The sequence below is a fragment of the Streptomyces sp. NPDC046862 genome, assembly GCF_040704615.1.
GTDB lineage: Bacteria > Actinomycetota > Actinomycetes > Streptomycetales > Streptomycetaceae > Streptomyces.
This window is the reverse complement of the sequence record NZ_JBEYXP010000035.1, coordinates 1-57671: the sequence shown is the minus strand read 5'-3', so window position 1 is coordinate 57671 and position 57671 is coordinate 1. Positions and strand designations below refer to the sequence as shown.

General features: G+C 71.8%; 41 protein-coding genes (1 of these 41 running past the window's edge). 20 read left to right on the top strand and 21 right to left on the bottom strand.

Annotated elements, in window-relative coordinates; genetic code table 11:
• The 7 genes from AB0959_RS32675 to AB0959_RS32645 all read right to left on the bottom strand — a co-directional run.
• On the bottom strand, positions 1–203 hold the 5' end (the start) of the coding sequence (locus AB0959_RS32675; RefSeq protein WP_366830304.1) for an SDR family oxidoreductase. Its footprint begins 484 nt before the window's first position; 203 of the gene's 687 nt are visible here — the first part of the coding sequence; its start codon is at positions 201–203; the stop codon falls past the left edge of the window.
• On the bottom strand, positions 200–1141 hold the full coding sequence (locus tag AB0959_RS32670) for a cupin domain-containing protein (protein WP_366830303.1): 942 nt from the start codon (positions 1139–1141) through the stop codon (positions 200–202). The genes AB0959_RS32675 and AB0959_RS32670 overlap by 4 nt, the downstream gene beginning before the upstream one ends.
• Entirely contained in the window at positions 1138–2499 is a 1362-nt protein-coding gene (locus tag AB0959_RS32665; RefSeq protein ID WP_366830301.1) for an amidohydrolase family protein, read from the bottom strand. Before AB0959_RS32665 ends, AB0959_RS32670 begins: the two co-directional genes overlap by 4 nt.
• Before the next feature lie 86 nt (positions 2500–2585).
• On the bottom strand, positions 2586–3596 hold the full coding sequence (locus AB0959_RS32660) for an alpha-ketoacid dehydrogenase subunit beta (RefSeq protein ID WP_366830300.1): 1011 nt from the start codon (positions 3594–3596) through the stop codon (positions 2586–2588).
• Positions 3584–4525, bottom strand: coding sequence for a thiamine pyrophosphate-dependent dehydrogenase E1 component subunit alpha (locus AB0959_RS32655; protein ID WP_366830366.1), 942 nt, complete (start codon positions 4523–4525; stop codon positions 3584–3586). The genes AB0959_RS32660 and AB0959_RS32655 overlap by 13 nt, the downstream gene beginning before the upstream one ends.
• A gap of 83 nt (positions 4526–4608) precedes the next feature.
• On the bottom strand, positions 4609–5943 hold the full coding sequence (locus AB0959_RS32650; RefSeq protein ID WP_366830299.1) for a Xaa-Pro peptidase family protein: 1335 nt from the start codon (positions 5941–5943) through the stop codon (positions 4609–4611).
• Between the two features lie 45 nt (positions 5944–5988).
• Positions 5989–6648 carry an XRE family transcriptional regulator gene (locus AB0959_RS32645; RefSeq protein WP_366830298.1) on the bottom strand — a complete coding sequence of 220 codons (660 nt, stop codon included), beginning with the start codon at positions 6646–6648 and terminating at the stop codon, positions 5989–5991.
• Between the two features lie 139 nt (positions 6649–6787).
• Here AB0959_RS32645 and AB0959_RS32640 point away from each other — a divergent pair, with 139 nt between their 5' ends.
• From AB0959_RS32640 to AB0959_RS32620, 5 genes are all read left to right on the top strand, one after another.
• Positions 6788–7486, top strand: coding sequence for a DUF2470 domain-containing protein (locus AB0959_RS32640; protein WP_366830297.1), 699 nt, complete (start codon positions 6788–6790; stop codon positions 7484–7486).
• 122 nt (positions 7487–7608) lie between these two features.
• On the top strand, positions 7609–8145 hold the full coding sequence (locus AB0959_RS32635) for an NUDIX hydrolase family protein (protein ID WP_366830296.1): 537 nt from the start codon (positions 7609–7611) through the stop codon (positions 8143–8145).
• 234 nt (positions 8146–8379) lie between these two features.
• Positions 8380–16845 carry a type I polyketide synthase gene (locus AB0959_RS32630; protein ID WP_366830295.1) on the top strand — a complete coding sequence of 2822 codons (8466 nt, stop codon included), beginning with the start codon at positions 8380–8382 and terminating at the stop codon, positions 16843–16845.
• A gap of 164 nt (positions 16846–17009) precedes the next feature.
• Entirely contained in the window at positions 17010–18491 is a 1482-nt protein-coding gene (locus AB0959_RS32625) for an MFS transporter (RefSeq protein ID WP_366830294.1), read from the top strand.
• A 232-nt stretch (positions 18492–18723) separates the two neighbouring features.
• Positions 18724–19878, top strand: a complete 1155-nt coding sequence (locus AB0959_RS32620) for an NAD(P)/FAD-dependent oxidoreductase (RefSeq protein WP_366830293.1) — start codon at positions 18724–18726, stop codon at positions 19876–19878.
• Positions 19879–20050: 172 nt separating this feature from the next.
• Here AB0959_RS32620 and AB0959_RS32615 read toward each other — a convergent pair whose 3' ends face one another.
• Positions 20051–21379 carry a mucin-1 gene (locus AB0959_RS32615; protein WP_366830292.1) on the bottom strand — a complete coding sequence of 443 codons (1329 nt, stop codon included), beginning with the start codon at positions 21377–21379 and terminating at the stop codon, positions 20051–20053.
• 152 nt (positions 21380–21531) lie between these two features.
• Here AB0959_RS32615 and AB0959_RS32610 point away from each other — a divergent pair, with 152 nt between their 5' ends.
• The 3 genes from AB0959_RS32610 to AB0959_RS32600 all read left to right on the top strand — a co-directional run bounded on the left by AB0959_RS32610 (position 21532) and on the right by AB0959_RS32600 (position 25524).
• The gene (locus AB0959_RS32610; protein WP_366830291.1) at positions 21532–22869 is read left to right on the top strand and encodes a sugar ABC transporter substrate-binding protein; all 1338 of its coding nucleotides are present in this window, start codon (positions 21532–21534) and stop codon (positions 22867–22869) included.
• A gap of 898 nt (positions 22870–23767) precedes the next feature.
• Positions 23768–24658 carry a sugar ABC transporter permease gene (locus tag AB0959_RS32605; RefSeq protein WP_366830290.1) on the top strand — a complete coding sequence of 297 codons (891 nt, stop codon included), beginning with the start codon at positions 23768–23770 and terminating at the stop codon, positions 24656–24658.
• Complete coding sequence (locus AB0959_RS32600) at positions 24655–25524, top strand: carbohydrate ABC transporter permease (RefSeq protein WP_366830289.1); 870 nt, start codon at positions 24655–24657, stop codon at positions 25522–25524. The genes AB0959_RS32605 and AB0959_RS32600 overlap by 4 nt, the downstream gene beginning before the upstream one ends.
• A gap of 21 nt (positions 25525–25545) precedes the next feature.
• Here AB0959_RS32600 and AB0959_RS32595 read toward each other — a convergent pair whose 3' ends face one another.
• Positions 25546–28113 carry a SpoIIE family protein phosphatase gene (locus AB0959_RS32595; protein WP_366830288.1) on the bottom strand — a complete coding sequence of 856 codons (2568 nt, stop codon included), beginning with the start codon at positions 28111–28113 and terminating at the stop codon, positions 25546–25548.
• Positions 28114–28218: 105 nt separating this feature from the next.
• A complete protein-coding gene (locus AB0959_RS32590; RefSeq protein ID WP_366830287.1) occupies positions 28219–29148 on the bottom strand; it encodes an ROK family protein in 930 nt (309 codons plus the stop codon).
• A gap of 160 nt (positions 29149–29308) precedes the next feature.
• On the opposite strand from AB0959_RS32590, the gene AB0959_RS32585 reads away from it, so the two are divergent.
• The 3 genes from AB0959_RS32585 (at position 29309) to AB0959_RS32575 (ending at position 32898) form a co-directional block, all read left to right on the top strand.
• Entirely contained in the window at positions 29309–31420 is a 2112-nt protein-coding gene (locus AB0959_RS32585; protein WP_366830286.1) for a SpoIIE family protein phosphatase, read from the top strand.
• A 226-nt stretch (positions 31421–31646) separates the two neighbouring features.
• The gene (locus AB0959_RS32580; protein ID WP_366830285.1) at positions 31647–32423 is read left to right on the top strand and encodes a peptidoglycan recognition family protein; all 777 of its coding nucleotides are present in this window, start codon (positions 31647–31649) and stop codon (positions 32421–32423) included.
• 49 nt (positions 32424–32472) lie between these two features.
• Positions 32473–32898 carry a VOC family protein gene (locus AB0959_RS32575; RefSeq protein WP_366830284.1) on the top strand — a complete coding sequence of 142 codons (426 nt, stop codon included), beginning with the start codon at positions 32473–32475 and terminating at the stop codon, positions 32896–32898.
• A gap of 19 nt (positions 32899–32917) precedes the next feature.
• Here AB0959_RS32575 and AB0959_RS32570 read toward each other — a convergent pair whose 3' ends face one another.
• Positions 32918–33874, bottom strand: a complete 957-nt coding sequence (locus AB0959_RS32570) for a hypothetical protein (protein WP_366830283.1) — start codon at positions 33872–33874, stop codon at positions 32918–32920.
• A gap of 123 nt (positions 33875–33997) precedes the next feature.
• Complete coding sequence (locus tag AB0959_RS32565; RefSeq protein ID WP_366830282.1) at positions 33998–34990, bottom strand: YafY family protein; 993 nt, start codon at positions 34988–34990, stop codon at positions 33998–34000.
• 113 nt (positions 34991–35103) lie between these two features.
• On the opposite strand from AB0959_RS32565, the gene AB0959_RS32560 reads away from it, so the two are divergent.
• Both AB0959_RS32560 and AB0959_RS32555 read left to right on the top strand, forming a co-directional pair.
• Entirely contained in the window at positions 35104–35505 is a 402-nt protein-coding gene (locus tag AB0959_RS32560) for a hypothetical protein (protein ID WP_366830281.1), read from the top strand.
• A gap of 522 nt (positions 35506–36027) precedes the next feature.
• Entirely contained in the window at positions 36028–36768 is a 741-nt protein-coding gene (locus AB0959_RS32555; protein ID WP_366830280.1) for an alpha/beta hydrolase, read from the top strand.
• A gap of 37 nt (positions 36769–36805) precedes the next feature.
• On the opposite strand, the gene AB0959_RS32550 is transcribed toward AB0959_RS32555, so the two are convergent.
• The 6 genes from AB0959_RS32550 to AB0959_RS32525 form a co-directional block, all read right to left on the bottom strand.
• Positions 36806–37435 (bottom strand): class I SAM-dependent methyltransferase, encoded by a 630-nt coding sequence (locus tag AB0959_RS32550; RefSeq protein ID WP_366830279.1) that lies wholly within the window; start codon positions 37433–37435, stop codon positions 36806–36808.
• Between the two features lie 115 nt (positions 37436–37550).
• On the bottom strand, positions 37551–38909 hold the full coding sequence (locus AB0959_RS32545) for an NtaA/DmoA family FMN-dependent monooxygenase (protein ID WP_366830278.1): 1359 nt from the start codon (positions 38907–38909) through the stop codon (positions 37551–37553).
• Positions 38910–38929: 20 nt separating this feature from the next.
• A complete protein-coding gene (locus tag AB0959_RS32540; protein ID WP_366830277.1) occupies positions 38930–40144 on the bottom strand; it encodes an LLM class flavin-dependent oxidoreductase in 1215 nt (404 codons plus the stop codon).
• A 116-nt stretch (positions 40145–40260) separates the two neighbouring features.
• Positions 40261–40371, bottom strand: coding sequence for a putative leader peptide (locus tag AB0959_RS32535; protein WP_366830276.1), 111 nt, complete (start codon positions 40369–40371; stop codon positions 40261–40263).
• A gap of 62 nt (positions 40372–40433) precedes the next feature.
• Positions 40434–41192, bottom strand: a complete 759-nt coding sequence (locus tag AB0959_RS32530) for a GNAT family N-acetyltransferase (RefSeq protein ID WP_366830365.1) — start codon at positions 41190–41192, stop codon at positions 40434–40436.
• Between the two features lie 204 nt (positions 41193–41396).
• On the bottom strand, positions 41397–42380 hold the full coding sequence (locus AB0959_RS32525) for a DUF5937 family protein (protein WP_366830275.1): 984 nt from the start codon (positions 42378–42380) through the stop codon (positions 41397–41399).
• 137 nt (positions 42381–42517) lie between these two features.
• Here AB0959_RS32525 and AB0959_RS32520 point away from each other — a divergent pair, with 137 nt between their 5' ends.
• On the top strand, positions 42518–42964 hold the full coding sequence (locus AB0959_RS32520) for a peptidase inhibitor family I36 protein (RefSeq protein WP_366830274.1): 447 nt from the start codon (positions 42518–42520) through the stop codon (positions 42962–42964).
• Positions 42965–43070: 106 nt separating this feature from the next.
• Here the strand turns inward: AB0959_RS32520 and AB0959_RS32515 are convergent, their stop codons facing one another.
• Positions 43071–45806: a Tat pathway signal sequence domain protein gene (locus AB0959_RS32515; protein WP_366830364.1), complete on the bottom strand. Its 2736-nt coding sequence runs from the start codon at positions 45804–45806 to the stop codon at positions 43071–43073.
• A gap of 228 nt (positions 45807–46034) precedes the next feature.
• Complete coding sequence (locus tag AB0959_RS32510) at positions 46035–47096, bottom strand: LacI family DNA-binding transcriptional regulator (RefSeq protein WP_366830273.1); 1062 nt, start codon at positions 47094–47096, stop codon at positions 46035–46037.
• An 84-nt stretch (positions 47097–47180) separates the two neighbouring features.
• Between AB0959_RS32510 and AB0959_RS32505 the strand changes: the two genes are divergently transcribed.
• The 5 genes from AB0959_RS32505 to AB0959_RS32485 are packed head-to-tail and all read left to right on the top strand — an operon-like array spanning position 47181 to position 54712.
• Entirely contained in the window at positions 47181–48479 is a 1299-nt protein-coding gene (locus AB0959_RS32505) for an extracellular solute-binding protein (protein ID WP_366830272.1), read from the top strand.
• Complete coding sequence (locus AB0959_RS32500; RefSeq protein WP_366830271.1) at positions 48476–49411, top strand: sugar ABC transporter permease; 936 nt, start codon at positions 48476–48478, stop codon at positions 49409–49411. The genes AB0959_RS32505 and AB0959_RS32500 overlap by 4 nt, the downstream gene beginning before the upstream one ends.
• A gap of 11 nt (positions 49412–49422) precedes the next feature.
• Positions 49423–50301 (top strand): carbohydrate ABC transporter permease, encoded by an 879-nt coding sequence (locus AB0959_RS32495; protein WP_366830270.1) that lies wholly within the window; start codon positions 49423–49425, stop codon positions 50299–50301.
• A complete protein-coding gene (locus AB0959_RS32490) occupies positions 50301–52037 on the top strand; it encodes a DUF2264 domain-containing protein (RefSeq protein ID WP_366830269.1) in 1737 nt (578 codons plus the stop codon). The genes AB0959_RS32495 and AB0959_RS32490 overlap by 1 nt, the downstream gene beginning before the upstream one ends.
• Positions 52034–54712, top strand: coding sequence for a discoidin domain-containing protein (locus AB0959_RS32485; RefSeq protein ID WP_366830268.1), 2679 nt, complete (start codon positions 52034–52036; stop codon positions 54710–54712). Before AB0959_RS32490 ends, AB0959_RS32485 begins: the two co-directional genes overlap by 4 nt.
• Positions 54713–54775: 63 nt before the next feature.
• Here the strand turns inward: AB0959_RS32485 and AB0959_RS32480 are convergent, their stop codons facing one another.
• Positions 54776–56620 carry an ABC transporter ATP-binding protein gene (locus AB0959_RS32480; RefSeq protein ID WP_366830267.1) on the bottom strand — a complete coding sequence of 615 codons (1845 nt, stop codon included), beginning with the start codon at positions 56618–56620 and terminating at the stop codon, positions 54776–54778.
• A gap of 551 nt (positions 56621–57171) precedes the next feature.
• Between AB0959_RS32480 and AB0959_RS32475 the strand changes: the two genes are divergently transcribed.
• The coding region (locus tag AB0959_RS32475) for an AraC family transcriptional regulator (RefSeq protein ID WP_366830362.1) at positions 57172–57671 on the top strand (500 nt) is incomplete at its 3' end.

Genomic DNA, 57671 nt, shown 5'->3' with positions numbered 1-57671 from the left:
TCCGCGAGCGCACCCTCGATGTCGCGCGGCCTGGACAGGTCGAGTCCGAGGCCGCGGGCTGCCGTACCGATCTCCTTGGCGACGGTGGCGGCCCGGTGCGCGTCGCGGCCGGTGAGCACGACCTCGTCGCCGCGCTCGGCACGGTGCCGGGCGAACTCCCGGCCGATCCCGGACGTACCGCCGATGACGACGACGCTGCTCATGTTTTCCCCTCCGGCATGCCCTGTTGGTCCTGCGGCGTCCGCGGCTCGTCCCCCGGCGTCCGCGACTTTCCCAACGTCTCGCGCAGGTAGTCCCAGTCCCTGGTGAACCGGTACGAGTGCCGCGACGGCGGCTGCGGCGCCTGTGTCTCCAGCCAGCGCACCGCCGTGTCACCGGCGTTGGAGAAGCCGTGCACACAACCGGCGCCCGCCCAGGCCGTGTCGCCGGGCCCGAGCAGGTAGGTCTCGCCGTCGAAGGTGGCGTTCACGGCGCCTTCGAGGATCAGATACGTCTCCTCGAAGGGGTGGTCGTGCGTGCCCGCGACCCCGTCGGGGGCGTACTGGACCATGAACATGGTCGAGGCCACCGCCCCGAGGTCGTTGTCCACCATCATCTTCACGGTGATGCCGCTGTAGACGAGCAGCGCGGTGCGCATGCTCGCGGACACGGCGAGGAGGTCCTGGGACTGTTTCCCGGGATCCATCTGCGCGCCCTCGAAGTGGCCGAACGAGCGGGTGCGGGGATCGCGCACGTCGATCCGCACCGGCTCGTGTTCCGGCAGCGCGGGCACCGCCTGGGTGTCGTACCCGTAACGGGCGCGGGGCACCGGCGCCAGCATGTCGGCCCAGCGGGCGGCGGTGTCGCCGGTGCCGCGCCAGGCGTGCGGCACGCCCGTCGGGAGCAGCCCGTAGTCGCCCTCTTCCAGGAGGTAGGAGCCGTCGGGCACGTCGAGGACCACGCTCCCGGCCAGGATGTGGAAGCTCTCCTCGTACGAGTGGACGTGGGCGTCCACCCGGCCGTCGGACCGCAGATCGCACAGCCCGAAGCCGGTGTGGACGCTGCCGTCCTCCTCGCCGATGACGGCCCACCGCCGGAAACCGCCACTGTCGTACGGCAGTTGGGGGCTCTCGGCGGCGCGGCGCACCACATGGTCGGTCATGCCTGCTGCTTCCTCGCCTCCGTGGCGGCCACCAGCCGGTCGCGGGACTCCTCCACCAGGCGGCGGGCGCGGCCGACGTCGGCGAGCAGTTCGCCGTCGCGCTTGTGGACCACGCCGTCGACGATGACCGTCTCCACGTTGGACACGTCCGCGCTGAGGGTGACCGCGGCCACCGCGTCGTGCACGGGCGCCATGTTGAGCGCGGTGGCGTCGAGGGCGACGACGTCGGCGCGCTTGCCGGGGGTGAGCGAGCCGGTGCGGTCCTCCAGGCCGGCCACGTGGGCGCCGTTGAGCGTGGCGATCTCCAGCATCTGGCGTGCCGTCAACATGGTGCTGGGAACGGGCAGGTTGGCGTGCCAGCAGTCGGAGTTCACCCTGGCGCGTTCGGCACCGAAGGCGGCGCGGATCTGGGTGAACATGTCGCCGGGCACGGTGGTGACGACGTCGATGCTCAAGGAAGGCCGCAGTCCGTGCTCGATCGCCTGCATCACGGGCGGCCAGCCGTGCCCCATCTGGGTCTCCACCTGCGGGGCGACGGAGACCGTGCCGCCGCTGTCGGCGACCATCCCCCACTCGTCCTCGTGGAGGTAACAACAGTGCACGTAGGTGGTGTCGGGGCCGAGCAGGCCGAGGTCGTGGAGCTGCTTGACCATGCCGAAGCGGCCGGCCAGGCGGCCCATCGCGACGTGCACCGTGATGGGGATGCCGAGTTCGCGGGCGAGGCCCCACTCGGAGGTGACGACCTCGTTGGTGCAGAAGCCGGGGCCGCGCGTGGCCAGGCCCATGGTCAGCAGGCCGCTGTCGGAGGCGAAGTACTGGGAGCGGATACGGCGCACGTCGTCGCCCGGGATGACGATCTTGCTGTCGAACCAGTAGTCGGAGAGCGAGGTGTTGGCGCTTCCGTAGGCGTACTGGGCGCGGATGCCGGTCTCGGTGAGGGCCTGGATCGCGGCGTCCGGGTGTTCCGGCGTGTTGTTGATGTGGGACCAGTCGACGAGCGTGGTGATGCCCGCGTTGAGGCACTCCAGGGTGCCCGCGAGGTTGCCTGCGTACACGTCCTCGGGGGTGTAGACGGGGGCGAACGTGTCGAGGACGTCCACGAAGTAGTCGTCCAGGGTGGCGTTGGGGGCGCAGCCGCGGATGGGCGCCTCCCAGGTGTGGCGGTGGGTGTCGACGAAGCCGGGGATCACGATCCTCCCGGTCATGTCGAGGACTTCGGCGTCCACGTCGGCGTCGATCGCGCGCTCGACCGCCGTGATCTTCCCGTCCTCGATGAGGACGTCGCCCTGGGGCAGGTCCCCGATGGCCGGGTCCATCGTCAGGACGTGGCCCGAGCGCAGGAGCATCCGATTGGTCATCGCCTTTCCTCCCAGGGTGTCTTCGGTACGGGGTGCGGGTGGGGGATACGGCTCGGGGACAGGGGCCGGGGACACGAGCTTGGGGGTCAGTACGCGGCGAGCGCGCGGACGGTGGCCACGACCTTGTCGACGGTGGGTATCACCTGCTCCTCCAGGGCGTCGGCGAAGGGCAGCGGGACGCACTCCCCCGCCACCCGTCTGACCGGGGCGTCCAGCAGCTCGAACCCCTCGTCGGCGACGACGGAGACGAGCGTGCCGCCCCAGCCGCCCTGGTACGGGTTCTCCTCGACGGTGACGAGCCGCGAGGTCCTGGCGAGCGAGGCGAGGACGGTGCTCATGTCGAGGGGGACCAGGCAGCGCAGGTCGACGACCTCCGCCTCGATGCCCTCCTCCGCGAGTCGCCGTGCGGCTTCCAGGGCCACCGGCACCATCGAGGCGAGGGCGACGAGCGTGACGTCACCGCCTTCGCGGACCACGGCGGCGCGGCCCAGCTCGACGACGTGGTCCAGGGGCGGGGGCGCGCCCTTGGACGCCAGGAGTCCCTTGTGCTCGAAGAAGACCACGGGGTCGTCGCTGCGGATCGCGGCCGCCATCATGCCGATCACGTCCGCGGGTGTCGACGGTGCGGCGATCTTCAGGCCGGGGATCGTCAAGGCCCAGTTCTCCGTGGCCTGCGAGTGCTGGGCGCCGAAGCCGAGCCCGCCGCCGTTCGCGGTGCGCACCACGAGGGGCACGGTGACCTGACCGCCCGTCATGTAGCGGACCTTCGGGATCTCGTTGGCGAGGTAGTCCCAGCAACAGGCGAGGAAGTCGGAGAACATGATCTCGGCGACGGGTCGCATCCCGGTCATCGCGGCCCCCATCGCGGCGCCCACGATGGCCTGTTCGGAGATGGGCGTGTCCCACACCCGCTGGGGCCCGAACTCCTCCCGGAGCCCCACCGTCGTCTTGAACACCCCGCCCGCGGCGCCGATGTCCTCGCCGAGGCACACCACCGCCGGGTCGCGCCGCATCTCGCGCGCGATGCCCTCGGCGACCGCCTCCCGGTAGGTGAGCTGCCGCTCGGTGGCCGGCCGGCCGTCGATCACGTCCGCCATGCCGCGCCTCCGTCCGCCCACACGTCGGTCAGCGCCTCGCGCGGATCGGGGCCGGGCGCGGCCTTCGCCGCGTTGACCGCTTTCTCCACGACGTCACGCGCGCGCTCGTCCGCGTCGGCGAGGGTCTCGGCCGGCACTCCCAGCTCGGTGAGCCGTCCGCGCGCGACGTCCAGCGGGTCATGCTTGAGCCACCGCTCGACCTCCTCGGCCGGCCGGTACGTCGCCGGGTCGGCCCGGCTGTGCCCGAAGTGACGGTACGTCTCGGCCTCCAGCAGAGCGGGCCCGTCTCCTGCCCGGGCCCGCTCCGCCAGCCGGAACACCGCCTCCCGGACGAGCACGACGTCGTTGCCGTCGACGACCTCGCCCGGGACGCCGTACGCGGACGCCCGATCGGCCGCCGGCCGCGCGACCGCGGTGACGTCGGCGATGGGCGTGTACTCCATGTACAGATTGTTTTCACAGATGAACAAAACCGGCAATTTCCACACCGCCGCCAGGTTGAGCGCTTCATGGAAGGCGCCGATGTTGGTGGCACCGTCCCCGAAGAAGGCCACCGCTACCTGGCTCGTCCCCCGCAGCCGGGCCGACCAGGCGGCGCCGACCGCCATCGGCAGGTGGGCGCCGACGATGGCGTACGAGCCGAGCATGCCCGTGGAGGCCTTGGTGAGGTGCATGGAGCCGCCCTTGGCCCGGCACAGCCCGGTGGCCCTGCTCATGAGTTCGGCGAGGCACTCCTCGGGCGTCGCGCCGCGGGCGAGGGCGTGGTGGTGGCCCCGGTAGGTGGCGAACACGTAGTCGTCGGCGCGCAGGGCCGCGCTCGCCCCGACGGCGATCGCCTCGTGCCCGGCGGCCAGGTGGGTGGTGCCCTTGACCAGTCCGGACAGGAACAGGTCGTGGGCGGCCTGCTCCGTACGCCGCACGAGCGCCATCCGCTCGTACAGCGCGAGGAGCTCCCGTGCCCGGTCCCGCACCTGAGCTTCCCGTACCTGAGCGTCCTGTACATGAGCTTCCATCAGGAGCTCCCGTTCCTACGGGTGTTGAGGTGGGACTGGGCCTCACGGCGGGTGTTGAGCTCGCCGCCGACCGTCCAGTACTTGCGGCCCGCGACGAGGAGTTCCTCGGCGGGGAACTTGGTGATGACCTCGCAGCCGTCGGCGGTGACGACGACCTCCTCCTCGATGCGCGCGGCCGACCAGCCGTCGGCGGCCGGCCAGTACGTCTCCAGCGCGAACACCATGCCCTCTTCGAGGACCTCGGGGTGGTCGAGGGAGACGAGGCGGCTGAAGATGGGTTTCTCCCAGATCGACAGGCCGACCCCGTGGCCGTACTGGAGCGCGAAGGCGGCCGTCTCGTCCGGGAACCCGAACTCCTCGGCACGCGGCCACACCTGGACGATGTCGGCGGTGGTGGCGCCCGGGCGCACCAGGGCGATGGCCTCGTCCATGTACTCGCGGCAGCGCACGTACGCGTCGCGCTGGGCGGTGGAGGCGCTGCCGACGGCGAACGTGCGGTAGTAGCAGGTGCGGTAGCCGAGGTGGCTGTGCAGGATGTCGAAGAAGGCGGGGTCGCCGGGGCGGACCAGGCGGTCGCTGTAGACGTGCGGGTGCGGTGAGCAGCGTTCGCCGGAGATCGCGTTGACGCCCTCGACGTACTCGCTGCCGAGGTCGTACAGGACCTTGCTGACGAGCCCCACGCACTCGTTCTCGCGGACGCCGGGCCGCAGGAAGCCGTACAGCTCCTCGTAGGCGGCGTCGACCATCGCGCAGGCCTGGGTGAGCAGGGAGATCTCGTCGCGGGTCTTGGTGCGGCGGGCGGCGAGGAAGACCTGCTGGCCGTCGACGACGTCGATGCCCTGGGCACGCAGGGCCATGAGGATCGGCATCTCGACGAGGTCGACGCCGAGCGGCTCGTTGACCAGGCCGTGCTCGCGCAGCACGGTGGCGATCTTGGCGGCGACGTCCCCGGCGATCCCGGCGTCCGGGTGGAAGGCGCCCCGGAGGGTGGAGATGCCCGCGCGAGCTCCGGTCGGCGGACCGTCCTTGCCGTCGCTGTAGTCCAGCCACGGGTTGTAGAGCTGGTGGTGACGGGCGGCGGAGCCGAAGTCCCAGACGATCGGTTCGCCGCCGCGCACGAGCAGCGCGAAGCGGATGAGCTTGTCCATCGCCCAGGTGCCGATGTGGGTCGCGGACATGTAGCGGATGTTGGCGAAGTCGAAGCTGAGCACGGCTCCGAGCGAGGAGTCGTTCAGCGCGCGGTGCAGCCGGGACAGACGCTCCTTGCGCAGCCGGTCCAGGTCGATGCGCTCTTCCCAGTCGACGGCGTTGGGTCCGAATGTACGGATCGCCATGGCGACCACCCCCACCTCGGAGTCAACGACCACAAGGAGGGAGTGTCAAGTGGCACTGAACACGAACCAGACGCCGACGGCGGGTACCTCGCCGTCGTTGCGGTAGCGGTGCGGGGTCGTCGACTCGAAGCACACCGCGTCGCCGGGACGGACGGTGTACTCCTCGAAGCCGAGGGTGAGGACCAGCTCGCCGGAGGTCAGATAGCCGTACTCGGTGCCGGCGTGCCGCATCAGCCCGCCAGAGCCGGACGAGGAGCCGCCGGGGCGGTAGGTCACGAGCAGAAAGTCCACGTCCGCGCCCGGAACATGGCCGAGACGTTCCCATACGACCCCCGAGTCCAGCTCCAGCGTCTCCCGCTCTCCCGCCCCGACCAGCGGCCCGATACGGCGCCCGGGGTCCGCGGCGAAGGCGGCCAGGGCGTGGAGCACGGCCGGGGGCGCGGCGGAGGCGGGGACCACGGGAGCTTCGGGGACGGCCTCGCGCGCGTCCTCCCGCGCGTCGAAGAGCGCCTCGACGGAGATGGAGAGCGCGGTCGTGATCGCGTACAGGGTGCTGACCGACGGCTGGCTCTTGCCGGTCTCGATCTGGGACACGAGGCTCGCGGACACCCCGATCTCGCGGGCCAGTGCACGCAGGCTCATCCCGCGCTCCACGCGCGCCTGCCGGATGCGCGCCCCGACGGGCGGCACGACCGCAGGGGACACGGCGACTCCTCTCGGCGGGCGACTGCTGTGCAGCTCCATTGAACAGGAGGACGCGCCCGGCGCCACCACCCGCTGGACCGGCCGACCACCCCGACAGCAATGAACTAAGGTAAGACTTACCTAATAATGGAGGTGCTGGATGTCGGATCAGGACCGGCCCGCGGAGCCGACCCCGGCCGAGTACGCCCGTTCCGTCCTCGCCGCGGCGACCTCGCTGACCGTCACCACGCCGGGGCACGTGATCGAGCTGATCGGTCTGCACACCGCGGACGAGACCGGGCAGTTGACGCTGGAGGACCCGACCGGAGGGCACGTCACCGCCGAACTCGCCGCCACGTCGGGCCGGCGTCTCGGCGCCGTCGTCGAATTGACCGACGTGGCGCCCGTCGCCGTACGCGAACGGGTGCGCGCCCGCCTCGCCCTGGACGGCCGGCTCACCCGCGTCGGCCTGGACCGGCTCCGCTTCCGGCCCACGGTCGTGGCGCTCGAAACGGCCGACGGGACGACCCACCTGGAGTTCGACGAGTTCACGGCCGCGGCCCCGGACCCCCTGAGCGCGTACGAGGCGGAGCTGCTCACGCACCTCGACGCCGCCCACACGGATTCCATGGCCGTCCTGTCCCGGCTGGCCCCGCCCCGGCTCCTGCTCGCGGCGACCCGGGTGCGCGCCGTCCGCCTCGACCAGTACGGGCTCGTGCTCCGGCTCGAACGCGCTGACGCGTACGACGACGTGCGCCTCTCCTTCACGGCACCCGCCCGCACGCCGAACGGGGCCGCCACGCAGATCGGCATGCTGTCCGCACGGGCGGCCACGCACTGCGCCCGTCGCACAAAGTGACCTCACGCGAGAACGGCCTCGTGGAACCCGCGTCGAACGACGAGCGCACACCCGGTGCACGTCATGTGTGACCTGGAGCGCCGTACGCGAAAACAGGGACGCGTTGAAAGTACGATCATTCAATGTCTGACATGACCGAAACCACGCCCGGTTGGCTGAGCTCCGACGATCTCGAACAGGCACGCGCCCAGATGCCGATCCTGTACGTCGAGGCCGTGCCCGTACGAGTCGACGACAGCGGCGAAGTCACCAGCATCGGACTGCTGCTCCGCATCGGGCCGGACGGGACGGTCAGCCGCACCCTCGTCTCGGGCCGGGTGCTGCACCACGAGCGGGTCCGCGACGCCCTGCTCCGCCACCTGGAGAAGGACCTCGGCCCGGTGGCCCTGCCCCGGGTCCCCGCCTCCCTGCAGCCCTTCACCGTTGCCGAGTACTTCCCGACGCAGGGGATCACCCCTTTCCACGATCCCCGCCAGCACGCGGTGGCTCTCGCCTACATCGTGCCGGTGACCGGCGACTGCCGCCCGCGCCAGGACGCCCTCGACCTGGTCTGGTTCAGCCCTCAGGAGGCCGCGGACCCCTTGGTCCAGCACGAGATGCCGGGCGGCCAGGGAGTCCTCCTCAAGCAGGCCCTCGCCCATGTGGGCTGCCTGCCCTGAAGCAGGGTGCCGGTCCCGTCACCGGCCCCGGCTCACGTACCCCGTACCGCGAGGGCGGCGACAGCGGGCCCCGCGCCGCCGCCCTCGGCAGCCACCGAAACGCCGAACGCCGAATGGTTCGATCGCGTGGTCGCCGAGTCGTAGGCTCGAGCGGTTGCGCCCAGGGGGACGGGCGGAACGGGGCGCGCCCAAGGGGATGGGCGCGACAGGGGCACGAGGCGGGGGCATGAGGGCATGAGCCACGACGAGCTGATCCGTTCGCTGCCGGAGCTGTTGAGGACGCACGCCGAGAGCGCGCCGGACCGCGTGGCGTTCGCCGACGACGCACGGGCCGTCACCTACGGCGAGTTGGAGCGGCGCACCGGCAGGCTGGCCGCGTATCTCGCCCGGACCGGCCTGCGCCGCGGTGACCGGGTCGCGATCTGTCTGGGAAACCGCGTGGAGATGGTGGAGAGCGTCCTCGCCGTCGTCAGGGCGGGGGCGGTCGGGGTGCCCCTCAACCCCCGGTCATCCGACGCCGAACTCGCCCACTTCCTCCAGGACAGCGGTGCCTCGGTCGTCGTCACCGACGCGGGCCACTTCCCCCGGCTGCGCCACCTCGTCCCCGGGCACCGCAGCCCGCGCGTCCTGCTCACCGGTGCGGAACCGCTCCCCGCGGACGCCCCCGACGACACGGTCCTCCTGCGGAGCGCGGTCGAGTCCGCCGAGGCCGACGAGCCGCCCCGGGACGACCTCGGACTCGACGAGCCGGCCTGGATGCTCTACACCTCCGGCACCACCCACCGCCCCAAGGGCGTGCTCTCCACCCAGCGCAGCGCCCTGTGGTCGGTGGCGGCCTGCTATGCCCCGATTCTCGCTCTCTCGCCCGACGACCGACTGCTCTGGCCGCTGCCGCTGTTCCACAGTTTCGGTCACTCCCTCGCGATCCTGGCCGTCACCGCCGTCGGCGCGAGCGCCCGGATCACCGGCGAACTCCTCCCGCCGGGCGGCCTGTTGCGGGAGCTCCGGGAACCGCACACGGCCCTCGGCGGCCCCTACACCGTCCTGGCGGGAGTGCCCGCGACCTACCACCAGCTGGTGGCGTCGGCCGGCGACACTCCAGAGCCGTCGTCAGGACCGGGCGGGCTGCGCACCTGTGTCGTGGCGGGCGCGCCGAGTTCCCCGGCGCTGCGCCGGGCGGTGGAGGACCTCCTGGGGGCGCCCCTGCTCGACGCGTACGGCAGCACCGAGACCTGCGGCATCATCGCGATGAACCGGCCGGAGGGGCCGAAGCTCGACGGCTCCTGCGGTCCGCCGGTCCCGGGCGTGGACGTACGGATCGTCGATCCGGGCTCCGGCAACGATGCCGCGGACGGCGGCGAGGGCGAGGTCTGGGTGCGCGGGCCGGGCCTCATGGTCGGTTACCACAACCAGCCCGAGGCGACCAAGGCCGCGCTGAAGGACGGCTGGTACCGCACCGGCGACCTCGGCCGCCGTGTCGAGCACGGCCATCTCGTCCTCACCGGCCGGGTCAGCGAGCTGATCATCCGCGGCGGCGAGAACATCCATCCCACGGAGGTCGAGGAGGCGCTGCTGCGCTGTCCCGGTGTGGCCGACGCGGTGGTGGTGGGCAGGCCGCACGAGGTGCTCGGCGAGGTGCCGGTGGCCTACGTCGTCCCCGGGCCGGACGGGGTCGATCCCGGGCGCGTACTGGCCGTGTGCCGCGCCCGGCTGGCCGAGTACAAGCTGCCCGCCGAGATCCACGAGATCGCCGCCGTCCCGCGGACCGCGTCCGGCAAGATCGCCCGCCACGCGGTCGTCCAGGGACCGGCCCGCCCCGTGACGCCCGGCATGCGCCCAGCCCCTCCCACTCCCGCCCCGGCTCCGGCTCCGGCTCCGGCTCCGGCTCCGGCTCCGGTCGACGGGACCCTGCTCCGACGGCTGCTGTCGCTGCCGCCGGACCCGGAGGTGCGGGAACGCGCGCTGCGCGAGACGGTGCTCGCCGAGACGGCCGCGGTCCGTGGCCGCGACGAGCACGATCCCTACGACGCGGGCGACGCCGACAGCCCCTTCATCGATCTGGGGCTGACCTCCGTGGGCGCCGTCGCCCTGATCGACCGGCTCGGCGCGGCGACCGGACTGCGGCTTCCGACGACGCTGGTCTTCGACCATCCCACGCCTGCCGAGGTGGCCCGGTACCTGTGTACGGCGCTCTTCGCCCCGGTGCCGGGTGACGGCGACGCCGTCCTTCCGCGGACCGCGAGCCCTGTCGGGGGCACCCGGGACGGCGGGGACGATCCGATCGTGATCGTCGCCATGGGCTGCCGTTATCCCGGGGACGTCCAGTCCCCCGAGGACCTGTGGCGGCTGGTGTCGGACGGCACGGACGCGACCTCGAAGTTCCCCACGGACCGGGGCTGGGACCTGGACGCGCTCTACGACCCCGACCCGGACCGCATCGGCACGTCATACACCCGCAGGGGCGGATTCCTGCACCGGGCCGCGGAGTTCGACGCGGGCCTGTTCGGGATTTCGCCGCGCGAGGCGCTGGCCATGGACCCGCAGCAGCGGCTGCTGCTGGAGACCTCGTGGGAGGTCTGGGAACGGGCCGGCATCGACCCGGCCGCGGTGCGCGAGAGCGACACGGGCGTGTTCGTCGGAGTGATGTACGACGACTACGCGACCCGCTTCGGCGACCACGAACTGGAGGCCCATCTGGGCCTGGGCTCGGCCGGCAGCGTGGCCTCCGGCCGGATCTCGTACGTGTACGGGCTGCGCGGGCCGTCGATCACGCTCGACACCGCGTGCTCCTCCTCGTTGGTGGCCCTGCACTGGGCGGCGAAGGCGCTGCGCTCGGGCGAGTGCTCTCTCGCCCTCGCCGGCGGTGTCACGGTGATGGCGAGCCCCAAGCCGTTCACGGTGTTCAGCCGTCAGCGCGGTCTCTCGCCCGACGGCCGCTGCAAGTCGTTCTCGGCCGCGGCGGACGGAACCGCCTGGGGCGAGGGAGTGGGGCTGGTGCTGCTGGAGCGGCTGTCCGACGCCCGGCGCCACGGCCACCCCGTCCTGGCCGTCCTGCGGGGCTCCGCCGTCAACTCCGACGGCGCGTCGAACGGGCTCGCCGCACCCAACGGCCGGGCCCAGCAGCGGCTGATCACCCAGGCGCTGGCCGACGCGGGGCTCGGTGCGGGTGACGTGGACGCGGTGGAGGCGCACGGCACGGGCACCACGCTGGGCGATCCCATCGAGGCGCGGGCGCTGCTGGCCACCTACGGCCGCGGGCGGGCCCCGGGGCGGCCGCCCCTGTGGCTGGGCTCGGTCAAGTCCAACCTCGGTCACACCCAGGCGGCCGCGGGCGTCGCCGGGGTCATCAAGATGGTGCAGGCCATGCGGCACGGGGAGTTGCCCCGGACCCTGCACGCCGAGACCCGCACACCGCACGCCGACTGGTCCTCCGGCCGCGTGGAGCTGCTGACCACCGCCCGGCCGTGGCCGCCGGCGGAGGGCAGGCCGCGCAGGGCCGGGATCTCGGCCTTCGGCATCGGCGGGACGAACGCGCACGTGATCCTTGAGGAGCCGCCACGGCCGCCGGAGTCGGGCGCGGAGGATCCCGAGGGCCCGCAGGCGGAAGCAGCAGGTCCGCAGGGGGAGGCGGCGCCCGTGCCGTGGCTGCTCTCCGGGGCCGACCCGGGGGCCCTGCGTGCCCAGGCGCGCCGGCTGGCGGCCCATGTCGCCGCCCGCCCCGGCCTGTCGTCCGCCGACGTCGGTCTCTCCCTGGCCGTGTCACGACCGGCCCTGCCCCACAGGGCCATGGTGATGGTGGCGGCCGGGGACCGGACACGGCTGCTCGCCTCGCTGGAGGCACTCTCCGAAGGCAGGGACGGCACGGCGGACGGCATGCGGGACGACGCGAGGGACGGCACAGGCGTCCTGCGGGCCGTGGCGGATCCGGACGGCCCGCGTACCGCGTTCCTGTTCACCGGCCAGGGAGCCCAACGCGTCCGTATGGGGGCGGAGTTGCGGTCCGCGTACCCCGCCTTCGCCGAGGCCTTCGACGGCGTGTGCCACGAGTTCGACGACCGTCTCGAACGGCCGCTGAGCGCCGTGCTGTCCGCCGAGGAGGGTTCCCCTCTGGCCGCTCTGCTCGACCGGACGGACTTCACCCAGGCCGGTCTGTTCGCCTTCGAGGTGGCGCTGTTCCGGCTGCTGGAGTCGTGGGGAGTGCGCGCGGACTTCGTCACCGGGCACTCGGTGGGGGAACTGGCGGCCGCGCACGTCGCCGGCGTCCTGGATCTCGCGGACGCGGCGACGCTGGTGGCGGCCCGTGGCCGGCTGATGCACGCGCTGCCCGAGGGCGGGGCGATGGTGGCCCTGCACGCCACGGAGGAGGAAGTCGCCGCCGAACTCGCCCACGTCGGGGAGCACATCGCGATCGCCTCCGTGAACGGGCCGCGCTCGGTGGTCGTTTCGGGCGCGCGGGACGCCGTACTCGCCGTCGCCGCCGGGTTCGAGGCGCGCGGTCGCAGGACCGTACGCCTGCGGGTCGGTCACGCATTCCACTCCCCACTGGTGGAGCCGATGCTCGACGCCTTCCGCCGGGTGGCCGAGGGGCTGGCCTACCGGCCGCCGCGCGTCCCGGTGGTCTCCGCCGCGTCGGGCCGCCGTGCCGACACCGAGGAGTTGTGTTCCCCGGAGTACTGGGTACGGCACGCCCGTCTGCCGGTACGGTTCGCCGACGCCGTGCGGTGGCTCGGGGACAACGGGGTCTCGGCGTTCCTGGAACTCGGCCCCGGTCCTGTGCTCACCGCGATGGCGCAGGACTGCCTGACCGGCATGGACGACGGTACGTCGCTCTTCGTGGCCGCGACCCGCGCGGGCGGGGGCGAGGCGGAGGCCCTGCTGTCCTCCGTGGCCCGGCTGCACGTGCGTGGAGCGCGCGTCGACTGGCCCGCCGTGTTCGCGGGCAGTGGTGCGCGCCGGGTGGACCTGCCCACGTACGCCTTCCAACGACAGCGGTACTGGCTGGACACGCCGCGCACCCCGGGCGCCGCGCCGGACGCTCACGGTCACCCGCTACTGGGCCCCGCGTTCACGGTGCCGGACACCGGCCGCACGGTGCTGTCCGGCCTCCTCTCCCCCGCGACCCAGCCGTGGCTCGCCGACCATGTGATCGCGGGAAGCGTGCTCGTACCCGCCACGGTGTTCGTGGAGTCCGCCGTCCGCGCGGGCGACGAGGTCGGCTGCGGCACGCTGGAGGACCTCGCGGTGCTGACGCCGCTCGTGCTGCCCGCCACCGGTGGCGTACACCTGCAGGTGGTGGTGGGAGCGGCGGACGCCTCCGGACGGCGTCCGGTCGACATCCACGCGCGGCCCGAGGAGTCCGCCGAGTCGCCCGTGGACGGCCCGGAGCCCGTCTGGACCCGGCATGCGACAGGGCTGCTGGCCCGCGCCCCCGAGGATCTGGGGGGTGTTTCGAAACACCTCCAGGAGACGGCGCCCGCCGACACGGGAGATGCCGTGTGGCCGCCCCAGGGCGCCGTCGAGGTCGACCTCACCGACGCGTACGACACCCTCGCGGAGGGCCCCTTCGCCTACGGTCCGGCCTTCCGGGGCGTACGGGCGGCATGGCGGCTGGGCGACGAACTGTTCGCGGACGTCCGGTTGCCGGAAGCCGAGTCGGCGGGCGCCGGCCGCTTCGGTATCCATCCGGCGCTGCTGGACGCGGCCCTGCACGCCCCGTTGCTCGCCGCGTCCGCCTCCCGCACTGCTGCGGAGTCCGAGCACGAGTCCGAGTCCGATGTGGTCCGCGTGCCGTTCGCGTGGAGCGGTGTGCGGCTGTACGCGGCGGGTGCGTCGGAGCTACGGGTACGGGTCACCCCGACCGCGACGGACACGGTCGCCCTGACGCTCACCGCCCCGGCGGGCCGCCCCGTGGCGCGCGTCGACTCCCTGACCACCCGAGAACTCCCCGGCGGCCCCGGCGGAACGGCGCACGACGTGGTGCGGCGCGCCCTGCTGCGCCCCGACTGGCACGCCGTCGAGGTGCCCGACGTCAAGGACCGTGCGGTCAGCGGCCGTTGGTCCCTCCTGGGCCCGGACGAGCTGAACCTGCACGGGCTGCTTCCCGATGTCGTGGACCCCATGGACCTCACGGATCCTGCGGCTCCCACGGCTCCCGAACCGGACGCCGTCGTCGTCGTGGTGGCCGTCGGCCCGCCCGAGGACACCGATCCGCTGCCCGCCGTCCGCCGACTGACCGGCAGGGTCCTGCGGGCACTGCAGGACTGGCAGGACGACCCGCGGGCGGCCGGCTCCCGGATGGTGGTGGTGACGCGGGACGCCACCGCGCCGCAGCCGGACCTGGCCGGAGCCGCGGTGTGGGGGCTCGCGCGGACGGCCCAGTCGGAACTGCCCGGACGCGTCCTCCTCGTCGACGTGGACGGTCGGCCCGAGTCCCTGCGGCTGCTGCCCTCGGCGGTGGCGTCGGCGGTGGCCACGGGCGAGTACCAACTGTCCCTCCGTGCCGGACGGTTGACCGTGCCACGGCTGGTCGGCACCGACACGGCGGCGTCCTGCGGCAGTGCCTTCGGAGCGGACGGTACGGTGCTGATCACCGGCGGTACCGGCGTGCTGGGCGCGGCTCTCGCCGGTCACCTGGTCACCTCGTACGGCGTACGGAACCTGGTGCTCACCGGGCGGCGCGGCCCGCGGGCACCCGGCGCCGAGGAGTTGCGCGGCACGCTGGAGGGCCTGGGTGCGCAGGTCCGGGTCGTCGCCTGTGACGCGGCAGACCGAGCCGCGCTGGCCGAGGTGATCAAGAACTGTGAGCCCGCGCTGTCGGCCGTGGTGCACGCCGCCGGGGCGCTCGACGACGGTGTGCTGACCGCGCTGACGCCCGAGCGGATGGCGGCGGTCCTGCGGCCGAAGGCCGACGCGGCCTGGCACCTGCACGAACTGACCCGGGACCTCGACCTGTCGGCGTTCGTCCTGTTCTCCTCGGCGTCGGGCCTGCTGGGCCGGGCGGGCCAGGGCAACTACGCGGCAGCGAACTCCTTCCTGGACGCCCTCGCCCACCACCGCACCGCCCTGGGGCTGCCCGCGGTCTCCTTGGCGTGGGGCCCGTGGGAGCTCGGCGGCAGCGGCATGGCCGCACAGCTACAGCTTCCCGGGGATGACCGGAACAGGGGGCGGCGGTCCGGTGAGGTCCTCAGGGCGCTCTCCCTGGACCAGGGCCTCGCGCTGTTCGACGCGGCGCTGGGCGGGGGCGGGCCCGTCCTCGCGCCGCTGCTGCTGGACCGGGGCGCGCTCCGGTCCGCGGCGGGTACGCCCGAGGGCAGCCTGGCCGGGCCTCTGCCGCCGCTCCTTCGAGGTCTGCTGCGCCCGCGTCGGCCGAGCGCCGGAGCCGGGGAGTTCGGAGCCGGGGAGTCCGGAGCCGGGGAGTCCGGAGCCGAGCAGCCGCTGGAAACCGGAGCGTGGCGGACGCTGCTGGCCGGGCTGCCCGAGTCCCAACGGGAGGCCGCCCTCGCGGAGTTGATGCGCGGCGACGTGGCCGCGGTGCTCGGGTACGACGGTGCCGACGCGCTGCCCGGCGACAGGACCTTCGAGCAGTTGGGCTTCGACTCCCTGATGGCCGTTCAGGTCCGCAACCGGCTGAGCACGGCCCTGCGGCTCCAACTGTCCGCCGCCGTGGTCTTCGAGTACCCGACGGCGCGGGGACTGGCCCGCCACGTCCTCGGTCTGCTCGACGACCTGCCGCGGACGACGCCGGACGAGGAGCCCGGGCCGGCGGAGGACCGGCCGGCACGGCCCGACGCGACCGAGGACCGGCCCGCACGGCCCGCGACGGTGGAGGACCGCCCCGCGCAGACCCTGTCCTCCCTGTACCGGCGGATCTGCGCGGCCGGTCGGGTGGTCGAGGCGATGCACATGCTGGTCACCGCCTCCTGGGCGATGCCGACCTTCGACGCGGAGGCCGGCCGGGAGCATGCCCTCCCGCCACTGCGGCGCGCCACGGGTTCCGGCGACGACCGCCCGGTGCTCGTCTTCTTCCCCGGGTACCATCCGCCCTTCGCCGCCCCGGGCGGGGAGTTCACGCGATTCCACCGCTGTTTCGAGGGCGACCTGGACGTCCTGGAACTGCCGCACCCCGGCATCGGCGGGGGTTCCGCCGTGCCGGCCGACCCGGAGACGCTGGCCCGCACCCACGCCGAGACGGTGCTGCGACACGTCGGCGACCGGCCCTTCGTCATCCTGGGCGTGTCCACCGGGGGCACGGCCGCCCACGTCGTGACGCGGCGCCTGGAAGCCGTGGGGACCGCTCCCGCCGGGATGGTGCTGCTCGACACGTACCTCGTCGACGACGGCAACAGTGACAAGGACTGGCTGCTGGCCCTGCCGGCCGCCATCGCTCCGCGTCTGGGCGGCAACCAGTTCTCCGGGGACGAGGACACCGGCGTGGCGGCGCTCGGCGCGTACTCCCGCATGTTCCTCGGCCGGCGTCCGGAACCGGTCACCACGCCCACGCTGCTCGTGCGCGCCGCCCAGCCCACCGCCGGGATGGCGGCGAGCGCGGACCGGGACGCGTGGCAGACGTCGTGGCCGCTGCCGCACGCGAGCGTCGACGTGCCCGGTGACCACTTCTCGTTCATGCAGGAACACGCCCCGACGACGGTGGCGGCCGTCCGCACCTGGATCGACACCCTCGGCGCCACGCACGCCCCGTAGGAGAGGGCTGTACGCGCCGAAGTCGCTGACCAGGTCGCGTCGCCAGACTTAACTTGCTTAAGTCAATTAACCTCGATTATGCTTGCGTAAGTCAAGCACTAACCCCTTGCGCGCACTCATCCGCTTGCGCCCCTTCCTCACCTTTGCTCCCCCGGAGGCCCGTCATGTCCGATGCCCTTGTCCGACCCGCCGCGGCGGGGACTTCGGCCCCGCCGCGGGCGAACGCCGTGGTGGCCGTGCTGGCCTTCGCCGGGATCGTCGTCTCGCTGATGCAGACGCTGGTCATCCCGATCGTTCCCGAGCTCCCCCGGCTCCTCGACGCCTCCGCGTCGAACACGGCCTGGGCGGTCACCGCCACCCTGCTGGCCGCCGCGGTGGCCACGCCGGTCGTCGGCCGCCTCGGTGACATGTTCGGCAAGCGCCGCATGCTCCAGATCAGCATCGTCCTGCTGGTGGCCGGCTCGGTCGTCTGCGCCCTGGCCGACTCCCTGGTCCCGATGATCATCGGCCGTACGCTGCAGGGACTGGCCGCGGCCGTCGTGCCGCTCGGCATCAGCATCATGCGTGATGTGCTGCCCGCCGAGCGGCTGGCCGGCTCCACCGCCCTGATGAGCGCCTCCCTCGGTGTCGGCGGCGCCCTGGGCCTGCCCTCCGCCGCGTTCATCGCCGACAACTACGACTGGCACATCCTGTTCTGGACCTCCGCCGTCCTCGGCGCCGTGGCCCTCGTGCTGGTCCTGCTGTTCGTCCCCGAGTCCGAGGTCCGCACCGGCGGCCGCTTCGACCTGGTCGGCTCCCTCGGTCTGTCGGCCGGTCTGGTGTCCCTGCTGCTGGCGGTCTCCAAGGGCGCCGACTGGGGCTGGACCAGCGGCACCACCCTGGGCCTGGGCGCCGCCGCCGTCGTGGTCCTGGTCGCCTGGGGCTGGTACGAGCTGCGCACCGCCCAGCCGCTGGTGGACCTGCGCACCACCGCGCGTCCGCAGGTCCTGTTCACGAACCTCGCCTCGGTCGCCCTCGGCTTCTCCATGTTCGCGATGTCCCTGGTGCTGCCGCAGCTGCTCCAGCTGCCCGAGCAGACCGGCTACGGCCTGGGCAGGTCCATGCTCACCGTCGGACTGGTACTGGCCCCGCAGGGCCTGGTGATGATGGCCATGTCCGCCGTGTCCGCGGGCGTCACCAAGGCCAAGGGCCCCAAGGTCACCCTGATGATCGGCGCGCTGATCGTGGCCGCCGGCTACGGGCTGAACATCGTCCTGATGTCCGAGGTCTGGCACCTCATCCTGGTGTCCTGCGTCATCGGCGCCGGCGTCGGCTTCACCTACGGCGCCCTGCCCGCGCTGATCATGGGCGCCGTCGACCCCTCCCAGACCGGCGCCGCCAACAGCCTCAACACCCTGATGCGCTCTCTGGGCACCTCCTTCGCCAGCGCCATCGCCGGTGTCATCCTCGCCCAGATGACCACCGACTTCGGCGGCCACGCCCTGCCCTCCGAGAACGGGTTCAAGGTGGTCATGGCCATCGGCGCCGGCGCCGCGCTGCTCGCCTTCGCCGTCGCCACCTTCCTGCCCCGGCAGAGGGTGACCGCCCCGGCGCCCGTGGCCACGGGGTCGGTTGAGCCGGTGGAGGTGTCGGGGGCGAAGTCGTAGCGTTCTGTGGCCCGTTGGCGAGACCTGGTCGGGGCCGTCCTGCGACGGCGCGGTGTCACGTCCCGCATGTGGGACCGCACGTGGGACCGCACCTGTGACGTCGCCGGTGACCGTGCCGCCGTCACACCCCCCTCTCAGCCCCGGTGCGGAACTCCCCACCGGGGCCGGGACGTTCTTCTCCGTACCCGCGCGGCTGACCAGGGTCCGCGGAGCGTACGAGGGGAGTTCGGGAGTGGCGCGGATCATCGTCATCGGCGGCGGGACGGCCGGTTCGGCAGCGGCGCTGGCCCTGCACAAGGCCGGGTCCGAGGTCGCCGTGTACGAGGCACATCCCGACTCTGCCGAGGACATCGGCGCGTTCCTCACGCTCGCGAGCAACGGCATGCGAGCCCTCGCACAGCTCGACGCCTCCGCCGCGGTCACCGGCATCGGCTTCCCGCTGACCGGCATGCGCGTACTGGACGGTTCCGGCACGGAGCTGGTGAAGCGCCCCCTCGCGGGCGCCGACGACGAGCTCCTGCGGTTCCGGTGCCTGCGCCGCGGCGAACTCAACGCCGCCCTGCAGGCGGAGGCCGCGCGCAGGGGCATCGGCATCCGGCACGGCGCACGGCTGGCGTCCGTCGAGGAGGGCCCGGGCGACGTCACCGTGCGTTTCACCGACGGCAGCACCGCGACCGGCGACCTGCTCATCGGCGCCGACGGCCTGAACTCCACGGTGCGCCGCGCGATCGCCCCCGCCGCGCGGCCCGGTTACGCGGGCGAGTACGTCTTCTACGGCTACACGACCGGCGCGCCGATCGCCGGTCCCTCGGAGCTCTTCACGCTGGTCCGCGGCAGCGGGGCCGCCTTCGGCCATGCGGTGAGCCCCGCCGGGGAGACGTACTGGTTCGCCCGCGTCACCGGTGACCCGCTGTCGGCCGAGGACATCGCGCAGGGGACCCCGGAGGGGTGGCGCGACCTGCTCGTTCCGCTGCTGCGCAAGGACACCACACCCGCGGCGGACATGGTCGCGGCCACCGCCGACAGCATCCTGGTCACCAACGCCACCGAGATGCCGCTCGGCACCAGCTGGCGTTCCGGACGGGCCCTGCTCATCGGCGACGCGGCCCACGCGGCCTCGCCCGCGACCGGGCAGGGCGCGTCGATGGCGCTGGAGGACGCCGTCGTCCTCGCCAAGGCCCTGCGGGACGCTCCGGACACCGACAGCGCGTTGACCGCCTACGACAGGCTCCGCCGGCCCCGCGTGGAGCACAACATCGCCACCAGCGGGCAGATCTCCCGGGGCGCCCACTCCCCCACGAACGCCCGTCCGGGCACGACGACGCCGCCGCTCAGCGACGAGGATCTGGCACGGCAGCTGGACTGGAACACCGACCTCTTCGCGTAAGGGGTGAGGCCTGGGGGTGGGGCCTGGGGGTGGGGCCTGGGGGTGGGGCCTGGGGGTGGGGCCTGGGGGTGGGGCCTGTCGGATGGTTGGCGACTGCGGCTTCGTCGTGACTTGTCACGCCCACGCGGCGGAGCCGCATGTCAACTCAAGCCCCGCGCCCCTGAAACCGGGCTTACGCGACCGCCCCCGGCCAGATCGCCGAGGCATCGTCGCGGTGCGGACTGGGCAGCCGCACCGGCCGCACCGGCACGGCGCTCACCCCCCGGTCGGTGGTGGCCGTCCAGCCGACGGCCCGGCCCGAGTAGGACAGCGTCATCAGCACGAACACGCCGTCCGCGTAGACCTCGACGTACTCGCCGACGGTCAGCACACGCAGCTGCCGGGCGGGCCGGGCGAGTGCCGTTTCCTGGAGCGGGGCGCCCCCGGACCCCGTCACCCGTACGTTCTTCTCGTCGCAGTGAACCGTGAGCGCCGCCCGCCCCCCGTCCGCGCGCAGGACGACCGCGGTCGGACCGGTGAGGTCGACGTCCCCCACCGCGTGCAGGACCGGGCGGTCCGTGGGCTCGCCCAGCCACGCGTCCAGTCCGCTCCACCATTCCAGCCGCACCGCGCCCGGTTCGACGACCAGCGCCTTGGGCTGGGCGAGCGTCCCCCGGCAGAGGTCACCGGAGTCCCGTAGAGCGACGCGCCGGGGGGCGGTGTGCAGCACGACCCTGGTGCCGTCGGGCGCGGTGATCGCCCGGGGGGCGTAGGCGCCGGGCGGACCGATCGGCCCCAGCCGCTCCCACGGCCCCTCCAGTCGCGGCGCCGACCAGGCCTCGATCCTGTTGGCCGAGCCCACACCCCCGAGCAGCAGCCAGCCGTCCGCCGTCCGCTCCAGCACGGGACACTCCAGCTCGTCGACGTCACCGGGCGACAGCAGCGGCGGGTGGACCTGCCAGTGCGTCAGATCGGGCGAGGTGGCGAAACCGACGCAGCCGCTGTCCTGAACGGGCAGCGACGTGTCACTGGCGCAGACGACCATGGCCCAGCCGGTTCCCTCGTCGTCGCGGACCACGAACGGATCGCGCCAGCCCATGTTCTCGCCGGTCCGGTACCAGCGCGGATCGGCCCGTACGACCGGCCCGGTGCCGTGGCGCCGCCAGGCGGTCCCGTCCCGGCGGTCGGAGAACGCCAGCCCCACGGACTGCAGCGGCCGGCCTCCGGCCGTCAGCCCCTCGACGCCGGTGTAACACATGGCCAGCCCGTCGCCGTAGGGGAACGGGTGCATCGTCCACACCGCCTGGTGGTCGAACCGGCCCGGCAGCCCGACGCCGAAGGCCGTGCCCTGCGGTTCCCAGGCCACCAGATCGGCGGAAGTGGCCCGGCCGAACGAGGTCTCCATGTGCAGGTGGTCGAAGCGGTCCGTCCAGGGTCCCTGGAGATGGAGCACCGTGTAGCCGCCCTCGTCGGACAGGACGGCGAAGTCGTTCACGCAGAGGCCGGGCGGGGCGTAGCGCATGCGTGGTTCCCCTCGCTGTGGTGCCGAGCCGTAACTGGGCCGTGGCTGAGCCGTGGTGCTGACACGCGCGCCGACGCGCACGTCGGCGTCTCCTGACGGAGACTTTCTACATCTAACATGACATTTATGGACAAAACTTCGGGAGGCTCATCGTGATCGGTCGGAGTCGGCGTCGGATCGTCCGCTGGAGCGTGGCGCTGGTTCTCCCTGTCACGGTTCTCACCGCGTGCGGCGGAGACGGAGACGGCTCGGCGGGCAGCGAGGCCGGCAGCGGCAAGGGCAGCATCAGCATCTGGGCGCACCAGGGCCAGGCGAGTGAGGCCAAGGTCCTTCAGGACGCGGTCAAGTCCTTCAACAGCTCCCAGAACGACGTCACGGCGAGCCTGAAGCTCATCCCCGACGCGGACTACACCAGGACGATCACGGCCACCGACGCGTCGGACCTGCCGGACGTCCTGGAGTTCGACGGCCCGACCATGGCGAACTTCATCTACAACAAGAAGCTCACCTCCATCTCCTCCTTCGTCTCGTCCAAGACCGTCGACAACGCCACCGGCGGCATCAAGGACCAGGGCACGGCGGACGGGAAGCTGTACGGGCTCGGCATGTACGACTCCGCCCTCGGGCTGTACGGCAACAAGAACCTGCTGGACACGGCCGGCGTGGACTACCCGAAGAGCCTGTCCGAGGCGTGGACCGCCGACGAGTTCTTCAACGCGCTGAAGACGCTCGCCGCCAAGGACTCCGACGGCAAGGTCCTCGACATCCAGGAGGACACCGGCCTCGGCACCGAGTGGGGGACGTACGGGTTCTCGCCCATCCTCTGGTCGGCCGGCGGCAAGCTCATCCAGGACAACAAGGCGACCGGTGTGATGGACTCACCCGACGCGGTCGACGCGTTCGAGAAGTTCCAGTCCTGGAAGCCGTACACCGACCCGAACACCGGCGGCAACGCGATGACCAGCAGGCGGGTCGCGCTCAGCTGGGTCGGCCACTGGCTCTACCCCACGTACAGCAAGGCCCTGGGTGACGACCTCGTCATCATGCCGCTGCCGGACTTCGGTCTCGGTCCCAAGAGCGGGCAGGGCTCGTGGGCCTGGGGTGTGGGCGCCCAGTCCAAGAACGGCGACGCGGCCGGCAAGTTCCTGGACTTCCTGCTGAACGACGACAACGTCACCGCGATGACCAACGCCAACGGCGCCCCGCCCGGGACGAAGTCCGTGCTCGCCAAGAGCCCGCTGTACAAGTCCGGCGGCCCGCTGCAGCTGTTCGCCGAGCAGCTCGACAAGCCCTGCGGCGACACGGACATCACCAAGTCCTGCGTGGCCGTCACCCGGCCGGTCACCGCGGGCTACCCGGTGATCACCACCCAGTTCAGCTCGGCGGTGAACGCCATCTGGGGCGGCACCGACCCGAAGTCCGCGCTGTCGAAGGCGGCCCGGGCGATCGACCAGGACTACGCGGACAACAACGACTACCAGCTGAGCTGAGCGGGTGAGGGAAGGCCGTGACGCCACACCGGGGCCGCCGCCCCGGCAGCCGAGACCGCCTTCTCGGTGGCCGAGACCGCGTTCTCGATGGCTGGAGCCGCCTTCTCCATGGCTGGGGCCGCGTTCTCGGTGGTCGAGGCCGGGCTACCGATGGCCTGGGCCGGACTCCGATGGCAAGCACCGGGTCCCGGACGGCAAGGACCGGGATCACTACGGCGAGCACCAGGCCCCCGAAGGCAAGGGCCGAGATCGCGATGGCCAGGACCGGGCCCCCGACGGCGAGGACCAGATGAACGAGGGCCGGAATCGGCGTTCCGATGGCGGCCGCGACCGGGGCCGCGAGCACGTCGATGGGCCGGGCGGCGGGCACGGGATGCCCCGCCGTCGGTGGCGACTGCCCGGCAGCCAGCGGCGGGTGCCCGGCAGCCAGCGGCGGGTGCCCGGCGGTCGGTGGCGGGTGATCGGCGGTCGACGCCATGCGTCCGACGGACGGTGGCGGGTGACCGGCGGTCGACGCCAGGCGTCCGACGGTGGGGGAACCGGCCCCAGCGGCGAACACGCACCCCAGAGCAGCCAGTGGCGAGTACCCGGCGGACGGTGGCGGGTACCCGGCAGCCAGCGGCGGGTGCCCGGCGGACGGTGGTGGGTGATCGGCGGTCGACGCCAGGCGTCCGACGGTGGGGGCACCGGCCCCGGCGGCGAACACGCACCCCAGAGCAGCCAGTGGCGAGTACCCGGCATCCAACCGCAGGTGCCCGGCGGGCGGTGGCAGGTGCCCGGCGGTGGGCGGCAGTTGGCTGGGGGGCGGTGAGGGATGCCCGGAGGTCGGTGGCGGGTGGTCGGAGGGCGGCGCCGGGGGGTCGGCGGTGGGGGCACGGGGCCCGGTGGTCGGGAGCGGGTGCACGGGCCGCTGATGGCGGCGGCCGCGGTGCTCGGGCTGATCGGGTTCGTCGGTGTGCCGTTCGTCTACGCGGTGGTGCTGTCCTTCTACAACGTGCGGCTCGGCTCCCCCCAGCCTCCCGAGTTCTTCGGAGTGGAGCAGTACAGGCGGCTGTTCCTCGACCCCGACCTGTCGGACGAGTTCCTCCGGTCGTTGCTGAACAACCTCACCTTCGCCGCCGCCGTCGTGCCGTTGCAGACGGGCCTCGCCCTGGCGCTGGCCGTACTGCTCAACCGCCGGCTGAAGGGCATCGGTGTGTTCCGTGCCCTCTTCTTCCTGCCGGTGGTGTTCCCGATGGCCCTGGTCGCCGTCATCTGGCGGCTGATCCTCTCCCGCAGTGACCAGGGCATGCTCAACACGGCGCTGTCGTACCTCACCTTCGGCCACTGGACCGCGTACGACTGGATGGGCTCGGCCACCACCGCGATGGCGTCCGTCGTGGTGCTGTCGGTGTGGCAGGGCGTGGGCTTCCAGATGGTCATCCTGCTGGCAGGGCTCCAGCAGATCCCGGAGGAGCTGTACGAGGCGGCCAAGATCGACCGGGCAGGCCACTGGCAGCAGTTCCGCCATGTCACGCTCCCGGGGATCCGGAACACCCTGGTCTTCGTGGCGCTGCTGACGTCGGTGCTGGCCTTCCGCGTCTTCGACCAGATCTACATCCTGATCCGGGGCGGCGGAGGACTCGACGAGAACTCCACCCGCACCGTCATGTACGACGCCGTCACGGTCGCGTTCGACGAGAGCAACATCGGACTGGCCTCGGCGATCACGGTGATCTTCTTCGTCATCGTCGTCGCTCTGACGCTCCTGCAGCGCCGCGTCGTGCGCCCCGAGAGCGAGGCGGGGTGAGCCTCGAGGGGAAGCGGCGAAGCGGGCGGCGGCCGTACGGACGGCTGCGCCGCGTCGGCGACTACCTGGCGCTGGCTGTTGCCGCCCTGTTGTACGTCCTGCCCGCGCTGTACCTGGTCATCGGCAGTTTCAAGCCGTCCGACGAGGTGCTGGACGGCTTCGCGGGCCTCGTGCCGACGCACTTGTCGGTGGACAACTACGAGAGGGTGTTCGAGAGCCTGTCCTCCGAGAGCACCGGCTACTTCTGGCAGTTCATGGCGGTGTCGCTCACCGTGACGGCCGTGGTGGTCGTGGGCGGGCTGCTGGTCAACTCGATGGCCGGGTACGCGCTGTCCCGGCTGCGCTGGCGGGGGCGGGACGCCGTGTTCGCGGTCGTGCTGCTGCTGATGCTGGTGCCGTTCGAGTCGGTGGCGGTGCCGTTGTTCTATCTGTTCAACGACCAGCGGAACACCCTGGGGATCCTGGCCCTGCCGTTCATCGCCAACGCCTTCTCGGTCTACCAGTTCCACGCGTTCTTCAGCGGCGTCCCGCACAGCATCGAGGAGGCGGCCCGGATCGACGGCGCGGGTCCGTGGCGTACGTTCTTCTCGATCATCATCCCCATGTCCAGGCCCGTGTTCGCCTCCGTCGCCATCCTGACCTTCCTGACCCAGTGGGGGGCGTTCCTGTGGCCGGTGCTGATGATCTCCGACCCGTCCGTGCGTCCGCTGCCGCTGGAGATGAGCGTCTTCCAGGGGCAGGAGCCACCGGACTGGGGTCAGATCCTGGCATTCGGTGTGCTGCTCGTCGCTCCCGTGCTGGTGATGTTCGTGGTCTTCCAGCGCTGGTTCGTGCAGGGTGTGGCGAGTTCGGCCGTCAGGGGGTGAGCGGGGTGAGCGGGCGCCCGGTCAGGGCGTCGGGAGGCACTGCTCGGTCCAGATGATCTTTCCCGTGGGTGTCTGCCGGGTGCCCCAGCGGTCGGTGAGCTGACCGACGAGCAGCAGGCCCCGGCCGCCCTCGTCGAGACTGCGGGCCCGGCGCGGATGCGGCGCGGAGTTGCTGCCGTCGGCGACCTCGCAGATCAGGCACTGGTCCTGGATCAGCCGCAGCCGGATGGGGGCGTCGGCGTGCCGGATGGCGTTGGTGACCAGCTCGCTGACGACGAGTTCCGTGGTGAACGTGAGCTCGTCCAGTCCCCAGTGGGCCAGCTGGTCGGACGTCGCCTTACGGGCGTCGGCGACCACGGAGGGCTCCCGGTCCAGGTCCCAGCTGGCGATCCGTTCGGTGTCGAGGGCGCGCGTACGGGCGATGAGCAGGGCGACGTCGTCCGCGGGCAGGGCGGGGAGCAGATTCTGCAGGACGGTGTCACAGGTGTCCTCCAGGTCCTGCCGGGGACGCTGGGACAGGACACGGCACAGGGTGTCGAGGTTGCCGGCCCGCGCGTTGATCAGGCCGTCGGTGAACAGGGCGAGCAGGCTGCCCTCGGGCACGTCGAGCTCGGTGGCCTCGAAGGGCAGGCCTCCGACACCGAGCCGGGGTCCGGCGGGGACGTCGAGCAGTTCGACCGTGCCGTCCCGCCGGGCGAGAGCGGGCACGGGACCGCCGGCCCGGGCGAGGGTGCAGTGCCGGGTGACGGGGTCGTACACCGCGTACAGGCAGGTGGCCGCCATGTCACCGGCGGACTCCTCGGTCTCCTCGGTCGTCCCCGTCTCCCGGGCCTCGACGGTGTCCGGGATCTCCAGGGCCTCCATGATCTCGGTGAGATCGGCCCTGCCGCTCAGGTCGCCGCCTCCGTCGCGGCCGGCGCCGACCGTGCCGTTGCTCTCCGCGGCGAGGCGGATGACCAGGTCGTCCAACTGGGTGAGGAGCTCGTCGGGGGCGAGATCGACGTCGGCCAGGGTGCGCACGGCGATCCGCAGCCGTCCCATGGCCGCCGACGCCTGGATACCGTGCCCGACGACGTCGCCGACGACGAGGGCGACCCGGGCACCGGACAGCGGGATCACGTCGAACCAGTCGCCGCCGACGCCGGCCTGGGTGCTGCCGGGCAGATAGCGCGTGGCGACCTCGACGGCCGGCTGCTGGGGCAGCTGTCTCGGGAGCAGGCTGCGCTGCAGGCCCAGTACCGTGGCCCGCTCGCGGGTGTACCGGCGGGCGTTGTCGACGCAGACGGCCGCCCTGGCCACCATCTCGCCGGCCAGGACCAGGTCGTCCGGGGCGAAGGGCTCCGAGCGCCGGCGGGCGAAGACCGCCACGCCGAGCGTGGTGCCGCGGGCCCGCACCGGGATCGACATCACGGAGTGGAACCCGTAGTCGCGTACGCGGGACGCCCTGGCGGGGTCCGCCTGGGTCCACCGGTCGAAGTCGTCGTCGCCCATCGCGCTCAGCACGGGCAGGCCGGAGGCCAGGGAGCGGGCGGGCGGTGAGAAGTCCGGGTAGGTGTCCACCGCGCCCAGGTCGACCACGGCCTCGGGGGCGCCCTGGGTCGCGGACCGGTGGGCGACCCGGCGCAGGGAGATGGTGCCCACCACCGGGCCCGAGAGGGGCTCGCCGCCGTGCAGCACGGAGTCGAGCAGATCGACGCTGACGAAGTCGGCGAGCCGTGGGACGGCCATGTCGGCGAGTTCGTCCGCGGTGCGCGCCACGTCCAGGCTGGTGCCGATCCGGGCGTTGGCCTCGTTGAGCACGGCCAGCCGCTGCCGCGCCTCGTACTGTCCGGTGATGTCGCATCCCGCGGTGAACACTCCGTGGATCCGGCCGTCCGGATCCGTCACGGGTGACATGGTGACCGCCCACCAGGTGAGCCTCCCGGTCCCGGCCGGTGTCGGCGCGGAGACCTCGTAGCGGACCGGCTGGCCCGTCCTGGCCACGGAGCGCATCGTGTCGGTGACGTGCTCGGAGAGGACCGGGGCGGAGGGTGCGCCCTGCTCCTTGGCGTCCCCGTAGAGGTCCTCGACGACGCGCCCGAGCACCTGCTGGTCGCCGAGGCCGAGCAGGCCGCGGGTCGCGGCGTTCATCCGCAGGATCCGCCCGTCGACGTCGTAGACCGCCATGGTGAGCGGGGACCGTGCGAACGCCCACTCCAGGAGCTGTGTGTCCTCCTGCGGGCTCGCGGCCTGCGACGGTGCCGGGGAGTGGACGAGGAACCACTGGGGCTGTCCTCCGGCGGTCGGCGCCGACCAGGCCCGCAGGTCCGCCTCCAGGCGGTGGCCGTCCCGGTGGCGCAGGGCGACCCGGCCGCTCCAGCTGTGCGAGGCGGCGGCGCGGCGCAGGGCGGCCGGGGAGGGGTCGGCGGCCAGCAGAAGGGATGCGGGACGGCCGAGGACCTCGGCGGGCGCGTAGCCGAGAAGTTGCCGGGCGCCCGGGTTCCATGCCGTGACCCGGCCGCGCGCGTCGACGGCGGCCACGGCGTCCGTCGGGTGGGCGGATGTCCCTTCTCCGCTCACCGGTCGCGGAGTGTCACTGCTCGAACGCATCGTCACTCACCTCGCCGCAGGAGACCTGCGACTGTGTTCCTCGGACTCGACTCGGACTCGGATGAAATGGTTCTTCACGGTTCATGGTCGGAGCCCGTCTCCAGCCTATTGCTCGGGAAGCCTTCCCACCCCCTCCATCCGCACCGGGAGCGGCAGGGTCAGCGCGGCGCCCACCGCGGGCGCCCAGACGCCCAGCGACGCGGCCAGCAGGTCCGGCTCGAAGGTGCAACTGGGACGTTCGGCGAGCACCGTTCTGATCTCGTCCGCCATCCAGGGCAGTACGGCGTCCGCGATGTCCCCGCCCACGACCGCCGCCTGCGTGGGGAAGGCGGCCGCCAGGCTGTTCAGGATGACGCCCACGGCGCGTCCGCTGTCGGCGAGCACCTCCAGGGCGACCTGGTCGCCGTCCGCGGCGGCGTCGGTCACCGCCGTCACTCCGGACGGGCTCCAGCTGGAGCGGGCCCGGAAGCGGCGGACGACGGCCTGGCCGCTGACGAAGGTCTCCAGGCATCCCCGTCCGCCGCAGCCCGGGCAGGGGGTGCCGCCGGGCTCCACGGTCAGGTGGCCGAACTCGCCGAGCCGGTCGTCCGGGCTCGCCAGGATCCGCCCCTCGAAGGCGTAGGCACCGCCCACGCCGCCTCTGTGCAACATGATGAAGAGGACGTTCTCCAGGCCTTTCGCCGCGCCCATCGCGAGTTCGCCGTGGCCGAACGCGCGGGCGTCGTTGAGGATCTCGGTCGGGCATCCGACCCGGTACGCCAGCTCGTCCCGCAGCGGGTAGCCGGCCCACGGGCCGACGAGATTCATGCTGCCCACACCGACCGTACCGGTGGTGCGGTTCAGGTCGCCGGGGACCGCCACCCCCAGCCGGTCCGGGCGGTGGCCGCGGGTGGTCCGGGCCACGGCGTCGATCGCGTGCAGCAGGCCCGCCCGAGGGGTCTCGGTGCTGCCCTTGTCCTCGATCGAGTCGCCGACGATCAGCGCCCACCTCAACTCGTCGACACCCATCTCGACGCCGAGCAGACGCTTCACCACGGGCTCCCCTCTGTTGTCCACCGGCCCGTCGTGGTGCTTGGACCGGTCGCCGACGGCAAGGCTTCGACGGCGCCCAGAACCCGAATTTTTTATTATTACCCGACATATAGGTTGATAATCAGGTACACGAGCTCGGGTATCCGGTGCAGGGAGGTGACGGGTGACCTTCCCACCCCATGCTTCCGGCATATCGGCGCGCGGCCCCGGCCCTCCCCGCAGCGTGCCCGAACCCCCGGTGCTCGTACCGAACGCCGTGGTCGTCGTCCTGAACGGCACCGGCCACATCATTTTGTGGAGCCGGTCGGTCGAGGACCTGCTGGGCTGGACGGGCGAGGACGTACTGGGGCGTCGCTTCGACCGTCTCATGGACGTCGGCGGCACCGCCGCGGAGGCGCCCGAGGACATCCTCGCCAAACTGCTGGACTCCGAGAGCTGGAGCGGCGCCCTGCCCCTGCTCCACCGCGACGGCCACGCCGTCCGCACCCATGTCCAGGCGTCCCTCCTCGTCGACGGCGACGGCAGGGCGTTCGTCCACGCGTCACTGGCCGAGGAGCGCCTGCCGTACGCGACCGGCCAGGGCGCGTTGGAGTCGCTCTTCGAGTCCTCCCCGCTGGGCGTCGCCATCTTCGACAAGGACCTCAGGTGCATCCGGGCCAACGAGGCACTGGCCCGGCTCGACCACCGTCCGCTGCGCAGCCATCTGGGCCGCACCGTGGACGAGGTGATCGCCGGGCCCGTCGGCCGCGAGCTCGTGGAACTGCAGCGGCAGGTGCTCAGAACCGGCCGGCCCGTGCTGGACGTCACCGTACCGGGGCCGGAGGGCGATGGATTTCGCTCCGTGTCCTGCAGCCGTCTGGAGGACACGAGCCACCGGGTGATCGGCCTCGGCTGCACCGTCATGGACATCACGGAACGCCGCCGGATCGCCCGGCAGAACGAGATCGTCCGGGCCCGCCTCACCCTGCTCAACGACGTCGGATCCCGCGTCGCCGACCTGCTCGACATCCCCGGCATCGCCGAGCGTCTGGCCGACACCCTGGTCCCCGGGTTCAGCGACTACGCCGGTGTCGTCCTGCTCGAATCGGTGGTCACCGAAGGCGAGCTCCCCCGCCACACGCCCACCCACCGCACTCCCCTGGTCCAGCTGGGCGTCGCCTGCGTACAGCGCGACCCCCTCGCCGAACGCATGCTGCGGGTCGGCCAGTCGGTGAGCCTCGCGGAGCACTCGGCCGCCGGCGAGGCCCTGCGCACCGGCGTCCCCCAACTCCTCGGCTCACCCGAGCGGTTGAGGTCGGCCACCTACCCGGGCGATCCCAGGACCCGGGCCGCCCTGGAGCTGGGCGTGCACTCGATGATGCTGCTCCCGCTGCGCGCCGGTGACGTCGTGCTCGGCCTCCTGGTCGTCTACCGGGCGAACGACAGCCCGCCGTTCGACGAGGACGACCTCGCCTTCGCCATGAGGCTGGCCGGCCGAGCCAGCACATCACTGGACAACGCCCGGCTCTACGCACGCGAGCGCGAGGGCGCGCTCATGCTGCAGCGCGCCCTCCTGCCCCAGCACGTCCCAGAACCGCCCGGGGTGCACATCGCGTTCCGGTACGTCCCCGCCAGCACGGGCAACGAGGCCGGCGGCGACTGGTTCGACGTCACCCGGCTCACCGGCGGCCGGGTGGCCCTGATCATCGGCGACGTCACCGGCCACGGGCTGCGCGCCGCCGCCACGATGGGTCTGCTGCGCACCGCCGTACGCACCCTTTCCGTCCTCGACCTCCCTCCGGCCAGGCTCCTGCAGCACGTCGACGACATCGCCACGGACCTGACCCACGACCCGGACGAGGCCCTCATCGCCACCTGCGCCTACGCCGTGTACGACCCCTCGCTCCGGCGCTGCGTCATCGCGCGGGCGGGACATGTGCCACCGCTGCTCGTCGAGCCGGAACCCGAGGAGGACGGTGCCCACACGGTCCGGCTCCTTGAGGTGCCGTCCGGGGCCCCTCTCGGCGTCGGCGGCGTGGACTTCGAGGAAGTGGAGTTCGACGTGGTGGAAGGGTCGGTGCTCGCCCTCTACACCGATGGTCTCGTCGAGGCCCGCGGCGAGGACATCGGCGACGGGCTGGAGCGCCTGCGATCACAACTGGCAAAGCCGTACGCCTCGTTGGAGGCAGCCTGCGACGGCATGCTGAGCCTTCTCGAGCCGGAGACCGAGCGGGACGACGTGGCACTGCTCCTGGCGCAGCTGGTGAGCCTGCCCGAGGGTCCGGCCCGGCCCTGAGGCCGCGCCCCTGTCCGTCGCCTCGGCGAAAAGCGCGTCCGACGAAGGCCGAACTGTGCTCTTCCCGGCTCCCCGCAGAGGACCGCACCATGAGTCCGACGCCCCAGCTCGCACCTCGCCCACCGCACCGACCACCACGCCCCGAGAACGCCACAGGACGACACGAGACAGCTCGAGACAACTCGAGACAACACGAGACGACCTCATCGGAAAGGCGGTGCCGGACATGCGGCAACGGCGCTCTGGCAAGTCGAACGGTTCGGACGGGACGGACGGGACCGCCGGATCCTTACGCAGACGCACCCTTCTGGGCGCGCTCGGGGCCTCCGCCACCTGGGGCGCCCTGTCCCCTCCCGCCCGGGCGGCGGCCCCCTCGCCGTCGGTGGCGCCCGTGATGCTCTCGCGCCAGGCCTGGGGCGCCGACGAGTCACTGCGCTTCGCCGCCGACGGTACCGAGGTCTGGCCCGCGGCGTACTACCCCGTACAGACGCTGACCGTGCACCACACGGCCGACGGCAGCACCAATCCCGACCCCGCGGCCGTGGTCCGCTCGATCTACCGCAACCAGGCGGTCGGCAAGGGCTGGGGCGACATCGGCTACCAGTACCTGATCGACGCGAGCGGCCGGGTGAGGGAGGGACGCTGGTCCGGCACCGACGGGATCTTCGGGCACGATTCCACGGGCCGCCTCATGGTCAACGGCGCGCACGTCGGCGGATACAACGCCGGGAACCTCGGGATCGCCCTTCTGGGCACGCTCACCAGCACCCCGGCGACGAGCGCCGCCCGGACGTCCCTGATCCAGCTCCTGACCGACCTGACCCGGCAGCACGCCATCGACCCACTGGGCAGCGTGGCGTACCGCAATCCGGTCAGCGGCGTCACCCGGACCGTGCCCGCCATCAGCGGCCACCGCGACTGGGAGGCGACCGAGTGCCCCGGCACCGTGCACCGCGACCTGCCCGCCATCCGGACCGCGGTCGCCGACGCCCTCGGGGGGTGAGGCGCCGAGCCTCCACCCCGTCGGCCACCACCCACGGCACAGTGGGTCCATGAGCGCAGACAACAGGAACATCCTGGCTCGCGGACGCGTGGCGACCAGGCTCCCCGCCCAGGATCTGGACCGGGCGCGGCGTTTCTACGCCGAGCGGCTCGGTCTGGAGCCTGTCGACGAACGGCCCGGCGGGCTGCTGTACCGGTGCGGCGACACGGAGTTCGCCCTGTTCCAGTCGACGGGAGCCTCACCCGGCACCTTCACCCAGATGGGCTGGGTGGTCGACGACCTCGAGACACTCGTGTCGGAGCTCAGGCAGCGCGGCGTCGTCTTCGAAGAGGTCGACGCACCCGGCTTCCGAACGAGGAACGGGATCGCCGACATCGAGGGCAACTACCCCAGCAAGGGCGCCCGAGGGGAACGGGCCGCCTGGTTCCGTGACAGCGAGGGGAACCTGCTGGGCATCGGCGAGCCGGTCGTCTGAGCGGCCACGTCCGGATCACCTAGCCGTCCTCCAGGATGTCGTGGGCCCTGCGGACCGCGTCGCTGTTCCAGCGCTGCTGTTTCTCCAGCTTCGCCCGGTTCTCGGCGACGAGCCTGAGCTGGATACGGACGTCGATGGCGTGCACCGTGCGGACGTAGCCGGTCCGCTGCTTGCAGCGCGCGTCGGCGGTCGCGGTCTTCTTCTCCAGGGCGGACGGCTTGTTGAGGTCGTACTCGGGGTCGGCCAGCCGTTCCCGCAGCTCCTGGCGCTTGCGATCGCTGCCGGTCACGGCGTCTGCGGGGTTGGCGTAGCGGTAACCCGCCTTCCGCATGCAGGCCGACCACGCCTTGTCCGCCTTGCCCCAGGCGGGGTCCCGCATGGCCTGCTGGAGGCTTTTGGACTTCAGGTGCCAGACCGGGTCGATGCGGTCCTGGGGGTTCCATCCGTAGATCTCGCGGTCCGCCTCGCCGAGACAGCCGCGTTCCGGGATCCGGTGGCCGTGGACGGTCCTCGGGTCGTCCCCGACGAACATGCCGGTCAGCGCGAGGTATTCGGAGAGGGTCCACTTCCTCTCCGGGTGATCGCGCTCGTAATCGGCCCGCGCCCCCTGATAGCCGTACCGCGCGGCCTGCTCTGGGTCCCGGATTCCGTAGCGGAGGTCGTCCGAGTACGCGATGAGCATCGCCACGGCCGTGCCGGCGGGGCGTTGGGGCCAGTCGGGTGCGGGGTCGGTGGAGAGGTTCCGCAGGCTGTCGAAGCCGAGCCGGACCATGCACTGCCTGGCGAGCGTCCAGCTGGCCCTGTTGACCGTACGGCCGTCGTCGCCGGACATGTCGTACGCGGCCAGCGGAAGGTACCGAGGGTCGTCCGACGAGGTGGGCCGTGCCTGGGACGCGGACGACTCCGCCTGCTGCCCGCACCCCGCGAGGGCGAGAACGGAGGCGAGGACCAGTAAGAGGGGGGCGGCTCTGCGCATCGCGCCAGCTCATCAGGACGCGGCGCACGCGACCGTGTTGGAGGCCACAGTTCCGGGTCACAGCCGGGTCACAGGTCGGCGCGGTCGACAAGGGACGGTCCATGGCCGGCCGCCGTATGACGGTCACCTTCCCTGCCGGTACCTGGCAGCCGTTCCGCGTGCGCACTCGGCCAGGTCGGCACGTACGTCCGCGGGTTCGAGCACCTCGGCGTCGGGACCGAAGCCGAGGAGGCGGCGTCGGGCCGCGAGCGGGGAGTCGAAGTGGAGGACGAGGCGGTGCCAGCCGTCCTCCGGGTCCGGGGCCGCCCGGGCGCCGGACGTGGTGTCGCCGAGGACCTCGGGGAGGGCGGCCAGACCGGCGGTCGTGAGGCGAACCGTGACGGGCAGTCGGTCCAGGCTCTCCTCGAACTCCGTGGTCCAGCACGTCCAGTAGTCCGCCAGGTCGAAGTCCGCGGGACGGAGGAAGGACTCGGGGAGCAGCTCCGCCCGGGTGATCCGTGACGCCCGGTGGGCGCGTGTCCCCCGGCTCGACCGGACGACCACGTACCACACGCCCGCCTTGGCGACGAGCCCCAGCGGATCCACGGTCCGCGGACTCGTACGGCTGTCCGCGCGGCTGCCGGCGCGGTCGTCCCGGCGCTCGTGCTCGATACGCAGACGTCTGTCCTGACGCACCGCGTCGACGAGCACGGCCAGGTGCGGGACCAGTTCCGGCGGCTTGAACCATGCCTGCGTGTCGATGTGGAAGCGTGCGGCCGCGGCACTCGTAGGGTCCCGGCTCGCCGCCGGCAGTGAGGCCAGCAGCTTCAGCCGGGCCTGCGCCAGCGCGTCGCCCAGCGCCATCCGCCCCAGCGGACCACTCGCCGACACCGCCAGCAGCGCCGTCGCCTCCTCGGCGCTGATGCCGAGCAGCGGGCTGCGCCAGCCGTCCATCAGCCGGCAGCCGCCGCCGGGCCCGCCGTTCGTCACGACGGGTACTCCGGCCGCGCCGAGCGCCTCCAGGTCCCGGTAGACGGTTCGGACCGACACCTCCAGCTCGGTGGCGAGTTGCCGTGCCGTCATCTGTCCACGGGACTGCAGACAGAGCAGCAACGACAGCAGCCGGTCCGCTCGCATCGGCGATCACCCTTTCCCCGCCCCGTGACTGACACAGGATGTCAGCCATCGGGTCGTAGCGTCGCTCCCGCGGGAAGCACGAACCAGCAGCCACCACCCCAGGGAGACAGCACGTGATCAGCGGATACGTCCTCGGTGAAAGCCTCCGTCCCGGCGCCGTGTTCCAGCCGCAGGGGCTGCGCCCGCGGTTGCGCGGGGTCAGCCGGCTGGACGTCTCACACAGCGCCGCCGCCGGGCAGCCCCCGTCGTGGACGTTGGTCGAGTGGGAGACCGACGGCGACGACGTCGCGGCCCTCGCGGAGGCCTTCGCCGAGGTGCTGGAGCCGGAGAACGGCTGGTACGCGGACTTCACCGCCGGTGACGAGCACGTCGTGGTCTTCGCCGGGAAGGTGTTCCGCTACCGGCGCGGCGACGAGGCGGGCCGCGCCGAAGCGGTCGCGTACGGACGGTCGGTGGGCACTCCGGAGCATCAGCTCGACTGGAAGGAGTGGCCTGTTGACCGAACCAACTCATGAGTACGTCGGGGCCCTCCACCTGCTCCGAGACCTCGACGCGGTGACCGCCGTCCGAAGGGTGAGGTGGCGCGGTGACCAACAGGGCGGGCAGAGCTGACGACGCGTGTCGTGGAGGAACGGCTGGACGCCCATGTCACCGCCTTGATGGACGCACTGGGCTGAGCTGAAGCAGCCCGGGGCCCAGGCCCGGCAGCGCGCCGGGCCCGGCTGCCATGTCCCGCGGCGGAGCCGATCGCACGCTCTCAGCGGGACGCCTCCAGGGCCTGGCCTCGGGAAGCCGCGACGAGGCCCCCCGAGCAGCTCCGGCGTAGTGTTCCGACTCCCTGGCATCCGGCCACGGCGCCCGCGCGAGAATCCTTTGGCGGACGACGGCGGCCTCTGCTACTTTCGCGGGAGGCCGTGCGAGAGAACGAGGAGGTGGTACCCGTGAACGTATCGACATGGGTGCTCTCCTGCGGGGTCACGGTCGGGCGATAGGTCGCCCGGGAGCGCCGTTCAACAGCGCTCCCGAAAGGCACGATCATGGCCCTTCACTTCACTTCCGAACCGCGCCTCGACGACGGCGTCCTCGAACGCGAATTCACCCTCGGCGAGATCCCCGGCCTCCTGTGGACGCCCGCATCCGCATCCGCGCCGGCACCGCTGATCCTTCTCGGTCACCCCCCGCTCGGACTGCACAAGATGTATCCCCGGCTGGTGGCGCGCGCCCGGGACGCCGCGGCGGACGGCTTCGCCGCGGCCACCATCGAGCTCCCCGGGAGCGGTGACCGGCCCCGTTGGGCCGCCGCCGAGCAGGCCCGCGCCGACCTGCGCCGGGCCATGGAAGCCGGCGAGCCGGTCAGCGACGAGATCATCGACGCCCTCATTCTCCCTCTCGTCGACAAGGCGGTCCCGGAATGGCAGGCCGCCCTTGACGCCCTCCTGTCGTTGCCCGAGATCGGCGGCCCGGTCGGGTACTCGGGGGGAGTGATCTCCATCGGCGTTCGCCTTGCGGTCGTCGAGCCGCGCATCGTGGCCGCCGGCTTCTTCGCCGGGAGTTTCGTGCCTCGCGCCATGTTCGAGGAGGCCCGCCGGGTCACCATTCCGCTGCACGTCCTGCTGCAGTGGGACGACGAAGGGAACGACCGGCAGGCGGCCCTGGACCTGTTCGACGCCTTCGGCTCCAAGGAGAAGTCCCTGCACGCCAATATGGGCGGGCACACCGGCGTCCCGCAGTTCGCGGGGGAGGCCGCGGCCCGGTTCTTCACCCGGCACCTGAGGTGAGGCCGGGCCGCCGGGACATCAGCAGACGGTAAGCCCTCTAGGAGCGGCGGGCCAGCAAGTGGGCGTCGAGGAAGCCTCGCTCGGTGGCCGGGTCGTGGAGCAGCCGGGCGAACGTGACGAGCCCGGCGCCGGCCAGCAACTCGGCGAACCGATCCGCCGGCCAGCTGTAGGCGGGCGTCACCTTGTGGTCGAAGCGGACCGGCTCCGGTCCGTCGGTCGCGAAGAACGAGACCAGAATCAGGCCCCCTGGTGCCAGAACACGTACGCACTCGGCGAGCAGCGCGGACAGTTCCCCAGGCGGGGTATGGATCATCGAGTAATGGGCCAGCACGCCGCCGAGCGCGCCGTCCTCGACCGGCAGGGCCTCCATCCGCGCCTCATCGAACCGCAGCGCCGGATGGGCCCGCCGGGCGTGGTCGACCATGCCCGGGGAGAGGTCGAGCCCGAAGGCGTCCAGCCCCAGGTCGTGCAGCATGGCGGTCAGATGTCCCGGCCCGCACCCGACGTCGGCTGCCCGCGAGTTCCCCGTCGCGCGCACCAACTCGGCGAAAGTGCCGATCATGTTCCGCGAGAACGGGTGCGTCTCCAACCCATTGGCGAACATCGACGCATAGAGCTCGACGACCCCGTCGTAGGCCGCCCTGGTCTCGTCCTGGTGTTCCGCCATGGGGAAGAAGCTAACACCCGTGCCGTGCACGGCTGTTCGCCGGCTCCACACCGCCCCTGGGGCTGATCCCATCACCTGAGTACGGGACCACCCCAGTGGTTCGGAGAAGACCGACTCACGACCCGTCGGCGTCCGGGTGGGCGAGGCCGAGGTGGTCGCGCAGGGTCGTGCCCTCGTACTCCGTGCGGAACACGCCCTGTTCCTGGAGGAGCGGGACGACCTTGTCGGCGAAGTCGTCGAGGCCGCCCGGGGTGATGTGCGGGACGAGGATGAAGCCGTCGGAGGCGTCGGCCTGGACGAAGTCGTTGATGGTCCGGGCGACCGTCTCCGGCGAGCCGACGAAGTTCTGCCGGTTGCCGGTCTCGATGACGAGGTCGCGGATGGACCAGTTGTTCGCGGCGGCGAGCTCCCGCCATTCGCGGGCGGTGGTCAGCGGGTCGCGGTACATGCGTACCTGGGCGCGGCCCTTGGAGATGTGGGTGTCGCTGACGTCGGGGTCGATGTCGGGCAGCGGGCCGTCCGGGTCGTAGGACGACAGGTCCCGGTTCCAGACGAACTCCAGGTGTTTGATGGCCGTTGCCCCGCTGACCTGCCGGCGGCGCACCTCCCTGGCGAGTTCCCGGGCCTCGGCGTCGGTGTCTCCGAGGACGAAGGTCGCGGCGGGCAGGATCAGCAACTGGTCGTGGCGGCGGCCGTACTTGGCCAGGCGGTTCTTGACGTCCGTGTAGAAGGCCTGGCCGTCCTTCAGCGTGGCGTACCGGCTGAAGATCGCGTCGGCGTCGGAGGCGGCGAACTCGCGGCCCTCCTCGGAGTCGCCCGCCTGGAAGACGACCGGGCGGCCCTGCGGGGAGCGCGGGACGTTGAACTGGCCCTGGATGTCGAAGTGTTGCCCGGTGTGGACGAACGCGCCGGCCTTCGCGTCCCGCAGGAAGGTGCCGGTGGCCTGGTCGGCGAGGATCTCGTCGCCCTGCCAGGAGTCGAAGAGCTCGTTCGCGGTGGCGAGGAACTCCTTGGCCCGCGAGTAGCGCTCGTCCTGCGGGAGGAAGCCGCCGCGGCGGAAGTTCTCGCCGGTGAAGGCGTCCCAGGAGGTGACCACGTTCCAGGCGGAGCGGCCGCCGGAGAGGTGGTCGAGGCTCGCGAACTGGCGGGCGACCTCGTAGGGCTCGTTGAAGGTGGAGTTGATGGTGCCGGTCAGGCCGAGGTGCTCGGTGACGGCGGCGAGTGCGGCCAGGACGGTGAAGGTGTCGGGCCGGCCGATGACGTCCAGGTCGTAGATCTTCCCGCCCTGTTCGCGGAGCCTGAGCCCTTCGGCGAGGAAGAGGAAGTCGAACTTGGCGCGTTCGGCGGTGCGCGCGAAGTGGGCGAAGGAGCTGAACTCGATGTGGCTGCCGGCCTCGGGGTCGCTCCACACGGTGGTGTTGTTGACGCCGGGGAAGTGCGCGGCCAGGTGGATCTGCTTCAGGGGCTTGCTCATGGTCGTACGGTCCCTCCGGCTCAGACGGTGGCAGCGGCGGCGGCTGTGGCGGCGGCGTAGCGGTTGGCGGGGCGGGGCAGACCCAGCAGTCCGCGCAGGGTGTCCGCCTCGTAGGCGCGGCGGAAGGCGTTCCGGCGCTGGAGTTCGGGGACCAGGCCCCTGGTGATCGCGGGCAGGTCGTGTCCGGCGACGGCGGGCCGCAGCCGGAAGCCGCTCAATCCCTCTGCCGCCAGCTCCTGAAGGAGATCGGCGAGTTGGGCGGGCGTACCCGCGAAGACGCGCGCGTCGCTCGTGTACGGCTCTCCCGCGAGGGCGTCGAGGCGTGTGCGGCGGTCCTCGGCGGCGGCCTGGTCGTCATCCAGGAAGACCACCAAGTCACCGAAGATGTGCAGGAGTTCGGCGCCGCGCCCGGCCGCCTGCTGCTCGGCGCGGATCTCCTCGACGATCGCACGGGCGTCGTCGGCGTCGTGCGGGGTGACGTAGCCGACGTCGGCCTGGCGGGCCACCAGCCGGTAGGGGACGGCCTGGTGGGCGAGGGCGGTGACGACGGGCTGGCCCTGCGGCGGGCGAGGGGTGATGGAGGGGCCCTTGACGCTGAAGTGCTTGCCCTGGAAGTCGATGTAGTGCAGTTTGTCGCGGTCGACGAAGCGGCCGGTGGCGGCGTCACGGATCTCGGCGTCGTCCTCCCAGCTGTCCCAGAGCCGGCGCACGACCTCCACGTAGTCGGCGGCCTCGTCGAAGAGGTCGGTGACCACGGGGCTGTCGTAGGAGTCGATGTGCGGAATCGTGCGGCGGCCGAAGTGGTCGGCCTCGTTCGGGCGGGCGGTGATCTGTACGCGCAGACCCGCCCGGCCGGTGCTCACGTAGTCCAGGGTGGCGATCGCCTTGGAGATGTGGAACGGCTCCGTGTGGGTGGCCACCGTGGTCGGGACCAGGCCTATGTGCCGGGTGAGGGGGGCGACGCGCGCGGCGACGAGCACGGCGTCCAGCCGGCCGCGGACCTCCTCGGTGCGGCCGTCGGGTTCGAAGGGGTGGGAGGACTGCGGGCCGAGGCCGTCCTCGAGGGTCACGAAGTCGAGCAGGCCGCGCTCGGCCTCGGCGACCAGATCGGCCCAGTATCCGGCGGTGAACAGATCACGGGGGCGGGCGACCGGCTCACGCCAGGAGGCGGGGTGCCAGCCGGTGCCGTCGAGGGCGACGGCGAGGTGCAGCGGAGCGGAGGGTGCTGAGGACAAGGGGGTGCCTTCCTGGAGGTCCGTACGAGAGCGCCGGCCCCTGCGTGAACAGGGCGGGGCACGGCGGCTGGGGAGCGCGGCGAAGGGGGGTCCCACCGGCCCAAGGCTGGGGAGCGTCAGGAGCAACAGAGCGCGCCGGCCACGCGCTGGAGGTCGATGTGCGGCCGGGAGTGGAGGCGGATACGGCGGCGGGGGTTCAGGGCACGGGGGTGGCGCACGCGTCGCATGGGCCACACCTCCGTCCGTCGCGCCTGCCGGGGCAGCGTCGTACCGCGCGTCTCGTCGACCGTCACAACGGCCTTGCGCCGCGGTCTGTTCCTGGGGCCGTTCCTGGGACCGTTCCTGGCGAGCGCAGTTGGAGGATCGTCGTGCGGCGGCGCAGGGTGAAGCCGATGGACTCGTACAGCCGGATCGCCCCCGTGTTGGCCGCTGCGGCGTGCAGCAGCGAGGTCTCCCCGCGTTCCCTGATGCCGGCCGCGACCGCGCGCACCAGCCGGGTGGCCAGTCCCCGGCCGCGATACGCCGGGTCGGTGCAGACGGCGCTGATCTCCGTCCAGCCCGGCAGCCGCAAGCGCTCGCCGGCCAGGGCGATCAGCCTCCCCCGGTGCCGGATGCCGAGGTAGGTGCCGAGTTCGACGGTGCGGGCGCGGAAGGGGCCCGGTCGGGTGCGGGCGACCAGGTCCAGGATCTCCGGCACGTCGTCGGGCCCGAGCCGTTCCGCCTCGGGAGCGGCCTCGACCCGCAGTCCGGTGTCGACGAGTTGGACGCCCCGCTTGCCGCCGACCGTCTCCCACCCGTCGGGGACGCTGTCGACTCCCTTGATCCAGGAGGCGGTCGCGGGCCCGACGAGCGCGTGCAGGTCGGCCCAGGCGGCCGGGTCCTCCGGATCGGCGAGCGCCGAGTAGGAGTAGACGTCCTCCGGATAGCGGGCCGCCCGGCCCACCCTCTGCGCGAAATGGGCGTGCGGGCCCGCCAACGCGGCCCAGACGGCGTTGTCGAGGAGGTGCGCGTCCGGGACGGCAGGGGCTTCGCCACCCCGGACATCGATCGGACGGGCCGCGCCGCTCCCGACGCGGGCCGGCTCCACGGACAACCTTCGGTACAGCGCTGGACGACTCACCTCACCATGTCTAGCAGGCAGATGAGGGTTGAATCGTTGCAGATGCATGAAATTCGGCGGGCGCTCCGGCGATCTCCCCCGGGCTCCGTTCCGGAGGAGGAGGCGGCTCAGCAGGCCGGCCACTGCACGGGGTCAGCGGTCGCCCGGCGCCGTTCGCAGCAGGGCGGCTCCGAGTGGGGTCAGGGTGTGCAGGACCGTGTTGGCGTGGCGGTGGCTGGTGATCAGGCCGGCGTCGCGCAGTACGGCCGTGTGATGGCTTGCGGTCGTAGGTGTCACGCCGGCCCGGCGGGCGGCCTCGGTGGTGGTGGAGCCGGTAGCGCTGGCTCTGAGGATGGCGGCGCGTGTGGGGCCGAGCAGCACGTTCAACGGTGGGGAATCGGCGTGCACGGTCGTCGCCGGCAGGTGGTGGAGGGGGTAGAGCAGAACGGGCGGGAGCCCGGGGTCGGCCAGGGCGATGGGCGCGTGCCAGCAGAAGTGGGAGGGGATCAGGAGCAGCCCCCGCCCGTCGAGGTGGACGTCGCGGTGGTCCGGATACGGATCGATCTCCAGGACGGGTGGCCGCCAGCGGATCGCGGGGCCCAGTCGGGTGAGCATGCCCTCGGTCCCGGCGTGGAACAGGGTGTGGGCCTGCCGGGCCCGCTCGGCGTGCAGACGTTCCTGGATGCGCTCCTCGTGAGGGACGATCACGGCACGGTGGTAGGAGCGCAGGGCGCCCACGAGTTGTTCGCGCATGTCCCGCTCGGTGAGCCGGCGTGCCCAGGCCGGGGCACCGACGGCGCGGGTGAGCGTGTCGACCTCCTTCACGACCCGCTCGTACGGTGTCGCCAGAACGGCCTCCAGTCCGGCGTCCAGTCCTTCGGCGCCCTCCAGCGGCGTCAGGAAGTCCGGGAAGTAGCTGGCGCGCGGGAAGAGCGGCATCAGGAAGGTCTGTACCGTCCGTTCGAGCCCGGCCCGGCGCAACGCGTCACACGCGGTACGGAACCAGGGCGCGTAGGCCCAGCGGCCTTCACGGGTCTGGAGCCGGTGCAGACTGGCCGCGATCTCCCAGAGCGCGTGCGGTTCGGTCGCCACTCTGACCTTGGTGAGGTCCTCGGACGTGAAATGAAAGCGGAGCATCCGTTTCTCCGTGGGCCACCGTTGTCGACCTGCGAAGTGTCAGCGCACTCGCATGAGCATGACAGCGGCCTGCCGGGCCGGAAACATGAATTCCCGCCAGCCATAGGCCCGTTGGCACAGTCTCCGAGAAAGGGCACATGATGTCCTCGTACGAGCAGGAGCACGACCGTAAGCCCAGCCGCACCACCCGTCGGGGCCGCAAAGCCCTCGCCGCCGCGTCGCTCACCTTCGCCACGGCCGCCCTGGGCCTGATCGCACCGAGTTCCGCGAGTGCCACGGCTCAGGCGTGGGAGTGCAGCAGCGGCAATCTGTGCGCCTACACCGGCGCCAACGGCAACGGCAGCCGGTGCTCGTGGAGCAACGCCGACCCGGACTGGTACAGCGGTTCCGTCCAGTGTTCGTGGTCCGACACCCAGAACGTCGGGTCCGCCAAGAACAGCGGCACGTCGTCCGCGTACGCCTACGTCGTCCTCTACACCGGCGCGAACTACACCGGTACCGGCTACTGCATCGCGCAGCACGGTGACACCTGGCCGGGTCTCAACGTCAGGATCCGCTCCCACCGCTGGGAGGCTTCCTGCTGATCCGCGCATGACCGGATGACAGGTCGGCGGGCCCCGGAATGCCGGGACCCGCCGATGTCTGCTGTTCGCCCGGGGGCCGAATCCGGGGCGCGTATCGGACCTGCGCCTAGTGCTCCAGCGACAGGGCGAAGACATGCGCCCCGGCCGTCCCCTCGGGCGCGGTCAGGGTGATCGACGTGAGCTGCTTGCCCGCGTCGAGTTCGACCACCTGGTGGAAGACGGCCGCCTTGGTGGCCACCGGTCCGGTCCGGGTGTGGATCTGGCTGGTGGTCACCGCCTCGGTCTCACCGTTCTCGGGGCCGGACGCGAGCCAGTTGGTGAGGGTGAACGGTGCGGTCCCGCTGGTTCCGTCGGCGTACCGGACCGCCGCCGGGACGGTCGCGGCCGCCGTGTCACCCGCGCCGAGCACGTGCAGCTTCGCGTACGCGCCTTGGGGGACGGTGATCTCCTGCCCGGCCGCCACGACGTTGTTGTCGGTTCCCTCGCTCCCGTTGGTGAAGAGGAAGGCGATGCCGTTGTCCGTCGTCTCCCCGGTCTGCGGGAGCTGGACCATGGGGTACGTGCGGCCGGTGCCGTCGAAGTCCCCGTCGCCGTAGTACATCTCGGTGGTGATGCCGTCGTTGTCGAAGACCCCGGTGAGGTCGACCTGGGTGACGGTTCCGCTCTGCGGCGGTTCCGGCAGGCCCCACGGGTCGGCGGGCACGGACACCTTCACCGGGGCGATCCGCAGGTCGGGCCGTGCGTCGGCCGGGTGGATCACCGCCTCCGCGTCACGTGGCAGGTCCAGCTCGACCACGCCGTCGCCCAGGTCGCGCCATTTGGGGGCCGGGCCGCCGACCCCAGCGACCGTGAGGCGCCCGCGCAGGGAGTGGCGTATCCGGCACGGCTCGCCGGCGAGGCTGCGCACCCGCACCCAGCGGGTCGTACTGCCCTGGCGGACCGCGCTGACCAGGAACGCGCCCTGGGTGCGGAAGTCGTGGAGCGTGACGTCCCGCCAGTCGCCGGGTACGGCCGGGAAGACACGGATGGTGTCGCCCCAGCTCTGGCACAGCATGTCGTGCAGGGACTGCGCGGCGGACAGCGGTGTCTCGATGACGGGGCCGGCCTCGTAGTACATGGTGTTGGGCTGGATGTACCGGTCGACCAGCTCCCGCAGATACCTCAGCGAGTCGTCGCCCCGGCCCATCTGGGCGGTGATCGAGGCGGCGCCGGTGAAGCTGTAGCCGCGCAGGGCGCCCTCGAAGCCGATCCAGTGGTTCAGCGACTTCTCGATCAGGTCGCGGTGCTCGGGCTGCTCCCAGTTGACGAGGGAGAGGGGGTACACGGAGAGCATGTGCGAGTAGTGCCGGTGGGACTTGGCGAAGGGGACCCCGGCTCCGATCATGAAGCCGTTCTCGTCCACGGGGTAGTCGGTCAGCTTCTGAAGCACCTCGCGCCACTTGGGCGCCAGGTCGTCCCGTACGCCGAGCCGGTCGACGGTCTCCAGCAGCGTCGCGCAGCTCCAGCGCAGCAGCGCCAGGTCGTAGTTGCAGTCGGGGGCGCTGCCGTACTCGGGCGAGTAGGTCGTCGGCAGGTGCAGGCGTCCGTCGTCGCCCTCGTACAGGAAGTGCAGGTAGTAGTTGGTGGTCCGGCGCAGGAGCGGGTAGAGGACGTCTTCGAGGACGCCGCGGTCCATGGTGTGGCGGTAGGTCAGCCACACGTTGTGCAGCGCCCAGGGAAGGTTGCCGACCTCAGGGGTGCTGCCGACACCCGGGACGGCGACCGTGCCGCTGGTCTGGCCGGCGGCGTCGGTGGCGCGGCGTACGCCCGCCGAGTCGGAGCGGTACTCGGGGCGCAGGGCGCCGATCAGCGTGTCGGTGTTCTCGGCGAGGGTGTGCGGGACGGCGTCCAGCTCCAGGTGGTTGGAGCCGTGCACCGCCCAGTACTCCAGCTGGACGTTGAGGTTCCACCAGACGGCGGGCCACGGGGTGGACTCCAGCCAGGGGCCGGTGGTCGCCATGATGGGCGCGTGTTCGCGGGTGGCAGAGGCGCACTTGTAGAGCTGGATCCAGTAGAAGCTCTGCAGCATCCCGTCGGGGACGGACAGGAAACTCTTGCGGTAGAAGCGGTGCCACCAGTCGCGGTGGGTGCGCAGCAGGCTGGAGACGGGCAGCGCGGACGCCTTGCGCACGGTCGATCTGGCCCGGCCCTCCGCGTCGGTGCCGGGATAGGAGTGGGCGACGGCGAGGACGTACACGCGTTCGTCGCCGCGCGTGCGTTCCCGGTGGGCGGTGACGGTCCGGCCGCCCGCGACCAGTGACTGGACGACGACGCCCGTCCCGTCCGCCTCCCGTGTGGTCACCGGGTCGGGGTTGGGCTCGAGTCCGGCCGGAGGGTCCTCGCGGACGATGCGCGGGCTGACGGCGGGTGAGGGGACGAACTCCCAGCGGAAGTCCCGCTCCCCCGCGCTCGCCGTGGCGGTGACGAGCAGCAGCGTCCGGTCGTTGTGGACCAGGGCGCGCAGTTCGATGGTGCCCTTGTCCGTGGTGACCGTGCCGCTGACCTCGGCGTTCCACAGGTCCAGGCGCAGGTCGGCCCCGGTGATGGCGCCGACGGGGCGCAGGAGGAGGTTGCCGACCGGCAGGCGTGCCACACCCCAGTTGTGGCCGAACTGCGGCCGGTGGTCCTGCACTTCGCTGTGGTGGACGGTGAAGCGCAGGGCGTTCGCCCCGGGTTCGCGGTAGACGAGCGAGCCGAGCAGACCGTTGCCGAGGAACGGGCCCTCGTACCAGGCGCGCGGCAGCCGCCTCCAGCGCGGGTCCTGTGCGGCGAGGAAGTCCCGCCACTCGCGGTCGGTCCGCATGCCGGTGAGGGCCACGGGGCCGGTGCTCGGGGCTTGTTGGGCTGCGGCCGGGTCGGCCACGCCCAGTCCGGCCGTCGCTCCGGCGGCGCTCGCTGCGACGCGCCCCAGGAACCCCCGTCTGCTGACTCCCATCACCGATCTCCCGTCGCTATTGATCCGATGACTTGGCTAGTCGGGAGGGTAGAAAGCTCGGATTGATGCGTCAACACGCCTGACAGAACATGCAATTCATCCGATGGTTTGTTCGTGACTCGGAGGCCCGCTGCTCTCCCGCACCACCAGCTCCGTCGCCACCTCCACCCGGGTCGTCTCCGGCTGTTCCCCGGACAGCAGCCGCAGCACCATCCGGGCCGCGAGCGCGGTCATGTCGGCCAGTGGGGTGCGGACCGTCGTCAGCCGCGGGGTCACCCAGTCGGCGAACGGCAGGTCGTCGAAGCCGACCACGCTCACGTCGTGCGGGATCCGCAGTCCGAGCTCGGCGGCGGCCCGGTAGGTGCCCAGCGCCTGGTGGTCGCTGCCCGCGAAGATCGCCGTCGGACGCTCGGGCAGCGCCAGCAGGTCCAGCGCGTGCTGGTGCGCGGGGTTGTGCGTGAAGTCGCCGTAGCGCACCAGCGCCGGATCGAAGGGGAGCCCCGCCTCCGCCAGCGCCGAGCGGTAGCCGTCGACCCGGGCCCGTGAGGTGAGCCGGCGCTCCGGGCCGCTGATGATCGCGATCCGGCGGTGGCCCAGCTCGATGAGGTGGCGGGTGGCGGCCAGCCCGCCGGGCCAGTTGGTCGCGCCCACCCACGGTGTGCCGGGCGCGGGCTCGTCGATCGGTGCCACCAGCGCGTACGGGATGCCGAGCCGGCCCAGCTCCTCGTGCTGTTCCGGCGTCAGCTCGGGGACGACGAGGATGGCGCCGCGTGTCGAGCGGGTGGCCAGCGAGTCCAGCCACTGCCGGGCGCGCCTGGTCCTGCCGTGGGTGGCCGAGACGACGAGTCCCATGTTCGCGTCGTGCAGCACGTCCTCGGCGCCGCGGATCAGCTCCACGGCCCAGGGACTGTCCAGTTCGTTGATGACGAAGTCGATCAGGCCGCCGGGCTGGGCCGCCGTGGCCGTGGTCCGGTGTTTCGCCAGATAGCCGTGCTGTTCCAGCAGGCGCTGCACCTTCGCCCGGGTCTCGGCCGAGACATCGGACCTGTCGTGCAGCACCTTGGAGACGGTGGAGACCGAAACCCCAGCCTGTTCGGCGATTTCGGCCAGGGTCCGCCGCCTTCCCGAGTCGGATCCCGTCCGAACCGTTGACGTCATCGGATGAATCTCCTACGTTTCCGGGGCGGTCGCGAGTTGCGAAAACTATCGCAACCAAGCTCCCCGGAGTAAAGGTGGTCTTCGATGAAGAGATGGCGCGCCGCCTCCCTGGCCGCCGTCGCCGCGCTGGTGCTCTCCGCCTGCGGAGGCACCGGCGGCAGCAGCGGCAAGTCGGGCGGCGACAAGGAGGAGTTGCTGGTCTGGGTGGACAACACCCGGACACCGGCGGCCCAGGAGTACAAGAAGGCACACCCCGACCTGAAGATCCGTATCGTCACCGTCCCGCCCGACGCGGGGTACGTCCCCACCAAGGTCTCGCTCGCCAACCGCACCAAGAGCGGCTGGCCCGACGTCGTCTTCCTGACCAACCCCGCCGAGGCGGCGACGCTCGCGAGTGACAAGTTCGGCTACGCGGCCCCGCTCGACGACCTCGTCCCGAAGTCCGTCCGCGAGGGCTTCGCGCCCGGCTCGCTCGACACCTGCACGTTCAGCGGGAAGACGTACTGCCTGCGCAACGACATCGCCCCCACCGTGCTCTGGTACGACGCCTCGCTGATGAAGAAGTACGGCTACGAGGTCCCGAAGACCTGGGCGGAGTACGAGCAGGTCGGGCTGAAGGCGGCCGAGGACCACCCCGGCACGATCGTCGGCGCCATCAACGGCAAGTACGGCGCCGGCACCTACTTCGGCAGCAGCGGCTGCCCCACCCGGGACACCCTCAGCCTCACCGAGGTCCGCATCGACCTCACGCAGCAGACCTGCGGCCGAGTCGCGGACCTGCTCCAGCCGATGGCCAAGGCCAAGGCGGTCACCACCGTCGTGCCGACCGACCCCGCCTTCGCCAAGCTGGGCAAGGAGAACAAGATCCTGATGCTGCCGGGCCCCGCCTGGTTCGGCGACTTCATGTTCGGACCCGCCTTCAAGATCCCCAAGGGCAGGATCGCCGCGGCCCCCATGCCCACGTGGCCCGGCGAGACCAAGCCGTTCGCGGGACAGGTCGGTGGCGGCGCCTTCCTGGTCTCGGCGCACGCCGGCGACCGCACCAAGGAGGCGGTGGACCTGGTGCGCTGGATGACCACCGATGTCGCCCTGCAGGCCAAGCAGCCCACCTACCCCGCGTTCACGGCGGCGGCTCGGAAGTGGGGCGAGGCCAAGGCCAAGGACCCGTACTACGCCTCCGACCCGATGCCCGCCCTCACCGCCGCGGCGAACGCCCTGCGCCCCGGCTTCGGCGCCGTCCGCTTCGAGGCCGACTGGCAGGCGAGCTTCAACGACACCGTCGGGAAGGCGGCCGACTCCGGCGGCAGCCTCCGCAAGGCGCTGACGAGTTGGCAGGACAAGCTGGACGCGGCGGCCAAGACCAGTGAGTACACGGTCGGATGAGGACGCTGACTCCGACCCGTCCGCCCGCGGTGGAGACCGTGTCCCCGGCCGCACCCCGGCGCGTCAAGCGCCGGGGGCGCACCGCCGCCGCGTGGCTCCTCGTCGGCCCGTACGCCGTGTTCCTCGCACTGTTCGGCATCGCGCCCGCCGGCTACGCCCTGTGGACATCCTTCGTCCATGACGGCTCGTTCTCCGGCCTGCGCAACTGGACGGCCGTCTTCGACGACTACCGGCTCGGGGAGGCGGCCGGCAATGTCACGACGTACCTCCTGCTGTGGCTGCCGGTCCTGCTGCTGACCGTGCTCTCGCTCGCCTTCACCCTGCACGCCCGGCCCGGCAGGGCGACCGGCGCGCTCCAGCTCGTCTACTACCTGCCGGGCGCGGTCACCGGCTCGGCGGCGGCCCTGCTCTGGCTGTTCATGGTCAGCCCGGACAGCAGCCCGTTCGGGCCGCTGCTGAGGCTCCTGGACGTGAAGACCGCGACGGACGCGCTCTCCGGCGGCAGCCTGGTCGCGGTCCTCGCCGTGATGGGTGTCGCCGTGCACGCGGGCGGCTGGATCGTCGTCCTGTACGGGGCGCTCACCGCACTGCCCAAGGACGTCCTGGAGGCGGCGCAGGTCGACGGCGCCTCGGCCTGGCGGACCATGTGGCACGTCAAGCTGCCGATGGTCCGCACGTACGTCGCCTTCGTGCTGATCTCCAGCTTCGCCTCCGGCAGCCAGGTCTTCGTCGAGCCCACCGTGCTGTCCACCGGCGCGCCCGGCCAGATCAGCCCCACCTGGTCCGTCAACCAGCTCGCGTACGTCTACGCCACCCAGGACGGCGACTTCGGCAAGGCCGCCGCGCTGTCGCTGGCCATGCTCGCGGTCGGGCTGCTGGCCGCCTGGGTCGTGATCACCCGCACCCGTATGTACTCCACGGACACCAGGTGAGATGACCTTTCATGACTGATGCCATGACCGCTCTGTCCCGTGGCGCCCGCGCCCTCTTCCTGCTCGGGGCGGCCGTCTTCTTCGGACTGCCCCTGCTCTGGCTGCTCCTCGCGCCCACCCGCACGGCCGACGACCTGACGACCGGCTCACCGCTCGGTTTCGGCTCCCTCGGCCGGGTCGGCGACGCCTGGTCACACCTGATGTCGTACAACGACGGCGAGATCACCCTGTGGATCGGCAACTCCGTCGTCTACGCGGCGGCCAGCGTCGCCCTCGCGCTGCTGCTGTGCGTGCCCGCGGGCTATGTGCTCGCCAAGCACGACTTCGCGGGCCGCCGGACGCTGCTCACCCTCTCGATCGTGACGATGATCCTTCCGCCGGCCGCGCTGGTGCTGCCCCTCTACCTGGAGATGTCGGCGGTGAACCTCGCCGGCACGGTCTGGGCGGTGATCCTGCCGCTGTCCTTCTACCCCTTCGGGGTCTACCTCGCCTTCCTGCACTTCCAGGCGAACCTGCCCGACAGCCTGCTGGACGCCGCCCGCGTCGACGGCGCGAGCGAACTCAGGCTGTTCTGGTCGGTGGGGCTGCCGCTGGCCCGGCCCGCGATCGCGCTGATCGCCTTCTTCGGCTTCGTGCGCTGCTGGACCGACTTCTTCCTGCCCTTCGTGATGCTCTCCGACGACCGCACCTTCACCCTCCAGCTCGGGCTGATGTCGCTGCTCCAGTCCACCGGCGCGGTCAACAACTCCAGCGGCTTCGCCGACCTCGACATCCACCAGCCGGAGGCGGCCCTGGCCGGGCTCGTGGCGTGCGCACCGCTGATGATCGGCTTCGTCCTCGCCCAGCGCTTCCTGCGCACCGGGCTGCTGGCCGGGGCGGAGAAGGGCTGATGCGCGCCGAACTCCAGGACCGGGTACGGGACTTGGTGGCTCCGGTGGTGCCGTACTTCAGCCCCGGCCGGGCTCGCGTACGGCTCGGGGTGAACACCGCGATCCACGACGACACCGCAGCCGAACTGGAGGCGTTCGCCCGGCCGTTGTGGGGTCTGGCCCCGCTCGCGGCGGGCAAGGGGGCCGTACCGCACACGGAGTTGTGGCTGCGGGGCCTCGCCCACGGCAGCGACCCCGCCCACCCCGAGTACTGGGGCGAGCCCCGCGACCGCGACCAGCGCATCGTCGAGATGGCCGCGATCGGCTTCGCGCTGGCCCTCGCCCCCGAGCACTGGTGGGACCCACTCACCGGCCCCGAACGGGACCGACTCGCACGGTGGCTGCTCAGCGCCCTCCCGCGCGAGACGGCCGACAACAACTGGCACTTCTTCCCCGTACTGATCGGCCTCGGCCTCGACCGGGTGGGCGTACCGTACGACCGCTCCCTGGTCGCCGCCCGGCTGGCACGCCTGGAGACCTTCTGGCGGGGCGACGGCTGGTACTCCGACGGCCCCACCGAGCGGCACGACTACTACGTGCCGTGGGCGATGCACTTCTACGGGCTGCTGTACGACACGCTCACCGCCGGGGACCGCTTCAAGGAGCGCGCGGCCCGGTTCGCCCTCGACTTCCGGCACTGGTTCGCGGACGACGGCGCCGCCGTGCCCTACGGCCGCAGCCTCACCTACCGCTGGGCACAGGCCGCCTTCTGGGGCGCGCTGCCCTTCGCCGGGGTCGACGCGCTGCCGTGGGGCGTGGCAAAGGGGTATCTGCTGCGGCATCTGCGCTGGTGGGAGGGGCGCCCGGTGACCGGGGCCGACGGGCTGCTGTCCATCGGGTACGGCTATCCGCAGCCCGTGCTCGCCGAGCAGTACAACGCGCCGGGCTCCCCGTACTGGTCGATGAAGGCGTTCCTGCCGCTCGCGCTGGCGCAGGACCACCCGTTCTGGACAGTGCCGGAGGAGTCGGCTCCTCCGGTGCCCGCCGTCAGTGCCCAGCCGCACGCGGGCGCGGTGCTGATGCGGTCCTCCGGGGACGTCACCCTGCTCGCCGGGCGGCAGCACCATGCCTGGGTGCGGCACGGGGCGGAGAAGTACGCCAAGTTCGCGTACTCGTCCCGCTTCGGCTTCAGTCTCCCGGGCGGCGCGCTGGGGCTCGCGCAGGGGGCGTACGACTCGATGCTGGCGCTCAGTGACGACGGCGGGTCGCACTACCGGACGCGCGAGGAGCCTGCCGACCCGGAGACCCGGGGCGACACGGTTCGCTGCGTCTGGCGGCCCTGGCCGGACGTGGAGATCACCACCTGGCTGACGGCCGCTCCTCCCTGGCATCTGCGCACCCACCGCGTGCGGGCCGGGCGCGCGCTGCACACGGCGGAGGGCGCCTTCGCGGTGGACCGCGACGCGGGCGTGGGCCGGGACATGAGCATGGAGCGGTCGGCCGGGGCGGGATACGCCCGTGTGTCGGCCCGGGCGGGGTTCAGCGGACTGCGGGACCTCGACGACCTGCGTGAGGGCGAGGTCGTCGACTGTCTGCCCGGCACGAACGTTCTCGCCCGGCGCACGGCACTGCCCGTACTGAGCGGCCGGCTCCCGCCCGGTGAGCACTGGTTGAGATGCGCGGTGCTGGGCGCTCCGGGCGGCCCGGAGACCGAGGCGGCCTGGCGGCAACCCCCGACGACTGGAGGCGGTACATGAGAGACATCAGACTGAGACACCTGTCCGTACTGGCCGCGGTGACGGCGCTGCTGACCCTCCCTGTCCAGGGACAGGCCCAGGCAGCGAACTCGGCAAACCCGGGCCGCACCTACAACGTGGCCCCCTCGGGCAGCGACCGGGCGTCCGGCAGCGAGGCGCGCCCCCTGCGCACCATCGGCGACTGCCTCTCGCGGGTACGCCCCGGCGACACCTGTCTGATCCACCGCGGCACCTACCGCGAACAGGTGGACCCGCCCTCCGGCACGAAGGACGCGCCGATCACGATCGCCGCGTACGGCGACGGCCCGGTGACCGTCGACGGCACCGAGCGGGTGACGGGCTGGAAGGACGCCGGTGACGGACTGGTCGCCGCCGACACCGACCTGCCCCTCGACCCGGACTTCAACGCGGTGTTCGTGGACGACGACCGTGCCTCGGAGGGCCGTTGGCCCAACTCCGGGCCCGATCCGCTGAACACCACCTGGGCCGAGGCCGATGCCACGTCCACCGACCAGCACATCGACGACCCCGACCTGCCCGACGCCGACTGGACCGGCGCCACCGTGCACCTGTGGGCGGGCTCCAACCCGTGGGCCCAGCAGACCGGCACGGTCACCGCGACCGCCGACGGCAAGCTGGACTTCAAGGGCGGCAACTACCGCTGCCCGCCGCTGTGCATGGGTAACCAGAACTACCGCAACTACTACCTCGTCGGCTCCAAGGCCGCCCTCGACCAGCCGGGCGAGTGGTACTACGACGAGAGCGCGCACCGGCTGTACATGGTCCCGCCGAAGGACGGCATCGCCGGACACACCGTGACCGCCAAGCACCGGCTCTGGGGTGTCGACCTGAGCAAGAGCTCGTACGTCACCGTGCGCGGACTGAACCTGTGGGGCACGTCGCTGCGCACGGGCGACGACAGCAAGGGCGTCACGGTCGACCGGCTGCGCGCGACGTACGTCTCGGAGTTCTCGACCCTGCCCATGCCGCCGGACAGTGACCTGGCGATCCCGCCCTTCGAAGGGCACATCGTCGCCTCCCGGATCCTCGACTCGGGCGTGCAGATCCTCGGCAGCGGCAACACGCTGAAGAACAGCGAGATCTCCCGCTCGGCCGGGAACGGCGTCCTGCTGCGCGGCAGCGGCAACACCGTCACCAACAACTACATCCACGACGTCGGCTGGATGGGCAGCTACACACCCGGCATCGAGATCAACGGCAGCGACCAGACGGTCACGCACAACACGATCCGGCGCACCGGGCGGGCCTCCATCGACACGGCCTGGCAGCTCAACGGGCCCGAGTACCACGGCAACCGCATCGCCTACAACGACATGTCCGAGGCCATGCGCACCTCACGCGACGGCGCGCCCTTCTACGTGTGCTGCAGCCTGAACGCCTCCGGCACCTCCGTCGACCACAACACCTCGCACGACGCCGACGGCCAGGTCGGCTACTACATCGACAACTACTCCGGCAACTTCACGATGCACCACAACGTCGCCTGGAACACGGGCCAGCGGGGCACCGCCTTCAACGGCCACGCCGGACCCAGCATCGGCAACCGTGACCACAACTCCAGCTACGGCGTGGGCATCAACGGCAGTTCGGTGCAGGTGTCCAACGCCACGGACGCCTCGAACACCTACATCAGCAACATCGTCGGCCCGATGCCGATCACCGTCAGTCAGACGGGCGATCCGCTGCCCGTCGTCCGCTCGAACCTCATCACCGACAAGCCCGGTTACACGGATGCCGTCAACGGTGAGCTGTGGCTCACGGCCGGCTCCCCCGCCGTCGACACCGGCGAGTCCGTCGAAGGGATCACCACGGACGTACGCGGCACGGCCCCGGACATCGGCGCCTACGAGTACGGCGAGCCGATCTGGTCGACGGGCTGTGACCTGCCGGGCTGTCAGCAGCGGGTACGGCACGGCAGCTGGACGGCGACCGCGAGCGACGGCACGGACGCCTCGGCCGTCACCGACGGGGACATCAACACCCGTTGGACGGCGGCGAGTCCGCAGTCGCCGGGCCAGTACGTGACCGTCGATCTCGGGCAGGCCAAGACCTTCGGCCGGCTCTCGCTCGACGCCGGCCGTGACACCAGCGGTCAGCCGTACGGGTTCTCCGTCTCGGTCAGCCGCGACGGCACGCACTGGGGCGAGCCGCTCGCCCGGGTCTCCGGCCGCTCCTTCACCCAGGACGCGGTGCTCCCCCGGCAGACCACGGCCCGTTATCTGAGGATCACGCTCACCGCGAGCGGGCCGAACCCCTGGGTCGTCAACGACCTGCGCCTGTACGGCGACGGCCCCGACGCCGCCACCACGCTCCAGGCCGAGCAGGCCACGGTCGTACGGGGCGTGGAGCGCGGCACGGCCGCCACCGGGGTGCTCGGCTCCGGCGACCGGGTGGGCTTCCGCAAGGTGAACCTCGCCGGGGACCGGCTCACCGTGCGTGCCAAGTCGGCCTGCGCGCGGACCTGTTCGCTGCAGATGCGCCTGGACGCACCGGACGGGCCGCTGCTCGGTGTCGTGCCCGTGAAGGGCGACGGCGACTGGCGGGAGCAGTCGGCGCGGCTGAAGCGCGAGGTCAGCGGTAACCACGACATCTATCTCGTGGCGGCCGGGGGACGACAGGTCGCGGCGCTGGACTGGTTGACGATCCGGCCCTGACCGACGTCGGCCCCACTGGGCGGGCCGGGCGGCAGCGCATCAGGCTGCCGCCCGGTTTCGCGTTCAGTGCAGGTCGGCCTGCGCCGGGCTGACGTCGCGAGGGCGGGCGACGGTGGGGCTGTCGTCGAGGAAGCCACCCGACTGGTGCTGCCACAGCCTCGCGTAGGCGCCGTCCGAGGCGAGCAGCTCCTGGTGCGTGCCCTGCTCGATGATCCGTCCCCGGTCGAGGACGACGAGCCGGTCCATGGTGGCGACCGTACTCAGCCGGTGCGCCACCACGAGCGCCGTCCGCCCCTCCATGAGCCGCCACAAGGCCTCCTGCACGAGGAGCTCGCTCTCGGAGTCCAGGGCGCTGGTCGCCTCGTCGAGCAGGAGGATCGGGGCGTCGCGGAGGATCGCACGGGCGAGGGCGACCCGCTGGCGCTGTCCGCCGGACAGCTTGATGCCGCGCTCGCCCACCATGGTGCCGAAGCCGTCCGGCAACACGTCGGCGAACTCCGTGACGTGCGCGGCCTCGGCGGCTTGGCGGATCTCGGCGTCGGTGGCGTCCGGCCGGGCGAACGCGATGTTGTCCCGCAGCGTGCGGTGGAACATCGCCGGGTCCTGCGGCACGTAGGCGATCAGGCTGCGCAGGTCGGCCTGGCGCAGTCTGCTGATGTCCTGGCCTCCGATCAGGATCCGGCCGGCGTCGATGTCCGCCATCCGCAGCAGCAGCCGGGAGAGCGTGGTCTTGCCTCCGCCGGACCGGCCGACGAGACCGATCTTCGCCCCGCTGGGCACGGCCAGTTCGAGCTCCCTGAAGAGCGGCTCGGCCCCCGCGTGTGCGAAGGTCACCTGCTCGAAGCGGATGTCGGCGGCCCGGGGCTTCAACGGCTCCGGGGAGGCCGGGTCGAGCACGGTCGGTGGCGTCAGCAGCAGTTCGGTGTACTGCGCTGCCTCCGTCATCGAGCCCTCCATGCGGCGGTAGATCTGGTTGAACTCGAACATGATCCGCGTCGCGTTGGTGTAGTACGTGAAGGCGACCACGACCGCTTCCACGCCGTGCGCACCCCCGCCGAGTGTGACCGCGAGCAGCAGGCCCAGCACGTTGGTCAGCACGGACATCGGTGCCACAAGCGTGTCGATGCGCAGGTTGCCGTAGTCCCACGACCTGAGCGAGAGCCGGCGAGACTCCGCGACGCGGGACCGGTGCTCGGCCGCCTCCCGGTCCTCGGCGGCGAAGGCCCGCACCGTGTCCATGTTCATCAGGCTGTCGGCGACGTGGCCCGACACCCGGGCGATCGCCGCCTCGCGCTGGGCGACGAGCACTTGGCGGCGGCGGATGAGGGGCACCACGCACAGCGCCGTCAGGGCGATCATCACGAGGAGCCCGACGACGAGCAGCGGTTCGTAGCGCCACAGCACCACCGCTCCGAACAGCAGCGGCACGAAGTTGCCCACGACCGAGAACGTCAGCGTGTCGATGAACGGCTCGAAGCGGGAGGCGAAGCTCAGGACCCGCTTGGTCAGCGATCCGGCGAAGTTGTCGTGGAAGAACGTGGCATCCTTGGCGAACAGTTCGTCCATGCCGATCACGTACAGGTGCTCGATACCGAGGGCGCCGAGCCGGTTCAGGCAGTGCAGGCCGACGCGCCACACCGCCTCCGCGAACAGCAGGACACCGGCGAAGCCCAGCAGGTACGGCAGTGCCGAGCCGGCGGTGGCGCCGGAGTCGCCGGCGATGCGGCCGACGAGCTTCGCGACCACCAGCGGTGCGATGTAGTAGATGCCGATGTTGCCCAGCGCCGGCAACAGCATCCCGGGAACCGTCAGCCTTCTCAGCCGCGCCAGTTCCCGTCCGTAGTAACGAAGTGCGAGGAGTACCGAGCCCCTGCTCGGCGATGCGTCACGCGATTCAGGAGATCCCATCCCAACCCTGTGGTGTTGTGTGGCGGCCCCGCCACGGGAATGCGCGGAATCGCAGTTTCCCGCGACGGCACCCGCGAAGTCCAAGCGTTTTTCCCAGATCACGCCCCTGACACCGCGTGTGACGCAGGAGAATCCGAGGCACACATGACCGTCTAAACATGCGTACGATTACGTCGAATTGACCTGACGCAAAACAACACTGCCGACGCACGACGGATATGGGGAAATACCCTCGCGATGACGGGTCCCCCCAAATTCAGCAGAGGCATGGAGAGACGCAGAGAAGCGCGGGGTTACCGTCAGGGAACAGGCGCGGACCCCGCTGTCTGTCGCACGACCCACCCCGCCCGGTCCACGCCGTGTGCGGGGCGGCTGCCGACACGCCCAGGGCCTTGAATACAATCTCAACTGCGGCTCGGCCGATCAGAGTTGACCGCATCCTCCTGCGGGTACTCCTCCCTCCGTGGGCAGAGGAGAACCGGCTGGGGGGAACGAGGGCAGGGACGTTGACGGAGCTCGCCGCGACCGGTGCCACCACGCCGGTGAAGCACATGCGACGCCGCAGGGAGACCGTCGCGGTGCTGCTGTTCAGCGGCAGCCCCCTCTTCGAGAGTTCCATACCGCTGTCGGTGTTCGGCAGTGACCGCCAGGACGCCGGAGCGCCGCGCTACCGGCTGCTGGTGAGCGCCGGGGAAGGCGGCCCGCTGCAGACCACGGGGGGCCTGGAACTGACCGCGCCGAACGGGCTGGAGGCGATCTCACGGGCGGGCACCGTCGTCGTGCCGGCCTGGCGCTCGATCACCTCGCCGCCGCCCGAGGAGGCGCTCGACGCACTGCGCCGGGCGCACGAGGAGGGCGCCCGCATCGTCGGACTGGGCACCGGCGCCTTCGTGCTGGCCGCCGCCGGGCTGCTGGACGGCCGGCCGGCCACCACCCACTGGATGTACGCGCCGACACTGGCCAAGCGCTACCCGTCGGTGCACGTCGACCCGCGCGAGCTGTTCGTGGACGACGGGGACGTCCTCACCAGCGCGGGCACGGCCGCGGGCAT

What these genes read in the sequence shown, in the direction of transcription:
- AB0959_RS32650 (WP_366830299.1), bottom strand. Translation starts at nt 5,943, where the DNA reads ATGGCGATCCGTACATTCGGACCCAACGCCGTCGACTGGGAAGAGCGC.
- AB0959_RS32630 (WP_366830295.1), top strand. Translation starts at nt 8,380, where the DNA reads ATGAGCCACGACGAGCTGATCCGTTCGCTGCCGGAGCTGTTGAGGACG.
- AB0959_RS32505 (WP_366830272.1), top strand. Translation starts at nt 47,181, where the DNA reads ATGAAGAGATGGCGCGCCGCCTCCCTGGCCGCCGTCGCCGCGCTGGTG.
- AB0959_RS32635 (WP_366830296.1), top strand. Translation starts at nt 7,609, where the DNA reads ATGTCTGACATGACCGAAACCACGCCCGGTTGGCTGAGCTCCGACGAT.
- AB0959_RS32525 (WP_366830275.1), bottom strand. Translation starts at nt 42,380, where the DNA reads ATGCTCCGCTTTCATTTCACGTCCGAGGACCTCACCAAGGTCAGAGTG.
- AB0959_RS32565 (WP_366830282.1), bottom strand. Translation starts at nt 34,990, where the DNA reads ATGCGAGCGGACCGGCTGCTGTCGTTGCTGCTCTGTCTGCAGTCCCGT.
- AB0959_RS32490 (WP_366830269.1), top strand. Translation starts at nt 50,301, where the DNA reads ATGCGCGCCGAACTCCAGGACCGGGTACGGGACTTGGTGGCTCCGGTG.
- AB0959_RS32665 (WP_366830301.1), bottom strand. Translation starts at nt 2,499, where the DNA reads ATGACCAATCGGATGCTCCTGCGCTCGGGCCACGTCCTGACGATGGAC.
- AB0959_RS32615 (WP_366830292.1), bottom strand. Translation starts at nt 21,379, where the DNA reads ATGCGCTACGCCCCGCCCGGCCTCTGCGTGAACGACTTCGCCGTCCTG.
- AB0959_RS32520 (WP_366830274.1), top strand. Translation starts at nt 42,518, where the DNA reads ATGATGTCCTCGTACGAGCAGGAGCACGACCGTAAGCCCAGCCGCACC.
- AB0959_RS32535 (WP_366830276.1), bottom strand. Translation starts at nt 40,371, where the DNA reads ATGCGACGCGTGCGCCACCCCCGTGCCCTGAACCCCCGCCGCCGTATC.
- AB0959_RS32660 (WP_366830300.1), bottom strand. Translation starts at nt 3,596, where the DNA reads ATGGCGGACGTGATCGACGGCCGGCCGGCCACCGAGCGGCAGCTCACC.
- AB0959_RS32485 (WP_366830268.1), top strand. Translation starts at nt 52,034, where the DNA reads ATGAGAGACATCAGACTGAGACACCTGTCCGTACTGGCCGCGGTGACG.
- AB0959_RS32625 (WP_366830294.1), top strand. Translation starts at nt 17,010, where the DNA reads ATGTCCGATGCCCTTGTCCGACCCGCCGCGGCGGGGACTTCGGCCCCG.
- AB0959_RS32545 (WP_366830278.1), bottom strand. Translation starts at nt 38,909, where the DNA reads ATGAGCAAGCCCCTGAAGCAGATCCACCTGGCCGCGCACTTCCCCGGC.
- AB0959_RS32575 (WP_366830284.1), top strand. Translation starts at nt 32,473, where the DNA reads ATGAGCGCAGACAACAGGAACATCCTGGCTCGCGGACGCGTGGCGACC.
- AB0959_RS32640 (WP_366830297.1), top strand. Translation starts at nt 6,788, where the DNA reads ATGTCGGATCAGGACCGGCCCGCGGAGCCGACCCCGGCCGAGTACGCC.
- AB0959_RS32500 (WP_366830271.1), top strand. Translation starts at nt 48,476, where the DNA reads ATGAGGACGCTGACTCCGACCCGTCCGCCCGCGGTGGAGACCGTGTCC.
- AB0959_RS32515 (WP_366830364.1), bottom strand. Translation starts at nt 45,806, where the DNA reads ATGCGGACCGACCGCGAGTGGCGGGACTTCCTCGCCGCACAGGACCCG.
- AB0959_RS32580 (WP_366830285.1), top strand. Translation starts at nt 31,647, where the DNA reads ATGCGGCAACGGCGCTCTGGCAAGTCGAACGGTTCGGACGGGACGGAC.
- AB0959_RS32550 (WP_366830279.1), bottom strand. Translation starts at nt 37,435, where the DNA reads ATGGCGGAACACCAGGACGAGACCAGGGCGGCCTACGACGGGGTCGTC.
- AB0959_RS32495 (WP_366830270.1), top strand. Translation starts at nt 49,423, where the DNA reads ATGACTGATGCCATGACCGCTCTGTCCCGTGGCGCCCGCGCCCTCTTC.
- AB0959_RS32655 (WP_366830366.1), bottom strand. Translation starts at nt 4,525, where the DNA reads ATGGCGCTCGTGCGGCGTACGGAGCAGGCCGCCCACGACCTGTTCCTG.
- AB0959_RS32555 (WP_366830280.1), top strand. Translation starts at nt 36,028, where the DNA reads ATGGCCCTTCACTTCACTTCCGAACCGCGCCTCGACGACGGCGTCCTC.
- AB0959_RS32595 (WP_366830288.1), bottom strand. Translation starts at nt 28,113, where the DNA reads ATGCGTTCGAGCAGTGACACTCCGCGACCGGTGAGCGGAGAAGGGACA.
- AB0959_RS32570 (WP_366830283.1), bottom strand. Translation starts at nt 33,874, where the DNA reads ATGCGCAGAGCCGCCCCCCTCTTACTGGTCCTCGCCTCCGTTCTCGCC.
- AB0959_RS32670 (WP_366830303.1), bottom strand. Translation starts at nt 1,141, where the DNA reads ATGACCGACCATGTGGTGCGCCGCGCCGCCGAGAGCCCCCAACTGCCG.
- AB0959_RS32480 (WP_366830267.1), bottom strand. Translation starts at nt 56,620, where the DNA reads ATGGGATCTCCTGAATCGCGTGACGCATCGCCGAGCAGGGGCTCGGTA.
- AB0959_RS32510 (WP_366830273.1), bottom strand. Translation starts at nt 47,096, where the DNA reads ATGACGTCAACGGTTCGGACGGGATCCGACTCGGGAAGGCGGCGGACC.